Source organism: Mesorhizobium sp. M0830 (assembly GCF_040319965.1).
In the GTDB taxonomy this organism is placed as follows: domain Bacteria; phylum Pseudomonadota; class Alphaproteobacteria; order Rhizobiales; family Rhizobiaceae; genus Mesorhizobium.
Genome location: NZ_JAMYOR010000038.1, coordinates 1 through 42,500, shown reverse-complemented (window position 1 = coordinate 42,500; position 42,500 = coordinate 1). Strand labels below are relative to the sequence as shown.

The following is a 42,500-nucleotide window of genomic DNA, read 5'->3' as shown; positions in this document are numbered from 1 at the left end:
CCGCCCGACCGGCGCGAGGTTTCTGCGCGCTGGCTTTCAGGAACCTTCCTCACCGGCGTGACCTCGAGCGTACTGATGGGCGTCGCGCTGTTCGCCGCCCTTGACGGCCGCCAGCAGCTGGCCACCCCGCCCGAGATCGCCGAGTTGATCAATCTTGCCGGTAACGGCGATTCCGGCGAAGTCGCCAAGACCACAAGGCTGGTGGCGCCGCGTCAGATCGCCAAGGCCAAGGACCGTCGCCGCATGGAAGTGTCGATGGTGACCAAGGTCGGCGACCGCGACGTCATCCACACCATGCCTTTCGTGCAGATCAAGATGGCGCTTGGCGCGGGCCACACCACCAGCCGCGCCTACCCGCCCTTCGATCCGATGCAGGTGTTCGGCGACGACAGCGACGACAGTGCTCAGCCTGCGACAGCCTCGGCCGCTTCCGGCCAGATCTACGGCGCCAAGGTCGAGAGCGAGATGAGCCTGAAGACCGTCGATTTCCCGATCGAGACGGCTTCCTTCGACGAAAAGAGCGACCTGTCCGCCGACGAAGTGGAGAAGGTCGTGCGCGAAGCCGGCACCGACCTCAGCGACGGCGCCGTGCAGGTCGCTTCACTTCACTATGTCGACCCGCAGCGGTTCGGCGAAGCCTTTGCCGAGAGCATGGCAGGCTCCTACGACGTCAAGATCGTGCCGGAGAACGTCTCGGTTGCGCCGCGCGCCGCCGCCGACGACCAGGCGCCGGCTTTCGCCGAGGAGATCATCCCCTTCACCAAGGATCTCGACGTCACTGAGGCTTTTGCTGATTCGGGCTACACGGGTGAAGACGCCACCGGCATGGCCGAAGCCATCACCAAGCTGTTGAACGCGACAGCGCTCAAGGCCGGAACCGTGCTGCGTGTCGGGCTTGAGGTTCGCGGCGATGCCGCCAGGGTCGTGCGCACCAGCGTCTACGACAGGACACAGCACATCGTCACCATCGCGCTCGACGATCGCGGCCAGTATGTGCCGGCGCAGGAACCGGATCCTAATCCCGAATTGCTGACGGCCTTCGATGATTCGTCGGCTCCGGTGGTGGTGCGCGGCAACTTGCCCAACATTTATGACGGCATCTACCGCACCGCCTATTCCTACGGCATGTCCAAGGCGATGACCAAGCAGCTGATCAAGCTGCTGGCGTCTGGCGTCGACTTTCAGTCCAGGCTCAACCCCGCCGACCGCATCGAAGTGCTGTTTTCGCAGCCCGATGGCGACGACCAGACCTCGGACAGCTCCGAGCTTCTCTACGTCTCGGCGACGTTCGGCGGCCAGACGCGCAACTTCTACCGTTTCCAGATGCAGGACGGCAGCACCGACTATTTCGACGAGAACGGCTCGAGCGCCGAGCAGTTCCTGCTGCGCAACCCGCTGCCCAACGGCAGATTTACCTCCGGGTTTGGTGCCCGCAAACATCCGATCCTCGGCTATGTCCGCATGCACACCGGCACCGATTGGGCCGCTCCCATCGGATCGCCGATCATCGCCGCTGGCAATGGTGTCGTCGAGAAGGCGGGCTGGGCCGGCGGCTATGGCAAGCAGATCATCCTGCGCCATGCCAATGGCTACGAGACGTCATACAATCACCAGAGCGCCTTTGCCAAAGGCATCGAACCCGGCGTGCGCGTGCGCCAGGGCCAGATCATTGGTTATCTCGGCCAGACCGGTCTCTCCACCGGTCCGCACCTCCACTACGAGCTGATCGTCAACGGCACCAAAGTTGATTCGATGCGCGTCCGGCTGCCGGTAGGCAAGGTGCTGAAGGGCGACGACCTCGTCGCCTTCAAGCGCGAGCGCGAGCGCATCGACGATCTGCTGAAGCAGGAAGACAGTGATTCGCTGAAGGTTGCGAGTGCCAAGATCGACGGTTGATCCGTCGGTCCAACCTTGCTGAATTTCTCAGCCTTGCGGATTTTCTGAACCCCGCGGCCATGGCAGCGGTTGCCCGGAAATGGTCGTCCAGGCAATGACAGTCGAAAGCAGGCAAAGCAGCGCCGTCACCGCAGAGACGGCGGCAAACGCGGCGTCGCTCGCGGCGAGCCTTGCCGCATCGACGGCGGGCGCAAGGCCAACCGTCGCCGGCTCGCCAAAGCCAGGCACGCCGGGCGTTGCATTGCCATCCAGCGCGTGCGCGTAGGCCCAAGCGGCAAGCGAGCCCATCGCCGCCACCGCGATCAGACCGCCGATGCGCGAGACGGCATTGTTGATGCCGGAGGCCGCACCCGTATCCTTGTCTTCAACCGCCGTCATGATCGCGGTCGACAATGGCGATACGACCAGCGCCATGCCGAGCCCCATCAGCGCCATCAGCGGAAATGTCCCCGTCCAGAAATTGTGAATGCCGGCATGGGCGAGCAAGGCAAGTCCGGCGAAGGCGAAAGCCACGACAAGGCTGCCGCAGGCGATCGGAAAACGCGGGCCGATCCGGTCCGACAGCTGGCCGACCGGTCCCGACAGGAGTGCGATCAATGCCGACAGCGGCAAGAAAATGAAGCCGACCTCGGCCGTACTCAGCCCCCAGCCGGCTATCAGCAACATCGGCAGATAGAAAAGATTGGCCGACAGCGCGAAATAGAGGAAAAACGTCGCCACATTGGCGCCGGCGAAGGCGCCGACGCGAAACAGCGACAGATCGATCATCGGCTCGCGCTGTCGAAGTTCAAAAAAGATGAAAACGACAAGCAGTCCGGCGCCAGCGGCAATGCTCGGCCCCGACATGTGGCTCTCGTCGCTGGCGCTCATCGAGGTCAGCCCATAGGCGAGCGCGCCGAACGCCAATGTCGCGAGCGCGGCGCCGGCGAGGTCCAGGCTGCGTTTCTCCGTCGGCGTATCGGCTGGAACCTTGGCCAGCAGAAGATAGATCGAGATCAAGCCGAGCGGCAGGTTGACTGCGAAGATCGCCCGCCAGATGCCGTCGCCGAAAGCCGACAGCACGAAGCCGCCGAAAACCGGGCCAAGTGCCGTGGTCAGTGCCGAGGCCGCTGCCCAGACACCGATGGCGCGGCCGCGTTCCTTTTTTGGGTAGGCCTTGGCAATGATGGCGAGACTGCCCGGCACCATGATCGCAGCACCAATGCCCTGCACGGCGCGAAATGCGATCAGCACAATTGCATTCGGCGCCAGCGCACAGGCAAGCGAAGCGGCAATGAACAGCGCAATGCCTGCCACGAAGGCGCGGCGCAGCCCGAATCGGTCACCGGCGGCACCCCCGGCAAGGATCAGCGCCGACAGCGTCAACGCATAGGCGTTGGAAATCCACTGCGCTTGCGCCAGGCTGGCGCCGAGGTTGACGCGGATCGCCGGCATGGCGATGGCAAGGATCGAACCGTCGATGAAGCCGAGTGCCGAGGCCAGGATTGCCGCGATCAGCACAAATCGCCGCTGCGCTTGCGGGCAGAAGGTTCCATTCGTGACCGGACTGGTCAGGGGGACGGCGGCGGCGGCACTTGGTGAATGCATGGAACCTTGCTTAGACTTCGGGTGTAATGGCAACAACCGGCCAGCGGCTTGCTGTCGTTGAAACCAGCCACATTGCCGGGATTGCGCCTGCTCTGACGCAAACGGCGGCAGCCATGTTAGGTTTCCTGCAAATTGCAACGGGGAGAAATCGATGAAGCGGCCACTTGAAGCATCGGCGGAGGGACGTGGCCGCATCGTCGGCATCACTGACGGGGTGTTCGCGATCGCGCTCACCTTGATTGTCCTCGAAATCAGGGTGCCGGCACGCGAGGCGATCCATTCAGAAGGCGAACTGCTTGCCGCGATCGTAGCACTGGCGCCACGCTTCCTGACTTACGCCTTGAGTTTCCTGACGCTGACCATCTTCTGGTTCGGCCAGCAGGCACAGCATGGCCTGATCGCCAGATCCGACCGACGGCTTGCGACGTTGAACCTCTGCTTTCTCGCCTTCATCGCCCTGCTGCCGTTCTCGACCGACCTTCTGGCTGACTTCCTCGAGTTCAGAATCGCCGTGCTGGTCTACTGGCTCAATCTGCTGATGCTCGGCGTCACCCTGTTCGCGAGCTGGTGCTATGCGGAGAAGAACGGCTTCCTGGCAGAGGGTGTCGACGCGGAAACGAAACGCACGGTCTATCTGCGCATCATCAAGGCGCAAATACTGTGGGCGATCGGCGCCGCATTGTCATTCGTCAATGCCTTGCTCGGCATCGGCTTCATCCTGGTCGTGCAGCTGATCTATGCCGCCGCACTTCGGAGTTCACTGCTGCGCGAAATCATCGGCTGAAGGCCCGCCGACAAACTCAACCGTCACACCCGGCGAAACCAGTTTGGCCAGCTCACGCGCATCCCAGTTGGTCAGGCGCACGCAGCCATGGCTTTCAGTCTTGCCGATCTTCGAGGGGTCGGGTGTGCCATGAATGCCGTAGGTCGGCTTGTCCAGCGCGATCCAAACCGAGCCGACGGGACCGTTCGGGCCTGGCGGAATGGTCAGGATCTTGTTGTTTTGACCCTGCTTGAAATTGATGCTGGGGTTGTAGGTGTAGTTCGGATCGAGCGCGACGCGCGATACCGCATGCGTCCCGGACGGTGACGGCGTATCCGACGAGCCAATGGTGGCGGGATAGGCTGCCACCAGCTTGCCGCCGGCATCATAGGCGAAAACCTCTTTCTTGTCCTTGTCGGCGACGATGCGGGCCACCGGCGTCGAGACCAGCCTGCCGAAATTGGCGACTTTGATGATCGTGCCGGGGCGATTGAAGTTGACGTCCGGGTTGAGCGCCTTGAGATAATTCTCGTCCATGTGGAAGCGCTCCGCCAGCGCTTCGGTCACAGACGTATAGCCCATGCGATCGAGCTGCGCCTTTTGGCTGTAGTCTTCCGGGATCGAGGCGACATACGGGCCGGCCGCATCCTCCGGCGTGATCGTGTAGTTGGCGAAAGCGTCGCCGCCGGATTGCGCCAGTGCTGACTGGATGCCGACAGCATCGGTCGATCGCAGATTGCTTCCGGTGATCTGGTTGTAGGCGGCGAGTGCCTTGTCGACATTCGAACCGAATCGCCCGTCGATGACGCCAGGCGAAGCGCCACCCCGGTCGAGCAGCACCTGCAGCGCTGCGACGTCCTCGCGCGCTCCCAGCGAAAGCGACGGCTCGATGGTCTTGCCGCCGATCTTCGGCGGCAGTGCCGCCTGATCCTCGGGCATGGTCTGTTCGGTCGGTGCCGCAGGCTGACCAGGGTCTATCGAGGCCTCGTCCAGCGGCTGACGCGTTATGATTTGCGGCTCTGCCGGCTGGGGTGCATCGGGAAAATTGTTGTCGTAGCTGCCATCGTCCTGCGGTGGCGGCGGATAGACTTCCACGGAATTGTCACCGTTAGGATCGTATTCGTCGGCCGGCGGCGGGATGACCCGGCCTTCCTCTTCCAGTTGCTTGCGGCGGAACCGCGCCATATCTTCCGGATTGTCGAGATAGTAGCGATCATTGTCATCGGGGACGCGGCCCAGTTCGCGCAACCGTGTCTCGCGACGCAGCGCGCGGCGATCGAGTCGCGACTTCGGCGGCTGAATGGCGATGACCTTGCCGGTTTCGGCGTCAACGATGACGCGGTTGCCCCTGGCGTCGTAGTAGATGTCCAGATTGCCGTCCTGTGCGAGCAGGATGGCACCGTCGTTGATGGCCCGGACAATCGGTGGTGCGCTGTCCTGCGTCGGGGCAGCGACGGCATTGGCAGACAAGAACCCGCCGGCAAGTGCCAAGAGGGTGAAGATCGTGCGCAGCATGGTGGCGAAGCTCTCCGGTCCGTAATTGCCGCCGCCCGGCAGTGTCCCTGTAAGGCGAACCCCTTCGCCAGCAAACCAGTCAATCACCATATGGTTCCAATATGAACCGGGCATGAAGATGGCGGTTTCCGGCGCATCGGCGAATATTATCTAGCTTGCGGCAAGACCCAATTCCTTGCGCGCCTGCTTGGTCAGCTTCAGGGCGACAAGACGATGGCTCTCGCGCAGATAGTCCTTCAGCGCACTATCATCCATGCTCTGGCTTGTCTGACGCTGGATCCATGTCATGCCGCGCGAGGCAAGATAGGGCGCGGGCCGCAGACCCGGCTGCTCCTTGAGCACATCGTAGGCGATATCGGAGCATTTGAAGGTTACGAAGAGTTGCCACCCTGGCCCCAGCCGCCGATCGCAAAGACCTTGGCTCCGACCTTCCAGACATGGGCACCGCCCCACTGGACGACATGGGTCGTCGACGGCAATGAAGCGCAGAAGTCGTTATAGTCGTCCAGCGTCATCAGTGCTCTCAGGTTTTTTGGTGTATTCCGCCCAAAAGTGGCGCCAGTTTTGGGAGAATGACATGCATATGTCAAAGACCCAAGACGCCGCGCATCCAGAATGGACGCGCGGCGTTTGATCAGGCTGCCGCTTCCGCCGCGACGATCGTCGGCTTCGAGCGGAAGTTCAGCCGGTCGGAACCAGCTGTCACCTTGACGGTCGAGCCGTCGAGGATGTCCCCGAGCAGTACCTTCTCCGCCAGCGGATCCTGCAGTTCCTTCTGCATCACCCGTTTCAGCGGCCGCGCGCCATAGGCCGGGTCGTAACCCTTGGCTGCCAGCCAGTCGATCGCCTCCTGATCCAGCGACAGCGTGATCTTGCGGTCGACAAGCAGGCTCTCCAGCCGCTTGAGCTGGATCTCGACGATGCGGCCCATATCCTGCCGGCGCAGCCGGTGGAACAGGATCACCTCGTCGACGCGGTTGAGGAACTCCGGCCGGAACGATGCCCTGACGACATTCATCACCTCGTCGCGAACCACATCGACATCCTGGTCCTCGCCGAGACTGACGAGATATTCAGCACCGAGGTTCGAGGTCATGATGATCAGCGTGTTGCGGAAGTCGACGGTACGGCCCTGGCCGTCGGTCAGCCGGCCGTCGTCGAGCACCTGCAACAGCACGTTGAAGACATCGGGATGTGCCTTTTCGATCTCGTCGAACAGCACGACCTGATAAGGCCGCCGCCGCACCGCTTCGGTCAGCGCGCCGCCTTCCTCATAGCCGACATAGCCGGGAGGCGCGCCGATCAGCCGGGCAACCGAGTGCTTCTCCATGAACTCCGACATGTCGATGCGCACCATCGCGCTTTCGTCGTCGAACAGGAAGTTCGCCAGCGCCTTGGTCAGTTCGGTCTTGCCGACACCCGTCGGTCCGAGGAACATGAACGAGCCGATCGGCCGGTTCGGATCCTGCAGGCCCGCACGCGCCCGACGCACGGCCTTCGAGACGGACTGCACCGCTTCGCCCTGGCCGACGACGCGCTTGCCGATCTCGTCTTCCATGCGCAGCAGCTTGTCGCGCTCGCCCTGCAGCATCTTGTCGACCGGAATGCCGGTCCAGCGCGAGACGATATGGGCGACGTGGTCGGGGGTGACCACCTCTTCGACCATGCCGACCTTGCCGTCCTGGGCCTCGGCCTGCTTCAGCTTCTTTTCCAGTTCCGGGATCTTGCCATAGGCTAGCTCGCCGGCGCGCTGGAACTCACCCTTGCGCTGGGCAATGGCAAGGTCGTTGCGCGCCTCGTCTAGCTGCTTCTTGAGGTCAGCGGCGAGCCCGAGCTTCTGCTTCTCGGCTTGCCACTTGGCGGTGATCTCGGTCGATTCCTCTTCGAGGCCGACGAGTTCCTTTTCCAGGCGGGCGAGTCGGTCCTTCGAGGCATCGTCCGTCTCGACCTTCAGCGCTTCGCGCTCGATCTTGAGCTGCATGATGCGGCGATCGATCTCGTCCAGTGCTTCGGGCTTGGAATCGACCTGCATGCGCAGTCGCGATGCGGCCTCGTCGACGAGGTCGATCGCCTTGTCCGGCAGGAAGCGGTCGGCGATGTAGCGGTTGGACAGCGTCGCCGCCGCCACCAGCGCCGAATCCGAGATACGCACCTTGTGGTGCTGCTCGTATTTTTCCTTCAGGCCACGCAGGATCGAAACGGTGTCTTCCACCGTCGGCTCATCGACGAACACCGGCTGGAAGCGCCGGGCAAGGGCTGCATCTTTCTCGACATGCTTGCGGTACTCGTCGAGCGTGGTGGCGCCGACACAGTGCAGTTCACCGCGCGCAAGCGCGGGCTTCAACAAGTTCGACGCATCCATGGCGCCATCCGCCTTTCCGGCACCGACCAGCGTGTGCATCTCGTCGATGAACAGGATGATGTTGCCGCTGGCCGAGGTGACTTCGGAGAGCACGGCCTTCAGCCGTTCCTCGAACTCGCCGCGGTATTTGGCGCCGGCAATCAGCGCGCCCATGTCGAGCGCCATCAATTGCTTGTCCTTCAGCGATTCCGGCACGTCGCCATTGACGATGCGCAGCGCCAGGCCTTCGGCGATCGCTGTCTTGCCGACGCCCGGTTCACCGATCAGCACCGGATTGTTCTTGGTGCGGCGCGACAGCACCTGGATGGTGCGTCGGATCTCGTCGTCACGGCCAATCACCGGATCGAGCTTGCCGGCACGCCCATCCGCGGTCAGGTCGCGCGCATATTTCTTCAGCGCGTCGTAGCCCTGTTCCGCACTCGCTGAATCGGCGGTGCGGCCCTTGCGGACGTCGTTGATGACCTGGTTGAGTGCCTGCGCGGTGACGCCGGCCTTGGCCAGGATGTCGGCGGTCTTGGCCGATTTCTCCATGGCGAGCGCCTGCAGCAGCCGCTCGACGGTGACAAAACTGTCGCCCGCCTTCTTGGCCAGTTCCTCGGCGGTCGAGAACACTTTTGCCAGCGGCTGCGCGAGATAGAGCTGCCCATTGCCGCCCTCGACCTTGGGCATCGCCTCGAGCGCCGTCTCGACGCCAAGCTTGACGTCGCGGACGTTGCCGCCGGCGCGCTCGATCAGCGATGCGGCCAGGCCCTCGTCATCGTCGACGAGCACTTTCAGGATGTGTTCAGGCGTGAACTGCTGGTGGTTGCGGGAGAGCGCCATGGTCTGCGCGGACTGGATGAAGCCGCGCACGCGCTCGGAGTATTTCTCAAGGTTCATGTCTGTCTCCTTCCATCACCGGCCCGCTTTGCGGCACCGGATCAGATTGCGGTGACGAACCCGCCCATTCGAGCCGGATCCTGTTCAGCCGAGATATGGTGCATAGGCCACGCTCTCTCAAGACGCCTTGATATCGGTCAACGCATAATATTCCATCGCGGCACAAAACAAAAACGGCGGAGATTTCTCCCCGCCGCTCAATGTGTTGAAATGTCGTTCGATCAGTTGTCGATGTCGACAATGGCCGGTTCAGCGTTGCCGCTGTCGGCCGGGGCCGCAGTCACCTCGCCGCCTTCGGCACTGTCGCCACCGCTGTCGACCTGATTGGCATTGACGCGCGGACGGCGCGGACGCCTCGGGCGACGGGCAGCACCGCTTTCGGCGGCCGCCTCATTGAGCTCGGCCTGGGCGGCAAGACCCGCCGGCGAAAGGTTCTCGAACAACGGAGCGGGTTCGGCCGCCGCAACGGACTCGGTCGGCGAAGCGGTTTCGGCCTGAACCGGAGCCTCGTTGCCCCGGGACTGACCACCTTGCTCGGCGGACGACGAATAATCCCGCTGACCGTAACCGCCATTGGGGCGACGATCGCGATGGCGTGCGCCACTGTTGTCGCGGCCACCACTGTTGCGCCCGCTATTGTCACGTCCGCTGTTGTCACGCCCGCTATTGTCACGATTGTCGCGGCCACCTTCCCGGTTGAGTGCAACCTCGGCCGGCATGCCTTCGATGACCGGCTGCGGGCCGGCGCCATGGTTGATCACCGGCACCTGGGCATCGGAAACGGTATTGCTGTTGTTGCTGGCATTGTCGAAATCGTCGCGATCCTCGTCGCCGTCATCGTCGAAATCATCGCGATTCTGCTGCGTGTTCTGGATCGGCATCTGCGCCTGCGCGGCCGCGATGATGCGATTGTAATGTTCGGCGTGCTGGAGATAATTCTCCGCCATGACCCGATCGCCGGAGCTTTGCGCGTCGCGGGCAAGGGTGGCGTATTTTTCGGCGATCTGCTGAGCCGAACCGCGGATCTTGACGTCCGGGCCATTGCTCTCGTAGTTGCGCGTCAGGGGGTTCGGCCCCTTGCGGTTGTTGTTGTTATTGTTGTTATTGTTGCTGCCGCCGCCATTGTTGTTGCGACCGCGCATGCGCCTGTTCTGCTGTTGTGGCCTCATCAAACTCTCTTCATCTTGAAATTTTCGAAAACTCTTCACGAACGGAGGCGCTCATGCAGCCAGCCGCTTCGTCTCTTCACCGGCGTTCGCCCGCATCAATTGCGTTGGCGCCACGTGCCATCCTGTTCCGGTTACATCACTTGCCGGACGATTCCCGCACGAAGCTTGGGCATCGTTTGCGCAAGAAGGCAGCTATTTCCAAGGAAAACCGAATCGCTAAGAGCACTGCCTGCTTCGTCTCATCCGGTTAAGGCGACCCTAGCCGCATTCCCCGGCATTGCCAAGCGCTTTTTTGCACTGCATCAAGGCTTTATCCTTTCAAAGACAAGAACCCTGTCGTTTCCGCCAAGATCCCGAAAAGCACCACCCGGCACGTAGCCGGCAACTGTGAATATCTTCGAGACTTGATCGTGCTGCGTGTGGCCGATCTCGACCGCAATCCTGCCTTCAGTTTCCAAAAACCTCACCGCCTCCGCGGCGATGATCCTATAGGGGTTCAGACCGTCCGCGCCGCCATCCAAGGCCAAGCGCGGGTCGAAATTGCGGACTTCGTCCTGCAGATTTCCTATGTCTTCGGAGGGTATATAGGGAGGGTTTGCGGCAATTACATGGTACCGGCCCGAAACTTTTTCAAACCAGTCCGACTGGAGCGCTGTGAACCGCCTTGCAAGGCCCAGCTGCCCGGCATTGCGGGTCGCCGTCGCCAACGCGCCCGCGGACAGATCGACACCGGTGGCCGTAGCTGTCGGCACGGCGCTGAGCAGCGCCAGCGCAATGGCGCCGGTGCCGGTGCCAAGATCGAGGATCCGGCATACGCCCTCCCGCGCCGCAATTGCATTGACGAAGGGCAACACCGCCTCGACCAGCGTTTCGGTATCCGGCCGCGGCTCCAGCGTCTCCGGCGACAGCGACAGGCGCAAACCATAGAATTCACGATAGCCGAGGATGCGGTGCACCGGCTCACCGCCGGCGCGGCGTCGCAAGGCGGCGTCGATTTCGGCAACAATATCGGCGTCGACCTTGCGTTCGGGGTCCGCGATGGCTTGTGTACGCGTGGTGCCGGAAAAATGCTCGACGATCAGCCGCGCATCGAGCGCCGGATCATCGGTAGCGGCAGCGGCAAGCCGAGCCTGCGCTTCCCGCAGCAGCGGCCCGAGCGTCTCGGGCAGTTGATCAGCCATCGATGCCGATGTCGGCAAGCAGCTTCGACTGGTGATCGGCGATCAGCGCGTTGATGATCTCGTCAAGTTCGCCCATCATCACCCGGTCGAGCTTGTAGAGCGTCAGGTTGATGCGGTGGTCGGTGACACGGCCTTGCGGGAAATTATAGGTGCGGATGCGTTCAGAGCGGTCGCCGGAACCGACCTGCGACTTGCGCGATTCGGAACGCTCCTCGTCAGCCTTGCCGCGCTCCAGGTCATAGAGCCGGGCGCGCAGGATCTGCATGGCCTTCGCCCGATTCTGATGCTGCGACTTCTCCGCCTGCACCACCATGATGCCAGTCGGCAAATGAGTGATGCGAACGGCCGAATCGGTGGTGTTGACGTGCTGGCCGCCTGAACCCGAGGCGCGCATCGTGTCGATGCGGATGTCTTCGGCCCTGATGTCGATGTCGACCTCTTCGGCTTCCGGCAGCACCGCGACGGTTGCCGCCGACGTGTGGATGCGCCCGCTCGCCTCGGTCGCCGGCACGCGCTGCACGCGGTGCACGCCGGATTCGAATTTCAGATGCGCAAAGACGCCCTTGCCCGACACCGTGGCGATGATTTCCTTGTAGCCGCCGGCATCGCCTTCACTGGCCGAAGCCGTCTCGAAACGCCAGCCATGTTCGGCAGCGTAGCGCTCATACATGCGAAACAGGTCGCCGGCGAAAAGGGCGGCCTCATCACCGCCGGTTCCGGCGCGAATTTCGAGAATGGCGTTCTTGTCGTCGGCCGCATCCTTGGGCAACAGCAGGATCTGGATGTCCCTCTGCAGCGCCTCGATGCGTTCCTCGACCTCCGGTAGGTCGGCCTCGGCAAGCGCCCGCATCTCGGCATCGGTGCCCTTGTCGGCAAGCATGGCTTTGAGGTCGGCCTGCTCATGCTCGGCCAAGCGCAGTGCCCTGACCTCGGCCACCATGTCCTGGATTTCGGCATATTCGGATGCCATCCGCACATAGGCATCCGGCGCCGGGCCAGCCGACATCTGCGCTTCGAGCATCTCGAAACGCTTGACGACTTGATCCATCCGATCGCGGGGCAGGTTGACCATGATGAGGACGCTACAATGGAATCGAACGGTCGTCGGCAAAGGCCTGCAGCAGCGCCCGCATCGGCAACCCCTGCGCCGGCGCCATCAGATTGTCGTCGAAGAACGCCTCCAACTCATCCAGCGGCAGTTCCGTCAGCATCGCCTTGACCGGGCCGATCGAGGCCGGTGACATCGAGATGGAGCGGAAGCCGAGCCCGATCAACGCCATCGCCGAGATAGGTTTTCCGGCAAGTTCGCCGCACAGGGTCACCGGCGTGTGGTTGCGGACGCCGGCATCGGCGATCTGCTTGAGCACCCGCAGGAACGGCGCCGACAGCGTGTCGAAGCGGTTGGCCAATTGCGTGTTGCCGCGGTCGACGGCCATGACGAACTGGAACAGGTCGTTCGAACCGACCGAGACGAAATCGACGGCCTTCATCAATTCATCGAGCTGGAACAAAAGCGACGGCACTTCCAGCATCGCGCCCAGCTTGAGGCTGGTCGGCAAATGATGGGCAAAACGCGACAGATGCCGCACCTCGCGATCGATGATCTCGCGGGCCTGGGCGATCTCGCCGAGTTCGGTCACCATCGGCAGCATCAGCTTCAACTCGCGCCCGCCGCTGGCCTTGAGCAAGGCGCGGATCTGGGTGCGCAGCAAGCCCGGCCGGTCCAGCGTCAGGCGGATCGCCCGCCAGCCGAGCGCCGGATTCTCCTCCTGGATAGAGCCCTTGAAGTAGGGCAGCACCTTGTCGCCGCCAATATCGATGGTGCGGAAGGTAACCGGCTTGCCGCGCGCTGCCTCGAGCACGTCGCGGTAAAGCTTTTCCTGGGCCTCGGCTCGGGGAAATGTCGAGGCGACCATGAATTGCAATTCGGTGCGAAACAGGCCGATGCCGGCCGCACCCGCCTCGGCGAGCTGCGGCAGGTCGACCGCAAGACCGGCGTTCATCAGCAGGTCGACCTGGACGCCGTCCTTAGTAGTCGACGGCTTCTTGCGCAGCTCGCGATAGACCTCTTGCCGGCGCGCCCGGAAACGCACCTTTTCGGCATAGGCGGCTTCGAGATCGGCCTGCGGCCGCAAATGGATCACGCCCTCTTCGCCATCGACAATGATGGCGTCGCCGTTTTCCGCCATGGAAACGGCGCCCTTCATCTGGCCGGCGACAGGGATGCCCATGGCTCGCGCGACGATGACGACGTGGCTGGTCGCGGCACCGTCCTCGAGCACCAGCCCGCGCATCTTGTCCCGGGGATAATCGAGCAGTTCGGCGGCCCCCATCGAACGGGCAACGATGATGGCGTCCTTCGGAAGCGATGCGGCGACATCCTCCGGCCCACGTCCCATCAGCTGGCGCAGCAGCCGGTTGGCGAGGTCGTCGAAGTCGCTCATCCGTTCGCGCAGATACGGATCGGTCATGTGCAGCATGCGGGCGCGCATGTCGCTCTGCACCTTTTCCACGGCAGCCTCGGCCGTCAGGCCGTTGCGGATCGCCTCCTCTAGCCGCCGCACCCAGCCGCGGTCGTTGGCGAACATGCGATAGGCTTCCAGAACCTGGCGATGCTCGCCCTCGAAGGCAACATCGCGGCGTTCCAGCATGTCGTCGATGGACAGCCTGAGCGAGCCGAGCGAGGTTTCGAGCCGGCGGACCTCTTCCTCGCTGTCCTCGTTGAACAAATTGGTGACGACGATGCGCGGCTCGTGCAGCACGACATGGCCAAGCCCGACGCCGTCATTGAAGGACAGGCCGGTGAAGCTGACCGGGCGGCGCAGATCGAGTTCCAGGCCTGGCCTGGTCAGCCGCGCCAGATCGCCGGTGGCGATCATCTCGGCGATCACCATGGCGGTGGTTTCCAGCGCCTCGACCTCATCGTCGCGATAGTGACGCATGGTCTTGTTCTGCACCACAAGCACGCCCAATGTGCGCCCTGCCCGCAGCACCGGCACGCCGAGGAAGGAGTTGTAGATCTCTTCCCCAGTCTCCGGCAGATAGGCGAAGGCCGGGTGTTCCTGCGCATTCGAGAGATTAAGCGGCCGCGCGCTGGCCGCGATCGTGCCGACCAGGCCTTGCCCCAATCGCAACTGCGCCAGATGGACGGCGTTCGGGTTCAAACCCTCGGTGGCGTAGAGTTCGAGCACCGAATCGGAGCGCAGCACATAGAGCGAGCAGACTTCGGCGACCATATTGGAGGCGATGTCGCGCACGATCCGGTCAAGCCGCTCCTGCGGCTCCAGCGGCTCCTGCATGAGCTCGCGGAGCCGTTTCAGCAAAACGCGCGGGCCACTGGCCTGATCACGCATCGCGGCTTGTTCTCCAATGGGCTTTCTGCCCGCCACAGTTTCCACTGCGACCGGCGCACACGCAACAACTCAAATCGTTCTCGCTACTGCTTATCCAGACCGTAGACGGAATGCAAAGTGCGAACCGCAAGTTCGGTGTACGGACCGTCGATCAGGATCGAAATCTTGATCTCCGAAGTCGTGATGGCACGGATGTTGATCGACTTGTCGGCCAGCGCCTTGAAAGCGGTGGCGGCGACGCCGGCATGGCTCCTCATGCCGATACCGATGACGGAAACTTTCGACATGCCGGCTTCCGACTGCACGACATCGTAGCCGATCGGCGCCTTGAGGCGCTCCAGCACGGCCAGCGCCTTGTCGACATCGCCCGACGGCACGGTGAATGTCATGTCGGTAGACTTTCCGTCCTCGGATATGTTCTGAACGATCATGTCGACATTGATGTTGGCCTCGGCCAGCGGCCCGAAGATGCCGGCGGCAACGCCCGGCCGATCGCCGACCCGGCGCAGCGAAATCTGCGCCTCGTCCTTGGCATAGGCAATTCCGGTGACGACCTGTTGTTCCACGATCTCTTCCTCGTCGCAAATGAGCGTTCCGGGCGGATTGAGCAAATCCCCCATTCCGGGCGCATTGGGATCGTCGAAGGACGACCTCACGAAGGTACGCACCTTGTGCACCATGGCAAGCTCGACCGAACGCACCTGTAGAACCTTGGCACCGAGCGAGGCCATTTCAAGCATTTCCTCGAACGATATCTTGGCCAGACGCCGCGCCTTGGGCTCGATGCGCGGGTCGGTGGTGTAGACCCCGTCGACATCGGTGTAGATGTCGCAACGATCGGCCTTGACCGCCGCCGCGATGGCGACCGCGCTGGTGTCGGAGCCGCCGCGGCCAAGCGTGGAGATGCGATTGTCTGGACCGATGCCCTGGAATCCGGCGATCACCGCCACCTGGCCCTCGCCGAAGCGTTTGATCAGGAACGCACCATCGATGTCGAGGATGCGCGCCGCACCATGCGCATTGTCGGTCTTGATCGGGATCTGCCAGCCCTGCCACGAACGTGCATGCACGCCCATGTTCTGCAAGGTGATTGCCAGAAGGCCGGCCGTGATCTGTTCGCCTGAAGCGACGACCGCGTCATATTCGCGTGCGTCGTGCATCGGCGAGGCCTCGCGCGTCCAGCCGACCAGTTCGTTGGTCTTGCCGGACATCGCCGAAACGACCACCGCCACCTCATGGCCGGCGTCGACCTCGCGTTTGACATGACGCGCCACGTTGCGGATGCGGGCGATGTCGGCGACGGAGGTTCCGCCGAATTTCATCACGATGCGCGCCATGGAAGCGAAATGCCTTTGACTGAAGCCGGATCCAGCCAAAAAAAGCGGGAATCCCAAAAAGTGGAAGGCCGGCTGACGCCGGCCGCTGAATGCGCGGCCTCCTTAGCCAAATGATGAAGGTTTCGCAAGGCTGGCGGCGGATTGCCGCCTTCAAGAAGACGACATATTGCGTTCCGCCCCGCTGCCGCTTACGAAATACCGCCCAGGGGGAACTCCTTTTGGTTCAGCATTGCAGATGATTACTCGTCTTCGGCGTGCCATGCGGTGGCAATCGCTCCCGCTCATCATCGGCTTCGCGGTGTTGGCGCTGATCGTCGGTAGCCGTGCCATGCTGGTCGAGGGCCAGAGGGCCAATCGCGCCGCCGCGCGCGAAGCAATCGAGTATCAGGAATTGCTTTCGGGCCTGCTTTCGCTGGCGCAAGACGCGGAGGGCGGTCAGCGCGGCTATCTGCTGACCGGCGAGAAATCCTATCTCGAACCCTATCGGCAAGCCGTCGGCGCAATTCCCGAGCGACTTGCGCATATCGAAGGCATGACCGCCCCCGACGACCAGGTCGTCCAGCAAATCAACCACATCAAGGAGGCGCTTTCGCAAAAGCAGGCCGAAATGGCCGAGACGATTGCGCTGTATGACCAAGGCAATGCGACAAAGGCGCTGGATCTGGTCCGCAGCGGCCAGGGCAAGGCCGCCATGGACGAAATCCGGACAAGCATGGATGCGATCCGACGCATCAGCGCCGCCGCCCTCGCTGCGCGCGACATTCATACCGACCAGGTCGAGGCCTGGCTGCGCATCGGTTCGCTGGCGGCGCTGCTGGCGATCTTCCTGCTTGCCGCCTACACGATCAGGCAATCGCGTCGCCGCTTTCACGACGTGGTCGTCGTCCAGGAAGAACTGATGCGCAAGAACATCGCGCTCGGCCATGAGATACAGACGCGCGAAAAGGCCGAATCCCAGATACGCCAGATGCAGAAGATGGAGGCAGTCGGCCAACTGACGGGCGGTATCGCCCACGATTTCAACAACATGCTGGCTGTGATCATCAGCGCCATGAACCTCGCCCAGCGCAAGCTCGCGCGCGGCGAACACGACATCGAAAAATTCATCGAAGCGGCGGTCGACGCTGCGACCCGTGCCGCCAATCTGACGGCCCGGCTGCTCGCCTTCTCGCGTCAGCAGCCATTGGCGCCGCAGATCGTCGACACCAACCGTCTGCTGACCGGAATGTCGGACCTGATCCGGCGGGCACTCGGCGAAGCCATCCGCATCGAAACCGTGCTGGCGGGCGGCTTGTGGAAGATCCATGCCGACCCGAGCCAGATCGAGAACGCCATTCTCAACCTAGCCGTCAATGCACGCGACGCCATGGGCGATGGCGGCAAGCTGACCATCGAAACCGCCAACAGCCATCTCGACGACAACTACGCCGCTGCCCATGCCGATGTCGAGGCCGGCCAGTATGTGATGATCGCCGTCAGCGACACCGGTTCGGGCATGGCCCCCGAAATCATAGCCAGGGCCTTCGAGCCCTTTTTTACCACCAAGCCGGTCAACAAGGGCACCGGCCTGGGACTGAGCCAGGTATTCGGTTTCGTCAAACAGTCGGGTGGTCACGTCAAGATCTATTCCGAACCCGGCGAAGGCACGACGGTCAAGATATACTTGCCGCGATTCTTCGACCCGCAGGGACCTGTCGTGTCGGGCGGGCGCGGCGAGAATCCCGCCGCACCGGTCACCGAAACGATCCTTGTCGTCGAGGACGATGCCGGCGTGCGTGCCTCCACCACGGATGCCTTGCGCGAACTCGGCTACGTCGTCATCGACGCCGCAAGTGGCCAGGAAGCATTGCAGAAACTGGCGGAAAACCCCGGCATCGCGCTTCTGTTCACCGATATCGTCATGCCCGTGATGAACGGCCGCAAGCTGGCGCAAGAGGCGGTCGCGCGCATGCCGCGGCTGAAGGTGATCTTCACCACCGGCTTCACCAGGAATGCCGTGGTCCACAATGGCGTGCTCGACCATGACGTACATTTCCTGGCCAAGCCCTTCACCATCGAGCAGTTGGCGACGAAACTGCGCGACGTGCTGGACACGAAATAGGCCGCATCGGAACGACCTTGATCGCTTCAGCCTGATGCAGCCGAGCTTGCCCACAGGCCGGGATAATCGACTACGAACCCGCACGGCGAAACCTGAAGGACCCCGTCATAGCCGAACATGGGCGCGACGTAGGCGTAGCGAGCCTCATCGAGACGGCGGTAACTCTGTTCGAGGCGCGCCAGCTTGAGCTCCGGAAAGGTCACGTAGGCGGCGGGGGCGGGCGTCGCCTCGCCGATGCCGAGATCGAACCGGCGGATCGCCAACAGGTTCGATGCCGGCGTGAACCCGAGGTCGACGTCGACGAGGCCGGCGACATCCCGCTGGACTTCGCCGTTCAGTATCCAGCGGCCATCCGAACCGCGTTCGATCGCATAATGCAGCTCGCGCGTGCCGAGAAAGCCGTCGACCTGCGCCGCTCGTGTGCGCCAGCCGGCATCGCAATCCAGCTTGTAGGCAAGGCAGCACGGCTGGCCATCCTGGATGAAGATGGCCTGCCCCTCGAGGCTGTGCCCGCCGTCGGTCGGCGAAAGCAGGCAGGCGTCGTGGCCCTCCAGGTCTAGCCGGCGCCAGAGGATCGAAGCCATTTCCTGTTTCATCGTCGTCTCCTTCGAACCTAAAGCCTGTCCTCTTTTCGCTCGACGGGCCAATTGTGTTTCGATGAGGTGCCCGACAGGTGACATGTGCTGACAGAACCTGTCGCTTCGACTGCATCGAAAAATGCTGCCTTGACATTCGCGGTCTCACGCCCGACTTCCTAACGTTCGAGGAGACCAATCGATGCCAGAGCCCCGACGATCGACGATCGATGCCGGAGAGGTGGAACGCTTTTCCGCCCTTGCCGCCGAATGGTGGAACCCGAACGGCAAGTTCCGTCCGCTGCACAAATTCAATCCGGTCCGGCTGTCCTATATTCGCGACCAGATAGCGACGCGCTTTGGCCGTGATCCACGCGCTGCAAGGCCTTTCGAGGGTCTGCGCATCCTCGACATCGGCTGCGGCGGCGGCCTGTTATGCGAGCCGATGGCGCGGCTTGGCGCCGAAGTCGTTGGCGCGGATGCCTCCGAAACAAACATCGAAGTGGCGAAGCTGCACGCGGCCGAGGTCAATGTCAGCGTCGATTATCGCGCCACGACGGCCGAGGACCTTGCCGACGCCGGTGAGAAATTCGACGTCATCCTCAACATGGAAGTGGTCGAGCATGTCGCCGACATCGACCTGTTTGTCGCCAAATGCGGCGAGATGGTCCGGCCGGGCGGCATCATGTTCGTGGCCACCATCAACCGCACGCTGAAGGCGCTCGGACTGGCCATCATCGGCGCCGAATACGTGCTGCGCTGGTTGCCGCGCGGCACCCACCAATTCGGCAAGCTGGTGCGCCCGGAAGAGCTTGAGAAGGCACTTGGCAGCGCTGGCCTCACCGTCATCGACCGCACCGGAGTCACCTACAATCCGCTCGCCGACCGTTGGGCGCGCTCGAAGGACATGGACGTCAACTACATGGTGCTGGCGGAAAAAAGCTCGGTCTGACCCTATTCGAATCGAGCGGCCGATAGCCGCCGCGCCAATAGATCGCCTTGGGCCGCTCGGCCGACAACCGGTGGCGAAGACAGCGAAACCGGCGCCGGCTGAGGCGCGAAGGCGCTCACGCCGCCTGGCTTTGCGCCTTCGTGCTGATCTGATTTTGGGCACTGGTGGTGATGAAAACGCCGGCGGTGATGATGACCGCACCCGCCCAGGTCAGCAGCTGATACTGCTCGCCGAGGAAGATCGTGCCGGCAAACAAGCCGACGGCCGCCGCCACATAGCCGATCTGGCTGAGGTAGACCGGACCGCCGACCGCCTGCAGCCTAAAGAAGAAGGCGAACATCGCCGACGCCGACGCAGCCTGGGCGACGACCACCATCGGCACGCCGCTCAGAGGAGCGAAGGCCTTGACGCCGAACAGGGCCAGAATGCCGACAAGCAGTATCGCCGCCGATGCCAAATGGCTGCCGACGGCAAGCTCGATGGGGCCGGTGCCCTGGGGCCAGTCGGCCGTGCGGTAGATGTTGCCGGCGGCAAGGCTGACCGGGATGAGCAGCCCCATCACCACCCAGAACAGATCGGCCGGCTCGCCAGCCTCGCCGCGCGTCACCGCCACCATGACGGCGCCGACAAAGCCGACGGCAATGCCGACAATCCCCAGCATGTTCGGGCGCCGGACACGCAGCAGGATCGAGAACACCAGCGTGATGACCGGCGACAGGGTGAACATGATGCCGGTATAGCCGGCGCCAAGATGCGGAATGGCCGAGAACATCAGGAGATTGGGAACGGCGTAGGACACCGCCGCGGTGACGAAGAAATAGCGCACTTTGTGTGCCGTGAGCCGGACGCGCTGACCACGTAGCAGCAGGGCGCACAACAGCACGCCGCCGGCGCCAAGCGAGATGACGAAGGCCCAGACCATGGCCAGCACACCGGCAGCCGTGGCGAGCTTGCCGAACGGCAGCGTCAGGCCGAGCAAACCGCCGGTGACGACCAGCAGGCCGAGCGCCGAATCCCAGAGAAATTTCATCATTGAACCCTGTTGCGAGCGGCCCTTGGCCGGCATTGCATCTTGCGGTAAGATAATGGAAAGATTCTTAACGTCAAGATATATGATGGTGAGACAGTTGGACAGGGCAGCAAGGGCAATCGAGCAATGGAAGCGGGAACGGCCCGACCTGGATGTCTCGCCCATGGCAGTGCTCGGGCGGCTGAACGAGGCCGCCTCGCTGATCGCCCGCGAGCACCTCGGTCCGTTGTTTGCCCGCTATGGATTGCAGTCCGGGGAATTCGATGTGCTGGCGACGCTGCGCCGCTCTGGCTCGCCTTACGCGCTGACGCCGACCGCCCTCTATGAAGCGACGATGGTAACATCCGGCGCCATGACCAATAGGCTCGACCGGCTCGAAACGTCGGGATTGATTCTGCGCGGTCCGCACCCCAACGATCGGCGCGGCATTGTCGTGCGGTTGACCGAAAAGGGGCTGGCTTTGATAGACGAGGCAGTTACCGCCCATGTCGCCAACGAGCACAAGATTCTGGCGAGCCTGACGCAGGCAGAAAAGGAAACGCTCTCTCGGCTGCTTGAAAAGCTGATCGGCAGCGTCGGCTAGCCGCTCAGTTGCGGTCGTCCGGGAACACCGGGATCGGCATGAACTCGACGCCGTCCTCGGCCAGGCTCTTGGCCTCGTCCAGCGTCGCCTCGCCATAGATGCCGCGCGGGTCGCTTTCGCCGAAATGGATTTTTCGGGCTTCCTCGGCGAATTTGTCGCCGACATAGTCGGCATTCTCGCGCACCTTCTCGGCCATCGCCTTCAGCTGCGCCAAAGCCTGCTTCTGCGCCTCGCCCATGGCGAGCGCGATCGTTTCCTGCTTGCGCGCCGTGGAGACGGCCGGCGCCATCAGCGCCTTCTGCACCTTGTGCGAACCGCAGGTCGGGCAATCGACAAAGCCGCGCTTCTTCTGGGTGTCGAAATCTTCGTTGCTGCGAAACCAGCCTTCGAATTCGTGCTCATGCTCGCAGATCAGGGAAAAACGGATCAAGAGGCTGCACCCCTGAGACGCGGCGCCTTGCCCGAGCCGTTGACGGCAAAATCCCGCGAATTTTTCAAATTGGGGATCTTCTTGCGCGCGGCAAGCGACTGCGCCGGGTCGATTTCGGCGACGATCACCGCCGGCTCATCATGTGCGGCTTCCGCGATGATACGGCCCCACGGATCGACGACCAGCGAATGGCCATAGGTCTCGCGGCCGTCTTCATGCAAGCCGCCTTGCGCGGCGGCGACGATATAGGCGCCGTTCTCGATGGCGCGTGCCCTGAGCAGCACATGCCAGTGCGCCTCACCGGTCTGGCGGGTGAAGGCGGCAGGTACGGAAAGCAGGTCGGCGCCAGCCAGTGCCTCGGCGCGGAACAATTGCGGGAAGCGCAAATCGTAGCAGATCGCGAAGCCCAGTTTCGCGCCCTCGATCTCGGCCACGACAGCCTCGGTCCCCGGCTCATAGGCAGCGGATTCGCGCCAGCTCTCGCCATTGTCGAGATCGACGTCGAACATGTGGATCTTGTCGTAGGTGGCGAGCGTGGCGCCATCCGGGCCAAACAGCAGCGCCCGGTTGGCGAGCTTGCCGTCGGCGCGCGCGATGGCGGTCGAGCCTATATGCAGGAAGACGCCGAGCTCCTTGGCAAGTCTGCGCGCGGTCGCGACGACGACATCCTTGTCCTCCGACGTGAAGGACGCGGCGCGGGCTTGCCTGTCGCGGATCAGCGCGCCGGTCATCTCCGGCGTCTGGATGTAAGTCGCACCTTGGCCAGCAGCCTCACGCACCAGCCGCTCGAGATCGACCGCGTTGCGCTCAGGGCTTTCGCCTGAACGCATCTGGATTGCAGCGGCCCTGAAAACACCCATCGCCATCTTCCTCAATTCGTCGCGCCGTTGGCGAGCAGTTTGTCCAGCCGGCCTTCGGCTTCCAACTCATGAAGGTCGTCGCAACCGCCGACATGCGTGTCGCCGACGAAAATCTGCGGAAAGGTCGAGCGGCCACGGGCGCGGGAGATCATCTCCTGGCGCAGTTCCGGCGAGAAAGAGGCATCGTGCTCGGTGAAGGCGACGCCTTTGCGTTCGAGCAGCCGTTTGGCTGCCGTGCAATAGCCGCACATCATGCGGGTGTAGATGGTGACTTCGGCCATGACGAATTTCCGCTGTTCGTTGCCGACTTATATAGTCACGGACTCGTCCGCCCGGAAGTCCCCCGGCAACACACGCGCGAAGGTCAGCACGTCGACGGCGGCCGCACCTCCCCTTTTGAGCGCCTTGGTGGCGGAACGCACGGTGGCGCCGGTGGTGTAGACATCGTCGATCAAAAGCACTCGGCGGCCGGCGATTTCGATTTCCGCCTCGGCGGGCACGCGAAAGGCGGCCCGCACATTCTCCTCGCGCTCGCTGCGCTCCAGCCCAACCTGCTGCCGGGTGAGTTTTACGCGCCGCACCGCCGAGGGCGCGAACGGCAATTGACTGAGCACCGAGACCGCCCTTGCCAATTCCGCCGACTGATTGAACCTTCGCCTGAAAAAGCGCCGCCAGTGCAGCGGTACCGGCACCACCACATCCGCCTGCGCGATGAGATCGGCACCGGCGCGCACCATCCAGCGTGCCATCCATGGCGCGAGATCGGTGCGATCCTGGTATTTCAGCCCCTGCACCATCTGGCGGGCGACGCCGGAATAGGCGACCGCTGCCCGCGCCCGCTCGAAAGGCGGCGGATCGGCAATGGCCTCGGCGGACAGAAAGCCCTCGCCCATATGGTGGGTGAACGGCGTGCCCATCACCGGGCACCATGGCCGCTCCAGCAGCCTGAGCTTCGGCCAGCAGGCGCCGCACAGCACGCCGGGCTGCGAGACATGCCGCCGGCAACCGGCGCAGACCGGCGGAAACAGGATGCGCGCCGGCCAGCCGAGAGCCGATCGGGCGAAGCTGCGGATCTCGACGGACTTGATCTTGGGCATCGGATCGGCCACGTGGTTGGTCCTGCGATCACTATATCAACGATCTATAGGCGTGGACAAACAAGGATCTGCCCGTTGCAGCCGATAATGGATACCTCTCTGTGGCTGGCGCACAAGCGGCGCGCGCTTGCCCATCCGGTCGACGGCGCGGACTTCCTCATGCGCCGCACCGCAGAGGACCTTGCCGACCGCCTTGGTGCCGTCGAGCGCCGGTTCGGCAAGGCCGCCGTGCTGTTCTGCCAGACACCGGCTGCAACCGAAATGCTCGCCGAAAGCGGCAAGGTCGCCGACATTGTCCGCGTCGAGACGGACATGGCGTTCCTGGACGGTGGCGGCGCCGGCATGATCGCACCGCTCGAAACCGTGCCGTTCGAGGCGGAGAGCCTCGATCTGGCGGTCTCGCTTTTGTCGCTGCAGGCGATGAACGACATTCCCGGCATGCTGATCCAGATCCGCCGCGCGTTGCGGCCGGACGGGCTTTTCCTCGGCGCCTTTGCCGGCGCCGGCACGCTTTTCGAGTTACGCGAAAGCCTGCTTGCGGCGGAGACCGAGCTTTATGGCGGCGCCAGCCCGCGTGTGATCCCGTTCACCGACGTGCGCGAGGCCGGTGCGCTTCTGCAGCGCGCCGGCCTTGCTCTGCCGGTCGCCGATGTCGAGACGGTGACGGTGCGCTACGCCAGCCTGTTCAACCTGATGGCGGATTTGCGGGCCATGGGCGAGACCAATGCGCTCACCGATCGCAGCCGGCGGCCGGGTTCGCGCGCGCTGTTTGCCCGCGCGGCGGAAATCTACGCCGAGCGGTTTTCCGACCCCGATGGCCGCGTGAGGGCCAGTTTCTCGATTGTGTGGATGTCCGGCTGGGCGCCCGACGCATCGCAGCAAAAACCGCTGAAGCCAGGTTCGGGCAAGGTTTCGCTGAAGGCGATCCTGGAGGCGCCGGACGGGCAATGATCCTGCCCGCAATCGCGGAAGAATTGGATCAGGGTGTGGGTGCGAAAGCGTTCGCAAGCCTGCTGCTGTTGTCGCTGAACAGCCAGATGATCCCGTCGCGGACCTGACCGATGCCGCCGACGATGGCCAGCGACAGCACCGCGATGATCACGCCATATTCGACGGCCGTGGCGCCCGTCTCGTCTTTCAGAAAACGCAGCAGCACTGCTTTCATGGCCTGAACCCCTCTGGCCCGGACCTTACCGGTGATCTGTTAAGAAAGGTTAACGGCAAAGGCTTAACAGGCGGTGAAACAGCCGCGTTTGCGAAAAGGCTTAACCATGTCAGCAATCGCCGCTGCTTCTGCCATTGGACCTGATGATGCAGACCGAACCGGGCTGCGGCTGCAGCACACTGCGGCGCAGCGTATAGGTTTCGCGATGACTCAGTGAGCCGGTGGCCGTCATGTCGAGCCCGGCAAGACCGTCGCGGGCAGACAGCGGGCGTGTCTGGTTGTCGAGGAAAGAAGTCGCGATCAGCGCCAGCGCCACCGCAGCCGAACCGAACAGCAGCGTGATGCGCAATATCCCCATGCCCGCGTCGGCGGCGCGAAAGCCGCGCTCTGGCCGGATCGAGTCCCAATCCCTGCCTAGGCTCATGCTATCGCTCCCCAGCAAATCGGCGGCGCGACCGTGAAACGGCCATGCTTCAATTTTTCACGATGAGATAAATCTTCCATTAACGCTGGCTGATACGAGGGCTCGATCGGCAATCGGACGGGAGCGCGCTCAAAGAAGGTCGATGAGGAACGGGATCAGAGGCGCATCGGCCGGCGGCATCGGGTAGTCTCGCATCTGCTTCGGCCGCACCCATTTCAGCGCCTGCCCTTCCCTCGGCTGGGCAATGCCGCGAAAGCGGCGGCAGATGAAAAGCGGCATCAACAGGTGGAAATCGTCGTAGGAATGGCTGGCGAAGGTGAGCGGCGCCAGGCACGGAATGTCGGTTTCGACGCCGATTTCCTCGTGCAGTTCGCGAATGATGCATTGTTCGGGCGTCTCGCCGGGCTCGACCTTGCCACCGGGAAATTCCCACAGCCCGGCAAGTTGCTTGCCCTCTGGCCGCTGCGCCAAAAGCACCCGGCCGTCGGCATCGACCAGCGCGCAGGCGGCGACCAGTAGCATGCGCTTGCCGGCGATCATCACATCACCCATGGCCAACTTCACCCATGACCAACTTCACCCATGACCAGGCGGCCGGCGGTAATGGTAGCGGTAGACTTCGTCGAAGCCGAGCGAATGGTAGAGCGCCAGCGCCGGCACATTGCCGGCCTCGACCTGCAGCCAGGCTTCCCGCGCGCCCCGCAATCGCGCCCATTTCAGCGCCGACAGGATCAGGTTGCGGCCGTGGCCCTTGTTGCGCGCCGACTTGTCGGTGGCGACCTCGAACAGGCCGGCGAGATCGCCGTCATGCACGCAGATAAGCGTTGCCAGCGACTCGGTTCCATCTTCGAGCGCGAACAGGCCGGCCTCGGGCTGGATGGCCCCGATGATTTCCGACAGCCCAGGCCGCAGCGAAACATCGGAACCGCTGACCTTGAGCGAGGCGCCGATAAAGCGGCTGATGTCCTTCAGCGGAATCTGGTCCATGGCGGCGTCGAGGTGCGCGTCGGCCAGCGGCAGCCGCATCACCAGCGACTCGTCGAACCGGCTCCAGCCTTCCTTGTCGAGATGGTTGGCGAGATCGGGACCCGATAGCGGCGACATGCGAAACGTCAGCGGCCTGCCATAGGCATCGAAACGGCGGCTGGCCCGGCCGATACGGTCGGCAATGTGCTGGGTGTCGCCGGGATCGAGCGGATTGACCGAGTTCAGCCGTTTGGCCGGATGGCCGGCGGTTAGCCGCACTACCCAGGTGCCGTCATAGTGTACGGCCGCTGCGGGCCAGGCGCGAAAGCCGGCCGCCTCGTAGCGGCGTACGATCGCGAGCATGCTTGCCGGATGCCTGGAGCCCAAAACCATCAGCTCCGATAATCGCCATTGATGGCGACATATTCCTTGGTGAGATCGCAGGTCCACACCGTCGCCTTGCCGCGGCCGATGCCGATATCGGCGCGGATGCGGATATCGTCGCGCTTCATGTAGGCCGAAATCGCCTGCTCGGAATAGGAGGGATCGCGCTCGCCTTCATGCGCCAGCCTGTTGTCGCCGAACCAGATCGACAGCCGGTCGCGATCGGCGGGCTCGCCGGCCTTGCCGACGGCCATGACGACGCGGCCCCAATTGGCGTCCTCGCCGGCGACCGCCGTCTTGACCAGCGGCGAATTGGCGATCGACAGCGCGATGCGCTTGGCCGAGCGCGCCGATTTGGCGCCGGTGACGGTGACTTCGACCTGCTTGCGTGCGCCCTCGCCGTCGCGCACCACTTGCAGCGCCAGCGACTTCAGCACCTTGCCGAGCGCCCGGCGGAACGCTCCAAGGCGGGCATCCTTGGGATCGGTTATAGCAGGCGCGCCGCGCTTGGCAGCCTTGCCGGTAGCGAAGATCAGCAACGTGTCGCTGGTCGACGTGTCGCTGTCGACGGTGACCGCGTTGAAGGTCTTGGCCGTGCCGCGCGACAAAAGGTCTTGCAAAACAGGGGCGGCGATCGGCGCGTCGGTGGCGATGAAGGAGAGCATCGTTGCCATGTCGGGCGCGATCATGCCGGCGCCCTTGGAGATGCCGTTGATGGTGACGCTGGTGTCGCCGAGCTGGACCGTCGCGGTCGCCACTTTCGGATAGGTATCCGTGGTCATGATCGCCTTGGCCGCTTCGGTCCACAGGTCGGGCTTGCCGTTGCTGACCAGCCCCGCGAGCAGATGGCTGAATTTGCTGGTGTCGAGCGGCTCGCCGATGACGCCGGTCGACGCCAGGAAAACCTCGCTTGCCTTGCAGCCCGCCGCCTTGGCCGCCGCCTCGCCCGTCAATGCGGTCGATTCGCGGCCTTTCTTGCCGGTGAAGGCGTTGGCGTTGCCGGAATTGACGACGAGCACCCGCGCCTTGCCGGGTCCGAGGTTCTGCCGGCAGAAATCGACCGGCGCCGAGGGGCACTTCGATTTCGTGAACACGCCGGCGACCGCGGTGCCTTCATCGAAAACCATGGTCAGCAGATCGGTGCGGTTCTTGTACTTTATCCCCGCCTCGGCGGTGGCGATGCGCACCCCCTCGATCTCCGGCATCTTGGGGTATTTCTTCGGCGCAAGCGGCGAAATCGTCGTGGACATGCAGACCTCGGGCGGCAAAAATCGCAAGGGAAGGCCGGTTTGCCCGATACGCCGCGCGGGCGCAAGGGCGTTGTCATCGCTTTGCAGGACGGGCCAACTCGGGATTAAGCTTGCATTTCAAATCTGTTGGCGTCGCCGGGAGCTATGGCGTTATGAGGTCATCGAGGGCAATGACCTCGGCAGGCGCGAACTCGAACGCAGCATCGCCGAGTTCTCCCCATCATGCCGATAGGAATTTTTTCCTTGACCTATGAGGGCAGCTATGCTAGATATTCAGCCATGGTGCTGATTTGCGCCAGTGACCCGCCGCACAGGCGGGTTTTTTGCGTTAGGGGCTTCTCCACCCAACACGTAAGGGCTCCAAGGGACAAAGTTATCGCGGGTTCATTGCCTACCGCGACCATCACCGCCGTCCAGAAGTTTGAAAACGCGGCGTTTCGTTTGAGGGCCGGGTCACCTATGCTGCCGGCAAACTTGGTGGCGAGGACGACAGAAATGGCCGAGGACGCCGATCCGGCGCGCAGATCGATCGGTGCGCGGCGCAACCCCGACAGCGCCGATGCCATTCTCGACGCCGCCGAGGCCGTGCTGGTCGAGGCCGGCTACGCCGGTTTCTCGATCGAGGCGGTGGCGCGGCGGGCTCGCGCCGGCAAACCCACCATCTATCGCTGGTGGCCGAGCAAGGCGGCATTGCTGCTCGAGGTCTACCAGCGCCAGAAACGCGTCGACGTTCCCGATACCGGGCGGCTGGAGGCGGATCTCGTCGGCTTCCTGAACAACCTGTTCGCCCACTGGCGCGAGACATCGTCGGGCAGCGTGTTCAGGTCGCTGATCGCCGAGGCTCAGTCGGATGACACGGCGGCGGCGGCGCTCAACGACTATGCGCTGGGCCGACGATCCCATACCGGCCAGATCGTCGAACGCGCCAAGGCAAGGGGCGAAATCCCGGCCGAAATCGATCCGGCTGTTGTCGCCGACCTGATCGCCTCCTTCGCCTGGAAGCATCTGTTGACCAACCGGCTCGACGAGGACGAGGCGACCATACGCAAGGCAGTCGGTTACATCATGCGAGGCATAGCGGCGCCCGGAAGGTAAAATCGGCCGATGCTGGACGAAAAAAGGGCGCGGCAACCCTTGGCTGCCGCGCCCCTCTTCAAAAAACTCTCTTCAGGCTTACTTGGCGCTTTCCAGCGTATCGACCGCCTGCTTCAGTTTCGCGTCGGGAATCTCGACCTTGGCGCCGGCGCGCAGCGACTTGACCAGCGCGAAATATTTGTCGCGGATGACCGCCTGCTTGGCCTGGTCCTTGACGTCGTCGAAGGCCGGCGGCTGCTTGGTGCGCTTGTCCTCGAGCTTGATGACATGCCAGCCGAACTGCGACTGCACCGGCTGCTCGGTGTATTTGCCGATCTCGAGCGCGAAGGCCGCCTTGTCGAACTCCGGCACCATCTGGCCGGGTCCGAACCAGCCGAGATCGCCGCCGCTGGTCTTGCCTGAAGGATCGCTGGTGTGCTCGTTGGCGAGCTTCTGGAAATCGGCGCCGCCGTCGAGCTGCTTGATGATGGCCTCGGCCTCTTCCTTGGTCTTGACGAGGATGTGGCGGGCATGCACCTCGTTGGTGGGCGGCGTGTTGGCGATTTCCTGGTCGTAGCGGGCGCGAACCTCGGCGTCGGTGACCTTGTTGACGACGCCCTTCTCGACCATCTCGCCATGCAGCGCACGCTGCTGCAGGAAGGCCATGCGGCGCTGGAAGTCGGGATCCTTGTCGAGCCCAGTCGTGACCGCCTGGGCGGCCATGACGCGGATTTCGATGGCGGCCGAAAGAGCGGCGGCGCGGCGCTGCTCGGGCGGCAGCTGGGCAAACTGCTGCGACAGCTCGCCTTCGGCAAGCACCAGGTCGGCCTCGGTCAAGGGCTGGCCGTTGACCGTGGCGATAACCGTATTCGGATCGACCGGTGCCGCGGCCGGTGCATCCGCCGGAGCGGGAGCGGTTTGCTGCGCCATCAGCGGCGACAGCGAAAGGGCCGACAAGCCGAAGGCCAAGCCAAGGCTGGCAAGCGACGCACGGCGGAACAACAAGGACATAAGACGACTCCGGTGGGGATTGTAAGGACGGGTGGCTTCCAGATCAGCCAGATTGTGGCGGAATTTGGCGCGCCCGGCAGGCCCAGCGCGGCGTTGACATCAGTTGAGCCCCCTCTTATCTGTCCAACGACTTTGCGTCCAGAACCGTTTTCCGGGCGCTTTTTGCGTTTGTCCACGTTCACGTGGAGTTGATGGGGCCGGCCGGCGCTCATCTCATGTTTGAGAATTCTATCGAAAGGACCATTGGATGGTCAGTCTCGGCGGTCTCGCCCGTAAGGTTTTCGGTTCCTCCAACGACCGTCGGGTCAAATCGACCCGGCCCCGTGTCGAGGCGATCAACGCCATGGAAAACGAGATGCGGGCGCTCTCCGACGAGGAACTGGTCGGCCGCACCGCGAAATTCCGCCAGGACATCGCCAACGGCGCCACGCTCGATGATCTTTTGGTGCCAGCCTTCGCCACTGCGCGCGAGGCGGCGCGCCGCGTGCTCGGCATGCGACCCTTCGATGTCCAGCTGATCGGCGGCATGGTGCTGCACAATGGCGGCATTGCCGAGATGCGCACCGGCGAGGGCAAGACCCTGGTGGCGACGCTGCCGGTCTACCTCAATGCGCTCGCCGGCAACGGCGTCCATGTCGTCACCGTCAACGATTATCTCGCCACCCGCGACTCCGAATGGATGGGCCGCGTCTACAAATTCCTCGGCCTCTCGGTCGGCGTCATCGTGCACGGCCTGTCCGACGAGGAACGCCGCATCGCCTACGCGTCCGACGTCACCTACGCCACCAACAACGAGCTCGGCTTCGACTACCTGCGCGACAACATGAAGTACGAGCGCGCCCAGATGGTGCAGCGCGGTCACAATTACGCGATCGTCGACGAGGTCGATTCCATCCTGGTCGACGAGGCGCGCACGCCGCTGATCATTTCCGGGCCGCTCGAGGACCGTTCGGAAATGTACAACACCATCGACACCTTCATCATCCAGCTGCAGCCGCAGGATTATGAGATCGACGAGAAGCAGAAGACCTCGATCTTCACCGAGGAAGGCACCGAGAAGCTCGAGAACCTTTTGCGCGACGCCGACCTGCTCAAGGGCGAGTCGCTCTACGACGTCGAGAACGTCGCCATCGTCCACCACGTCAACAACGCGCTGAAGGCGCACCGGCTGTTCCAGAAGGACAAGGATTATATCGTCCGCAACGGCGAGATCGTCATCATCGACGAGTTCACCGGCCGCATGATGCCGGGCCGCCGCTATTCGGAGGGCCTGCACCAGGCGCTCGAAGCCAAGGAGCATGTGGCGATCCAGCCGGAGAACCAGACGCTCGCCTCCGTCACCTTCCAGAACTACTTCCGCCTCTACAAGAAGCTCTCCGGCATGACCGGCACGGCGCTGACCGAGGCCGAGGAATTCGGCAACATCTACAATCTCGACGTCACCGAGATCCCGACCAATTTGCCGGTCATCCGCATCGACGAGGACGACGAGGTCTACCGGACGGTCGAGGAGAAATACAAGGCGATCGTCCGGGAGATCCGCGAGGCCAGCGCCAAGGGCCAGCCGACGCTGGTCGGCACCACTTCCATTGAAAAGTCCGAGCAGCTGGCCGAGCGCCTGCGCAAGGAAGGCTTCACCGGTTTCGAGGTGCTCAACGCCCGCCATCACGAGCGCGAGGCCGCGATCGTCGCGCAGGCCGGCAAGCCGGGCGCCATCACCATTGCCACCAACATGGCCGGCCGCGGCACCGACATCAAGCTTGGCGGCAACGCCGAGATGCGCATCGAAGAGGAACTCGGCGACATGCCGGCCGGTCCGGAGCGCGAAGCACGCGAAAAGGAAATCCAGGCCGACGTCGAGCGCCTGAAGGAAAAGGCGCTGGCCGCCGGCGGTCTCTACGTGCTCGCCACCGAGCGCCACGAATCGCGCCGCATCGACAACCAGCTGCGCGGCCGCTCCGGTCGCCAGGGCGACCCCGGCCGCTCGAAATTCTTCCTGTCGCTGCAGGACGACCTGATGCGCATCTTCGGCTCCGAGCGCATGGACGGCATGCTGCAGAAGCTCGGCCTCAAGGAAGACGAGGCGATCATCCATCCGTGGATCAACAAGGCGCTGGAAAAGGCGCAGAAGAAGGTCGAGGCGCGCAACTTCGACATCCGCAAGAATCTGCTGAAATATGACGACGTCTCCAACGACCAGCGCAAGGTGGTGTTCGAGCAGCGCATCGAGCTGATGGACGGCGAAGGTCTCTCCGAAACCATCGCCGAGATGCGCGAGGGCGTCATCGACGAGATCGTCGCCAAGGCCATTCCCGAAAACGCCTATGCCGAACAGTGGGATGTCGCCGGCCTGAAGGCCGAGGCCGCCGAATTCCTCAACCTCGACCTGCCGATCGAAGAGTGGGTCAAGGAAGAGGGCATCGCCGAGGACGACATCCGCGAGCGCATCGCGCAGGCCGCCGACGCCGCCGCCAGGGAGCGCGCCGAGCGCTTCGGCCCCGAGGTGATGAACTATGTCGAACGTTCGGTGGTGCTGCAGACGCTCGACCATCTGTGGCGCGAGCACATCGTCAATCTCGACCATCTGCGTTCGGTCGTCGGCTTCCGCGGCTACGCCCAGCGCGATCCGCTGCAGGAGTACAAGAGCGAGGCGTTCGAGCTGTTCCAGGCGATGCTGGGCAATCTGCGCCAGGCCGTCACCGCGCAGCTGATGCGCGTCGAACTGGTCCGCCAGGCCGCCGAAGCGCCGCCGCCCGAAGCCCCCGACATGTTCGGCACCCATATCGACGGCACCACCGGCGAGAACGATTTCGAAGGCGGCGAGACCGCCCTTCTGGTCCGCCCGGAGACAACCGCCATCGTCGCCCCCGAAGACCGCGACCCCAACAACCAGGCTACCTGGGGCAAAGTCGGGCGCAACGAAGCCTGCCCCTGCGGCTCGGGGAAGAAGTACAAGCATTGCCATGGGGCGTTCGCGTAAGGGAGCGCTTTTTTCCCTTCTCCCCGTTCACGGGGAGAAGGTGCCCGAAGGGCGGATGAGGGGCGGCGCTGACTAGATTGGCCGACCTCGCCTGCGGATATTTGACAAGCCATGCTCCGTGGGTACGCTTGAGCCGCTTACATGGGGCATCCATGGCCGAAAGAAGTAAAACTGCGGACGCGGTCCTCAAGGGTCTCTTGATCGCACAGGTGCTTGTTGGGGGCGGGTTCGTTGGCTTCTGGCTATGGACCGGGAAAGCCACTATCCCAAGGCACGGCGGCGGCTGGCTTGACCTTGATCGGATCCAAGACCCGTACCTCTATTGGTTTCTATTGATTGTAATTTCGTGCGTTATCATAGCTTTCCCAATCCGGTACCTCTACCAAGGCCCACCGAAGCGCTAGGCGCTAGCCAGCCGGAGGAGATGGCTACAGGGCCTGAGAGGTCGGTTACCTTTGAGGGTAACTAAGCGGCGGGGCGCTACCCAGCCCTAGGGAACAGCGGAGCTATAATCGCTTACAAGCCCGGCACCGCATCCTATGCTGCACTTGCTAAGTCAGGGCTATTGACCTATCTTTGCCTAGCGCAACCCCATCTTTCATGCCAATAATGGAACCAAGGGACAGTCGCAGGGTTAGGTTAGACGCCGCGTAATGGCACGTTAACCACCAGAGCCTATACGTAAAAAGTCCTATGGGGAGAACTAGATGGCCGCCTTAATGGAGCGCATTGTTGGAGCGTTTACCTGGTCCGCCAAGGCCGAATCACCGCGCGGCTCCATTGTGCGCGAAGATCAGCCCTCTCGTCATATGGTTGGCAAATACCATGCCGATTACAGCTCTCTGACCGATGAGCAGCTAAATGAGTCCGACAAAGAAATGGAAGCTTTGCTTCGTCGCAGCAGAGTAGTTTCTGAAAAGCGCGGACTGTGATACGTCCACCCTATGGGGTGGACATTTCTCGACATAGATACACTGCCGGAACCGGGCGATATCGTTTGGTGCAAGTTTCCCTATTCACGCGGGAAGCCGGGACCGATCGCGCGACCAACTTTGGTTCGCTCAACTGCTACCTACGAGAACCCCGAAACAGGAACGCTCTACGGTGCCGTGGACGTTTCCTATGGAACTGGCGAGTATACCGAAGATCAGTGCCAGATTGATCTTGTTATACGTGATTGGGAGGCCGTTAAGCGTTGCGGTTTGCACAAGCCGACACGCTTCGCCTTGGATACCGGCAATCGGAAAAATCTGATTTGGTGCGAAGAGTACTTCGTCCCGCCTGAGTACGTGCAGGAGACGGGCTTACTCATAGGCCGCTTAGGCGAGATGGAAGTTGACCAAATGCGCCTATCCCTAATTCGCCGGGGGCTTTTTGCGGCGTAGACGCCAATACCTAGTCTGCCTCACGCTTCCGCCGCACCAGGTTCTTTATCTGCTCATTGGTGAGCTTCGGCGCGTGGGCGATCTTCTGCACGTCCGCCTCGAAAGCGGCGTCGGACTGATCGGTTTTCAGTTCTCGCGCCGCTTCGCGGAATTTCTCAATCTGCGGCTTCTTGTCGGGCATGGTCGTAACCCTAGACGGAATCGAGTAAAATTGCTATGTAACGCGCGAGAGCGCCGGTGCTATGGACACACCGTCGCCCTCGTTCTTACCCCTTGTGGAAGGGGGCAGGGTGAACCGCCGTTAGGCGGCTACCGGTATTCTCCGGGTCATGAACCACATGACGCATCCTCCTTTCTCTCTCTTGGGTGCTGTGTCGCGGTCCGCTGGCCAGCAAAGCGCGACACACTCGAAATCAGGAAGCGGCGGTGTCCTTGGATGCCGTCGCTTTTTTCATTTTCCTCGCAGTCAGATATTGGACCAACGCCCAAATTGACTGCTTCACGTTGTCGTCAATATCTGGTTCGGTCATTAGATCGATAAGCTGATATTCTAGTGCCTTGCCGTGTTCGACCTGAGCCTGAAGGCTGCCAGTCGAGCCCGAATTGTCGACCGTTTCCTCCGTCTTTGACGCCTTCCGCTTCTTCCGTCCGTTTCCAGAAGATGTTCGCGTGTAGGTTCCTTTTTCCAACCTAGGTCCAATTTCGATGCTAGCCGCCTTCGCGGCGTGGAGGAAAAAGGTTCGGCATTTCCTCAGCACATCTTCTTTGGCGTTCGTCCCGTTCTTAAACGCCTCAGCGAACATTGAAGGAGTGGCGGTTTTCAAATCCACGCTGTGGAGGAATGGGTAAGCGTGGGTCAAAATCCGCTTCAAACCCAAATGAAAATTCGGCGTGTCGTATGAAGCCACCAGTTCTTCAAGCAGACCGGTCGGTGTCCCGTCTTCTGTCATCAATCCCAATGACCTGAGAGCGACAAGCAGCTGCGAGCCAAGACCACCGGAAAAACGGCTTAGCACCGACCTGTCAATTCGCGGCGGCGTACCGGTTTTCTTAAAGTCCTCCAAGAGGGTTAGGAAGGACTTGAACGAGACATAGGGCGGTGTCCGGCCCGCGCTATTCTGTCCGCCGCTCTGTTCGTGTTCCGTTCGGTCGTCCATTGTGCAAGCCTTTCTGCCCACAATCGTATGACTATAACTATCCGACCGTGTTCCAAAGTTCAAGATGGGTTGTGTTCCACGCGGAACATATGCGTTTTGCATATTTTAGTTTGGCAATTTTCCGTCCTTTCGCTGGTGGCTGATAGCTGCCCGGTTTAAAATTCAAGCGAAGGAGATTGAAATGAAAAAACGATGCATTGCAATGGCTTATGGTATGAAGCCTCTTGACCGCATCGCAGTGGCGGAGACAAAGAAGCTCATCTATATCCGAAATCCACAATTTGATTCCAAGGACGATGCGGACAATTTCGGGGATGTGGGTTTCCCAAAAGAGTTCGTGTTTGAGCCGGATGACAAATGGCTTCACGAACTGGAATCGGCCTTCGATTCGGGTGATGTGTCCCAACTCGAATCACTCTGGAAAAAAGGCCGCCCGCTGTCGAGCCAAGCTAATAATTGATTATTGCCGCCCGCGCTTCGGCCTGAGCGGCAACTCTAGCTGCACCGCATTTCGGAAGTGCGTCCGCTTTTCGTCAAGTAGGTCTATGATAGGTGAGGCGCTTACCAGCAGCGCCCTTCAGGCGATGAAAGCGCGGGGGCCGTCATCAACGCCAATTGCAATGCGGTTGCTGTAGCGGAAGTCGAACTCTGCCAGATAGCGGTGCAAATGATGCTCGCCGCAAATGCTGATAAACCCCCTTCATGCCGCGCTTGAAGATCGAATAGAAGCCTTCGACGGTGTTCGTGTGGACGGTCTTTTCGCCTTCGTAGCGGACATATTCGTCCTTGGAATGCGTGACGACCCTGCGCCGCCCTCATCCGCCTGCCGGCACCTTCTCCCCGTATAGTGACGGGGAGAAGGAAGCTCCCCACCCAACCGTTTCTTAATGTGTCTCCGCTACACCCAGCCCTGAAAAAGAAGCGGAAAACGGAGAGAAATCGGGGTGCGCTTTTCCGCGGCCACGACTGCCGGGCGGTTCTTGCCGCAGCGTTGGGCGCTGCGCATGAGGCCGCTGCTTGGCCGCATCGATGCCGTGCTGTTCACCGCCGACGAGCGCGGCGAGGCCGGCCGCATGTCGGTCATCGCCTTCTCCATCCGCATCGTCAGCGCCGTCATCGCCTTCATCAGCCAGGTGCTGATGGCGCGCTGGATGGGCTCGTTCGAATACGGCATCTTCGTCCTCGTCTGGGTGACGATGGTGATCGTCGGCAACCTCGCCTGCCTCGGCTTCCACACCTCGGTGATCCGCTTCATTCCCGAATACCGCGAGCGCGGCCTGATGGACGAACTGCGCGGCATCGTGCTGGCCAGCCGCCTGTTCGTGCTGATCGCCTCCACGCTCATCGCCGGGCTCGGCGCGCTCGGCGTCTGGCTGGCGGCACCCTGGATCGAAAACTACTATGTGATCCCGTTCATCCTCGGCGTCATCTGCCTGCCGATGATCGCCATGTCGGACCTTCTGTCGGGACTGGCACGCGCCAACAGCTGGGCGCTGTTTGCCCTGTCGCCGACCTATCTCGTGCGACCCATCCTGATCCTGCTGTTCATGGCGCTGATGCTTTTAGCGGGCTATTCGCCCGACGCCAGGACGGCGATCTTCGCCTCGATCGCCGCCACCTACGCCACCACGCTCGGTCAGCTCATCGGCGTCACCCAGCGCATGGAAAGGCAGATCCCGGCCGGGCCGACGAAGGTGCATTTCGCGCAATGGTTCGTCGTCTCGCTGCCGATCTTCCTGGTCGAAAGCTTCTTCTTCCTGCTCACCAATGCCGACGTGCTGATGGTCGGCGCCTATATGGATCCCAACGACGTCGCCGTCTATTTCGCCACGGTGAAGACGCTGGCGCTGGTGCATTTCGTCTATTTCGCCGTCAAGGCCGGCGTTGCCCAGCGCTATGCGCAGTTCACCCATGGCGACCCGCAAAGGCTCGCCGCCTTTGCCCGCGAGACGGTGTCGTGGACGTTCTGGCCATCGCTGTTGATGGCGCTGCTGGTGCTGGCGCTCGGCGAGCCGATGCTGGTGCTGTTCGGCCCTGAATTCAGCAGCGGCTATCCCCTGCTATTCCTGCTCGTCTTCGGCGTCGTCGCCCGCGCCGCCGTTGGCCCTTGCGAAAGCCTGCTGACGATGAGCGGCAACCAGAACATCTGCGCCGCCGTCTATGCCATGACGCTGGCCTTCAACATCGGCCTCAACGTCGTGCTGATCCCGATGTTCGGCCTGTGGGGCGCGGCCATGGCCACCGCCTTTGCCATGATCTTCGAAGCCAGCGCGCTGTCCTTCACGGTGTGGCGCAAGCTCGGCATCGTCATGCTCATCTTCGTGCCTGCGAAAGGAGCCGCGTGATGGCCGCCATCCCGTTGCTTGAGGAAACCAGCGGCGGCACCGCCGGCGCCATGGTGTCCGGCCTTGCCGGACTGGCCCGCGACCCCGACCCTGCCCATATCGAAATCCTCGCCAACAATCGGCCCGAGCGCAAGCTCGCCATCTACCCGGCATCGGCCGGCTTCGACCTGGTCGAGGAGCTGGATTATCTCTGCGCCCGCACGGTCGAGCCCAACGTCTTCTTCAACCCGCGCTTCCTGGCGCCGGCCATGCCGCGGCTGGAGGATCGCGAGGTGCGGCTGGCGGTCATCCGCGACGGCGACGAATACCGCAACCGGCTGCGGCTCCTGGTGCCGTTCTCGGTGGAGCGGCCGGCCATGCCGCTCGGCGTGCCGGTGATGCGCACATGGTCGAGCCCGTTCGGTCCGCTCGGCACGCCGCTGGTCGACCGCGACGATCCGGTCGGCGTCGTCGAGGATTTCTTCTCGATGCTGTCGCGCCCGCACCTCAAGCTGCCGAAAGTGTTCGTCCTGCCCGACATCCGGCTCGACGGCCCGGCGGCGAGCCTGATTGCCACCGTGGCCGAGACGCGCGGCCTGATGCTGGTCACCACCGGCCAGACGCAGCGCCCGGCGCTGGAGAGCGAAGCCGACGGCGACGATTATCTCAAGGCTTCGCTGCGCCCGCACCATTATCGCGAGTTCCGCCGCCTGAAGCGGCGGCTTGGCGACCTCGGCAGGCTGGAGCATGTCGTGGCGCGCGGACCCGAAGACATCCGCCACGCCATCGAAAGCTTCCTGACGCTGGAGGCGGCCGGTTGGAAGGGCCGCGAACGCACCGCCATGGCGATCGACCGCTACCGCGCCGCCTTCGCCCGCGAGGCCGTGCACCGGCTGGCCGAGCAGGACATGTGCCGCATCCATTCGCTGACGCTCGACGGCCGCACCATCGCCTGCCTGATCGTCTTCGTCGAGACCGGCGTCGCCTACACCTGGAAGACGGCCTATGACGAGACGCTTGCTTCCTATTCGCCGGGCACGCTGCTGACGATCGAGGTGACCAGGCAGCATCTCGACGATCCCAACATCATGATGACCGATTCCTGCTCCGTGCCCGACCATCCGGTGATGAGCCGGCTGTGGGCCGAGCGCAAGCCGATGGGCACGCTGGTGATCGGCCTGACGCCGGACGCCGACCGCCTCACCCGCCAGGCCGCCTCGCAACTGCACCTCTACCGCGAAACCCGCAACATGGCCCGCCTGCTGCGCAACCGCATGAAGAGCTTGCTGGGACGGCGGTAAGGTGGCCAGGCGCGGTCCCGAGAGAACGGCATATTTCGCTGCAGCCCCGGATAATTGATAGACGTGGCCGAGAACTTACTTCGATTCCCAACAGTCGATGCTAATATTGACGTCTGTTCATAAAAAAACGAGATTTTTTCGACAGCACTTTTTCTGTGACAGCCGGCAAAATCTACTCGCAATCTTGTTGTTGATCCGGGATACTTCAGTGATTCGGTAGCGATGAGAGAAAAATGTCGCTGAATCATGAGGCCAACGGCGCCCGGCACATCAGTGCAGAGGCCAGTGCCGTTGTCCGAAGATGCGACGATGACGCGCTGGAAGAGCTGATCCGAAGCATTCAAGCCGGCACGGCTTCGCCTTTCTTCGAAGAGAAGCCCGACAGATTGGCCCAGTCGGACCCGCTGGCTGCTTCCCCCGCTTCAATTCAGACGGGCCAGGGCAGGAACCTTTCCTCCCCCTTGTCCCGCCATCAGTCGATTCTGCATTCCGGTGACGATTTGGCCGCCCATTTGAAAGGCGTGGCGGAAGGGCTGGAATTGTCGCGTCAAGCATGGTCCTCCCTGCAGGACTATCTGGTCAGGCTCGATGCGCGGACGCGCCATGCCGACGCGCTCGATACCGAGACATGGGAATTGCAAGGGGCGACGGCCAGGCTCGAACACCTGCATGATCGCGCATCGAAAGAACTTGAGCGGAAATCGCACGAGCTGTCGATCGCGAGCGCGACCATCGCCGACCTGAAGGTCGAACTCGACAGGAGCCGTCAGGCCATTGCGGAGGCCGACAGGCACGCCAACCAGCGCGAAGCGCGGTTCCTCAAGGCGAATGTCGAGGTCGAGCGCCTGGGACGCAATCTGGCGCGGATCTCGGAGCAGCTTGCCGATGAGATCATGGCCAGGCAAGCCGCCGAGCGGGCGCGTGAGGACGTTGCATCGCGGCTTGCCGGCCTGGAACAGGCGGCCATGCTGCTTCACGCCAAGGTCGCGGATTACCAGCTTCTCAACGAGCAACTGACCGGCAAACTGTCGCGGCAGATGACGGTGCAGCAAGACCTGCAAGCGCGGCTGTCCACGGCCGAGCATGAGCGCGGCGTTCTCAACGATTGCGCCGCCGCCGCGCAAGAGCGGGCCGCGGGGCTCGAGAGAGAATTGCGCTCGCTCCAGCGCCGGACCACGACTCTGCTCGTCGATCACGCCGTGGTGCGCGCACCGACGAGCCATGTCGGGGACGGTGCCGGGGAAGCCGAGCATTGGCGCCGCGCTTCGCAAGCCGAGATCGCGAAGTTACGCGAGGAGCGCGATGCGGCGCGCAAGGACTATGCCGCGGTGAGGGTTCAACTCGCGGACCTGCGCTTGCGCGGTATGACCGACGAGCTCGTCCATGCCCGTTGCCGCGATGAGAACCGCGACCTTCAACACAGGCTGGAAACGCTGACGCGCCAGGACCGGCACAGCGGACCGGCCGCGGATGTGAGTGCCGATCTCGAACGGGCATTCGACGAATTGGACCTGCTGGCGACCGGTGAGCTTAGCGCGGCCAACGACGGCGATCCCGCCGGAGCGCGCAAAGCGTCTTGATCGCTGAAGGTCAAATTTTTCGGATTGCAACGCCGGTTGTTCGAAAAGGCAATGGTGCCCCTAGCCGGGATCGAACCAGCACTCCTTGCGGAACTCGATTTTGAGTCGAGCGCGTCTACCAATTCCGCCATAGGGGCTCAGGCCGGGCGGCCTGGATGGCGCGGGACTATACGGTTGGGGGCCTGTTCGTCAACTGGCCAATTCTCCGGCTGGCCAATTCTCCGGCACGAATTCTCCGGCATGCCGGATGCGACCAAACTGCGTCTTTCGATTTCGTGACGGCGCTGCCATTGTGCAGTGCGGCAAATCTTTCTAGACAAGCGGCGCATCAAAGCGCGGCTGTCGGATAATATCGCTGCGCAATTTTGGGCGACATGCGTTAGGAGTGGCGATGCTTCGCGGACTTTACGACTGGACCTTGTCGCTGGCGGCCCGCAAATCCGCCGAATGGTGGCTGGCCTTCATCGCCTTCGTCGAAAGCTCGGTGTTCCTAGTGCCGGCCGACGTGCTCTATCTGCCGATGGCGCTGTCGCGGCCGGATCGCGCCTACCGCTATGCGCTGATCGCCACCGTCGCCTCGGTGCTGGGCGGCATCGCCGGCTGGTTTATCGGCCACTATGCCTATGACGCGGTGGCGCGGCCGATCCTCGAATTCTACGGCAAATACGACGAGTTCGAGACGCTGCGCGCGGGCGCGGGCACCGGCTTCGTCATCCTGATGCTGATCACTTCGGGCGCTGCCCATCTGCCGCCGATCAAGGTGGTGACGATTCTGTCCGGCGTCATCGGCACGCCCTTGTTGCTGTTCATCGGGCTGGCGATTGTGGCGCGCGGTGGTCGCTTCCTGCTGCTCGCCTGGCTTTTGCGCCGCTATGGCGAGCCGATCCGCGACTTCATCGAAAAGCGCCTCGGCCTGATTGCCGGCGCCGCGGCCGCCGCCCTGATTTTGCTCTATATAACAGTCAAATACGCCCTCTGAAGACAGCCATTGCGAGCCGGACGGAGCCGATTGAAATGACAGCGACCATGAATGCCGACGCCGGGCGCCAGCGGACGCGCACGGCTCTGTTCCTCGCCGTCGCCATGGCCGCCACCGTCGGCTCGGCGCTCGGCTTCCAGTATCTCGGCGGGTACATCCCCTGCCATCTCTGCCTTGAGCAGCGCACACCCTACTACATCGGCGTGCCGCTGATGGTGCTGGCGGCGATTGCATCGATGCTGCACGCACCGGCTTGGCTGACGCGTGGCCTGCTGGCTGTCGGCGGCCTGCTGATGCTCTATGGCCTCTATCTCGGCGTCTATCACTCCGGCGTCGAATGGCAGTGGTGGGCCGGCCCGACCGATTGCACCGCGGGTGCCGGACCGGTCGACACCGGCGGCAAGGGCGTGCTCGACGCGCTCGACAAATTCGTGCCGCCCTCCTGCGACAAGGCCGCACTTCGCATCCTTGGCCTGTCGCTGGCCGGCTGGAACGCCATTGCCAGCCTGGTCCTCGCCGCCGTCGCCTTCCGCGGCGCTTTCACGCGCGACTGAGCCAATTCAATTGAGCGGCGCGACGCAGAGTTCGAACAAAAATTTGCCAGGCTGAGTCGGATGGCGCGGCGTCCGACGTCCGAGCCAGTTCGACCCCCACTCCGTCTCGGCTTCGCCGAGCCACCCCTCCCCCGATCGACGGGGTAGAGGAAGGGCGCGAACTTATTCTAGCCACCGCTCCTCACGCTGGGCTCCCTTCCTCTCCCTCCGGAGGGCAGGGGAATCGCATATGAGTAAGAGTAAGTCTTGCGTTGAGTGGAAAGGTTGATTCTTTAGGGGCCTTCTCTTTGAAGAGG

At 62.8% G+C, this 42,500-nt stretch carries 37 protein-coding genes, 1 tRNA gene and 2 pseudogenes (1 of these 40 running past the window's edge); 15 read left to right on the top strand and 25 right to left on the bottom strand.

Going from position 1 to position 42,500, the window contains the following annotated elements; translation table 11 throughout:
- Positions 1-1,896: the 3' portion of a M23 family metallopeptidase gene (locus tag NKI20_RS21400; RefSeq protein WP_352833970.1), read on the top strand. 72 nt of this gene lie to the left of the window's left edge; only the last 1,896 of its 1,968 coding nucleotides appear in the window; its start codon lies off the left edge, out of view; its stop codon occupies positions 1,894-1,896.
- Between the two features lie 27 nt (positions 1,897-1,923).
- Here NKI20_RS21400 and NKI20_RS21395 read toward each other — a convergent pair whose 3' ends face one another.
- A complete protein-coding gene (locus NKI20_RS21395) occupies positions 1,924-3,483 on the bottom strand; it encodes an MFS transporter (RefSeq protein WP_352833967.1) in 1,560 nt (519 codons plus the stop codon).
- Positions 3,484-3,634: 151 nt separating this feature from the next.
- Between NKI20_RS21395 and NKI20_RS21390 the strand changes: the two genes are divergently transcribed.
- Positions 3,635-4,267 (top strand): TMEM175 family protein, encoded by a 633-nt coding sequence (locus tag NKI20_RS21390; RefSeq protein WP_352833964.1) that lies wholly within the window; start codon positions 3,635-3,637, stop codon positions 4,265-4,267.
- On the opposite strand, the gene NKI20_RS21385 is transcribed toward NKI20_RS21390, so the two are convergent.
- The 8 genes and pseudogenes from NKI20_RS21385 to NKI20_RS21350 form a co-directional block, all read right to left on the bottom strand.
- Complete coding sequence (locus tag NKI20_RS21385; RefSeq protein WP_352833982.1) at positions 4,241-5,761, bottom strand: L,D-transpeptidase family protein; 1,521 nt, start codon at positions 5,759-5,761, stop codon at positions 4,241-4,243. The genes NKI20_RS21390 and NKI20_RS21385 overlap by 27 nt on opposite strands.
- 150 nt (positions 5,762-5,911) lie before the next feature.
- A pseudogene (locus NKI20_RS21380) lies at positions 5,912-6,276 on the bottom strand (MmcQ/YjbR family DNA-binding protein).
- A gap of 119 nt (positions 6,277-6,395) precedes the next feature.
- Positions 6,396-9,002 (bottom strand): ATP-dependent chaperone ClpB, encoded by a 2,607-nt coding sequence (clpB, locus tag NKI20_RS21375; protein WP_352833962.1) that lies wholly within the window; start codon positions 9,000-9,002, stop codon positions 6,396-6,398.
- A 221-nt stretch (positions 9,003-9,223) separates the two neighbouring features.
- Positions 9,224-10,171 (bottom strand): DUF4167 domain-containing protein, encoded by a 948-nt coding sequence (locus tag NKI20_RS21370; protein ID WP_352833959.1) that lies wholly within the window; start codon positions 10,169-10,171, stop codon positions 9,224-9,226.
- 302 nt (positions 10,172-10,473) lie between these two features.
- Complete coding sequence (gene prmC, locus NKI20_RS21365; protein ID WP_352833956.1) at positions 10,474-11,352, bottom strand: peptide chain release factor N(5)-glutamine methyltransferase; 879 nt, start codon at positions 11,350-11,352, stop codon at positions 10,474-10,476.
- Positions 11,345-12,424, bottom strand: a complete 1,080-nt coding sequence (gene prfA, locus NKI20_RS21360) for a peptide chain release factor 1 (protein ID WP_352833953.1) — start codon at positions 12,422-12,424, stop codon at positions 11,345-11,347. The genes prmC and prfA overlap by 8 nt, the downstream gene beginning before the upstream one ends.
- 10 nt (positions 12,425-12,434) lie before the next feature.
- The gene (ptsP, locus tag NKI20_RS21355) at positions 12,435-14,705 is read right to left on the bottom strand and encodes a phosphoenolpyruvate--protein phosphotransferase (RefSeq protein ID WP_023757177.1); all 2,271 of its coding nucleotides are present in this window, start codon (positions 14,703-14,705) and stop codon (positions 12,435-12,437) included.
- An 83-nt stretch (positions 14,706-14,788) separates the two neighbouring features.
- Positions 14,789-16,042: an aspartate kinase gene (locus tag NKI20_RS21350; protein ID WP_352833950.1), complete on the bottom strand. Its 1,254-nt coding sequence runs from the start codon at positions 16,040-16,042 to the stop codon at positions 14,789-14,791.
- 259 nt (positions 16,043-16,301) lie between these two features.
- Here NKI20_RS21350 and NKI20_RS21345 point away from each other — a divergent pair, with 259 nt between their 5' ends.
- On the top strand, positions 16,302-18,143 hold the full coding sequence (locus tag NKI20_RS21345) for a CHASE3 domain-containing protein (RefSeq protein ID WP_352833979.1): 1,842 nt from the start codon (positions 16,302-16,304) through the stop codon (positions 18,141-18,143).
- A 26-nt stretch (positions 18,144-18,169) separates the two neighbouring features.
- Here NKI20_RS21345 and NKI20_RS21340 read toward each other — a convergent pair whose 3' ends face one another.
- Positions 18,170-18,739 (bottom strand): putative glycolipid-binding domain-containing protein, encoded by a 570-nt coding sequence (locus tag NKI20_RS21340; protein ID WP_352833947.1) that lies wholly within the window; start codon positions 18,737-18,739, stop codon positions 18,170-18,172.
- Between the two features lie 181 nt (positions 18,740-18,920).
- Here NKI20_RS21340 and ubiG point away from each other — a divergent pair, with 181 nt between their 5' ends.
- The gene (ubiG, locus tag NKI20_RS21335) at positions 18,921-19,670 is read left to right on the top strand and encodes a bifunctional 2-polyprenyl-6-hydroxyphenol methylase/3-demethylubiquinol 3-O-methyltransferase UbiG (protein ID WP_023757181.1); all 750 of its coding nucleotides are present in this window, start codon (positions 18,921-18,923) and stop codon (positions 19,668-19,670) included.
- A 115-nt stretch (positions 19,671-19,785) separates the two neighbouring features.
- Here ubiG and NKI20_RS21330 read toward each other — a convergent pair whose 3' ends face one another.
- Positions 19,786-20,700: a DMT family transporter gene (locus tag NKI20_RS21330; protein ID WP_352833976.1), complete on the bottom strand. Its 915-nt coding sequence runs from the start codon at positions 20,698-20,700 to the stop codon at positions 19,786-19,788.
- 97 nt (positions 20,701-20,797) lie between these two features.
- Here NKI20_RS21330 and NKI20_RS21325 point away from each other — a divergent pair, with 97 nt between their 5' ends.
- Positions 20,798-21,283: a MarR family winged helix-turn-helix transcriptional regulator gene (locus NKI20_RS21325; RefSeq protein ID WP_352833943.1), complete on the top strand. Its 486-nt coding sequence runs from the start codon at positions 20,798-20,800 to the stop codon at positions 21,281-21,283.
- A gap of 4 nt (positions 21,284-21,287) precedes the next feature.
- On the opposite strand, the gene NKI20_RS21320 is transcribed toward NKI20_RS21325, so the two are convergent.
- From NKI20_RS21320 to NKI20_RS21305, 4 genes are read right to left on the bottom strand one after another with little or no spacing between them, the layout of a single operon-like run.
- A complete protein-coding gene (locus NKI20_RS21320) occupies positions 21,288-21,713 on the bottom strand; it encodes a DUF1178 family protein (RefSeq protein WP_023757184.1) in 426 nt (141 codons plus the stop codon).
- The gene (locus NKI20_RS21315) at positions 21,710-22,573 is read right to left on the bottom strand and encodes a carbon-nitrogen hydrolase family protein (RefSeq protein WP_352833940.1); all 864 of its coding nucleotides are present in this window, start codon (positions 22,571-22,573) and stop codon (positions 21,710-21,712) included. Before NKI20_RS21315 ends, NKI20_RS21320 begins: the two co-directional genes overlap by 4 nt.
- 11 nt (positions 22,574-22,584) lie before the next feature.
- The gene (gene grxC / locus NKI20_RS21310; RefSeq protein ID WP_023757186.1) at positions 22,585-22,854 is read right to left on the bottom strand and encodes a glutaredoxin 3; all 270 of its coding nucleotides are present in this window, start codon (positions 22,852-22,854) and stop codon (positions 22,585-22,587) included.
- A gap of 27 nt (positions 22,855-22,881) precedes the next feature.
- Positions 22,882-23,682 (bottom strand): ComF family protein, encoded by an 801-nt coding sequence (locus NKI20_RS21305; RefSeq protein WP_352727979.1) that lies wholly within the window; start codon positions 23,680-23,682, stop codon positions 22,882-22,884.
- Between the two features lie 63 nt (positions 23,683-23,745).
- Between NKI20_RS21305 and NKI20_RS21300 the strand changes: the two genes are divergently transcribed.
- The gene (locus tag NKI20_RS21300; protein ID WP_352833936.1) at positions 23,746-24,621 is read left to right on the top strand and encodes a methyltransferase domain-containing protein; all 876 of its coding nucleotides are present in this window, start codon (positions 23,746-23,748) and stop codon (positions 24,619-24,621) included.
- A gap of 28 nt (positions 24,622-24,649) precedes the next feature.
- On the opposite strand, the gene NKI20_RS21295 is transcribed toward NKI20_RS21300, so the two are convergent.
- The 5 genes from NKI20_RS21295 to argJ all read right to left on the bottom strand — a co-directional run bounded on the left by NKI20_RS21295 (position 24,650) and on the right by argJ (position 27,859).
- Positions 24,650-24,835 (bottom strand): Flp family type IVb pilin, encoded by a 186-nt coding sequence (locus NKI20_RS21295; RefSeq protein WP_023757189.1) that lies wholly within the window; start codon positions 24,833-24,835, stop codon positions 24,650-24,652.
- Between the two features lie 109 nt (positions 24,836-24,944).
- On the bottom strand, positions 24,945-25,259 hold the full coding sequence (locus NKI20_RS21290) for a hypothetical protein (RefSeq protein WP_352833932.1): 315 nt from the start codon (positions 25,257-25,259) through the stop codon (positions 24,945-24,947).
- A 129-nt stretch (positions 25,260-25,388) separates the two neighbouring features.
- Positions 25,389-25,811, bottom strand: a complete 423-nt coding sequence (locus NKI20_RS21285; RefSeq protein WP_352833929.1) for a (deoxy)nucleoside triphosphate pyrophosphohydrolase — start codon at positions 25,809-25,811, stop codon at positions 25,389-25,391.
- A 24-nt stretch (positions 25,812-25,835) separates the two neighbouring features.
- Positions 25,836-26,588 (bottom strand): GNAT family N-acetyltransferase, encoded by a 753-nt coding sequence (locus NKI20_RS21280; protein WP_352833926.1) that lies wholly within the window; start codon positions 26,586-26,588, stop codon positions 25,836-25,838.
- Positions 26,589-26,617: 29 nt separating this feature from the next.
- Positions 26,618-27,859 carry a bifunctional glutamate N-acetyltransferase/amino-acid acetyltransferase ArgJ gene (argJ, locus tag NKI20_RS21275; RefSeq protein ID WP_352833923.1) on the bottom strand — a complete coding sequence of 414 codons (1,242 nt, stop codon included), beginning with the start codon at positions 27,857-27,859 and terminating at the stop codon, positions 26,618-26,620.
- 495 nt (positions 27,860-28,354) lie between these two features.
- On the opposite strand from argJ, the gene NKI20_RS21270 reads away from it, so the two are divergent.
- The gene (locus tag NKI20_RS21270; RefSeq protein ID WP_352833921.1) at positions 28,355-28,954 is read left to right on the top strand and encodes a TetR/AcrR family transcriptional regulator; all 600 of its coding nucleotides are present in this window, start codon (positions 28,355-28,357) and stop codon (positions 28,952-28,954) included.
- Between the two features lie 78 nt (positions 28,955-29,032).
- On the opposite strand, the gene NKI20_RS21265 is transcribed toward NKI20_RS21270, so the two are convergent.
- On the bottom strand, positions 29,033-29,944 hold the full coding sequence (locus tag NKI20_RS21265; RefSeq protein WP_352833918.1) for a peptidylprolyl isomerase: 912 nt from the start codon (positions 29,942-29,944) through the stop codon (positions 29,033-29,035).
- Between the two features lie 247 nt (positions 29,945-30,191).
- On the opposite strand from NKI20_RS21265, the gene secA reads away from it, so the two are divergent.
- A complete protein-coding gene (gene secA / locus NKI20_RS21260) occupies positions 30,192-32,924 on the top strand; it encodes a preprotein translocase subunit SecA (protein ID WP_352833915.1) in 2,733 nt (910 codons plus the stop codon).
- 707 nt (positions 32,925-33,631) lie between these two features.
- Positions 33,632-33,856: a hypothetical protein gene (locus tag NKI20_RS21255; RefSeq protein WP_292679711.1), complete on the top strand. Its 225-nt coding sequence runs from the start codon at positions 33,632-33,634 to the stop codon at positions 33,854-33,856.
- Between the two features lie 463 nt (positions 33,857-34,319).
- On the opposite strand, the gene NKI20_RS21250 is transcribed toward NKI20_RS21255, so the two are convergent.
- Together NKI20_RS21250 and NKI20_RS21245 are read right to left on the bottom strand one after the other, a co-directional pair.
- Positions 34,320-34,490: a hypothetical protein gene (locus tag NKI20_RS21250; protein WP_352833912.1), complete on the bottom strand. Its 171-nt coding sequence runs from the start codon at positions 34,488-34,490 to the stop codon at positions 34,320-34,322.
- Positions 34,491-34,722: 232 nt separating this feature from the next.
- Entirely contained in the window at positions 34,723-35,466 is a 744-nt protein-coding gene (locus NKI20_RS21245) for a DUF5343 domain-containing protein (protein WP_352833909.1), read from the bottom strand.
- A gap of 181 nt (positions 35,467-35,647) precedes the next feature.
- Between NKI20_RS21245 and NKI20_RS21240 the strand changes: the two genes are divergently transcribed.
- On the top strand, positions 35,648-35,926 hold the full coding sequence (locus NKI20_RS21240; protein ID WP_352833906.1) for a hypothetical protein: 279 nt from the start codon (positions 35,648-35,650) through the stop codon (positions 35,924-35,926).
- A 73-nt stretch (positions 35,927-35,999) separates the two neighbouring features.
- Here the strand turns inward: NKI20_RS21240 and NKI20_RS21235 are convergent.
- Positions 36,000-36,266, bottom strand: a pseudogene (locus NKI20_RS21235) (transposase); the annotation flags it as partial.
- A gap of 144 nt (positions 36,267-36,410) precedes the next feature.
- Between NKI20_RS21235 and NKI20_RS21230 the strand changes: the two are divergent.
- The 3 genes from NKI20_RS21230 to NKI20_RS21220 all read left to right on the top strand — a co-directional run bounded on the left by NKI20_RS21230 (position 36,411) and on the right by NKI20_RS21220 (position 40,671).
- Complete coding sequence (locus NKI20_RS21230) at positions 36,411-37,811, top strand: lipopolysaccharide biosynthesis protein (protein ID WP_352833903.1); 1,401 nt, start codon at positions 36,411-36,413, stop codon at positions 37,809-37,811.
- Positions 37,811-39,091: a GNAT family N-acetyltransferase gene (locus NKI20_RS21225; RefSeq protein WP_352833900.1), complete on the top strand. Its 1,281-nt coding sequence runs from the start codon at positions 37,811-37,813 to the stop codon at positions 39,089-39,091. Before NKI20_RS21230 ends, NKI20_RS21225 begins: the two co-directional genes overlap by 1 nt.
- 233 nt (positions 39,092-39,324) lie before the next feature.
- On the top strand, positions 39,325-40,671 hold the full coding sequence (locus NKI20_RS21220) for a coiled-coil domain-containing protein (protein ID WP_352833897.1): 1,347 nt from the start codon (positions 39,325-39,327) through the stop codon (positions 40,669-40,671).
- A gap of 52 nt (positions 40,672-40,723) precedes the next feature.
- On the opposite strand, the gene NKI20_RS21215 is transcribed toward NKI20_RS21220, so the two are convergent.
- Positions 40,724-40,808 (bottom strand) — tRNA-Leu (locus tag NKI20_RS21215).
- A gap of 254 nt (positions 40,809-41,062) precedes the next feature.
- Between NKI20_RS21215 and NKI20_RS21210 the strand changes: the two genes are divergently transcribed.
- On the top strand, positions 41,063-41,650 hold the full coding sequence (locus NKI20_RS21210; RefSeq protein WP_352833894.1) for a YqaA family protein: 588 nt from the start codon (positions 41,063-41,065) through the stop codon (positions 41,648-41,650).
- A gap of 35 nt (positions 41,651-41,685) precedes the next feature.
- On the top strand, positions 41,686-42,204 hold the full coding sequence (locus NKI20_RS21205; RefSeq protein ID WP_352604395.1) for a disulfide bond formation protein B: 519 nt from the start codon (positions 41,686-41,688) through the stop codon (positions 42,202-42,204).
- Positions 42,205-42,500: the final 296 nt, after the last annotated feature.

Coding starts and splice junctions, on each gene's coding strand:
- NKI20_RS21210 (WP_352833894.1), top strand. CDS start 41,063: ATGCTTCGCGGACTTTACGACTGGACCTTGTCGCTGGCGGCCCGCAAA.
- NKI20_RS21205 (WP_352604395.1), top strand. CDS start 41,686: ATGACAGCGACCATGAATGCCGACGCCGGGCGCCAGCGGACGCGCACG.
- ptsP (WP_023757177.1), bottom strand. CDS start 14,705: ATGCGTGATCAGGCCAGTGGCCCGCGCGTTTTGCTGAAACGGCTCCGC.
- clpB (WP_352833962.1), bottom strand. CDS start 9,002: ATGAACCTTGAGAAATACTCCGAGCGCGTGCGCGGCTTCATCCAGTCC.
- NKI20_RS21285 (WP_352833929.1), bottom strand. CDS start 25,811: ATGGGTGATGTGATGATCGCCGGCAAGCGCATGCTACTGGTCGCCGCC.
- NKI20_RS21345 (WP_352833979.1), top strand. CDS start 16,302: ATGCGGTGGCAATCGCTCCCGCTCATCATCGGCTTCGCGGTGTTGGCG.
- NKI20_RS21390 (WP_352833964.1), top strand. CDS start 3,635: ATGAAGCGGCCACTTGAAGCATCGGCGGAGGGACGTGGCCGCATCGTC.
- NKI20_RS21245 (WP_352833909.1), bottom strand. CDS start 35,466: ATGGACGACCGAACGGAACACGAACAGAGCGGCGGACAGAATAGCGCG.
- NKI20_RS21290 (WP_352833932.1), bottom strand. CDS start 25,259: ATGAGCCTAGGCAGGGATTGGGACTCGATCCGGCCAGAGCGCGGCTTT.
- NKI20_RS21295 (WP_023757189.1), bottom strand. CDS start 24,835: ATGAAAGCAGTGCTGCTGCGTTTTCTGAAAGACGAGACGGGCGCCACG.
- grxC (WP_023757186.1), bottom strand. CDS start 22,854: ATGGCCGAAGTCACCATCTACACCCGCATGATGTGCGGCTATTGCACG.
- NKI20_RS21250 (WP_352833912.1), bottom strand. CDS start 34,490: ATGCCCGACAAGAAGCCGCAGATTGAGAAATTCCGCGAAGCGGCGCGA.
- NKI20_RS21220 (WP_352833897.1), top strand. CDS start 39,325: ATGTCGCTGAATCATGAGGCCAACGGCGCCCGGCACATCAGTGCAGAG.
- NKI20_RS21370 (WP_352833959.1), bottom strand. CDS start 10,171: ATGAGGCCACAACAGCAGAACAGGCGCATGCGCGGTCGCAACAACAAT.
- argJ (WP_352833923.1), bottom strand. CDS start 27,859: ATGTCCACGACGATTTCGCCGCTTGCGCCGAAGAAATACCCCAAGATG.
- NKI20_RS21330 (WP_352833976.1), bottom strand. CDS start 20,700: ATGAAATTTCTCTGGGATTCGGCGCTCGGCCTGCTGGTCGTCACCGGC.
- NKI20_RS21280 (WP_352833926.1), bottom strand. CDS start 26,588: ATGCTCGCGATCGTACGCCGCTACGAGGCGGCCGGCTTTCGCGCCTGG.
- NKI20_RS21395 (WP_352833967.1), bottom strand. CDS start 3,483: ATGCATTCACCAAGTGCCGCCGCCGCCGTCCCCCTGACCAGTCCGGTC.
- NKI20_RS21265 (WP_352833918.1), bottom strand. CDS start 29,944: ATGTCCTTGTTGTTCCGCCGTGCGTCGCTTGCCAGCCTTGGCTTGGCC.
- NKI20_RS21340 (WP_352833947.1), bottom strand. CDS start 18,739: ATGAAACAGGAAATGGCTTCGATCCTCTGGCGCCGGCTAGACCTGGAG.
- NKI20_RS21385 (WP_352833982.1), bottom strand. CDS start 5,761: ATGCTGCGCACGATCTTCACCCTCTTGGCACTTGCCGGCGGGTTCTTG.
- NKI20_RS21270 (WP_352833921.1), top strand. CDS start 28,355: ATGGCCGAGGACGCCGATCCGGCGCGCAGATCGATCGGTGCGCGGCGC.
- ubiG (WP_023757181.1), top strand. CDS start 18,921: ATGCCAGAGCCCCGACGATCGACGATCGATGCCGGAGAGGTGGAACGC.
- NKI20_RS21225 (WP_352833900.1), top strand. CDS start 37,811: ATGGCCGCCATCCCGTTGCTTGAGGAAACCAGCGGCGGCACCGCCGGC.
- NKI20_RS21255 (WP_292679711.1), top strand. CDS start 33,632: ATGGCCGCCTTAATGGAGCGCATTGTTGGAGCGTTTACCTGGTCCGCC.
- secA (WP_352833915.1), top strand. CDS start 30,192: ATGGTCAGTCTCGGCGGTCTCGCCCGTAAGGTTTTCGGTTCCTCCAAC.
- prmC (WP_352833956.1), bottom strand. CDS start 11,352: ATGGCTGATCAACTGCCCGAGACGCTCGGGCCGCTGCTGCGGGAAGCG.
- NKI20_RS21350 (WP_352833950.1), bottom strand. CDS start 16,042: ATGGCGCGCATCGTGATGAAATTCGGCGGAACCTCCGTCGCCGACATC.
- prfA (WP_352833953.1), bottom strand. CDS start 12,424: ATGGTCAACCTGCCCCGCGATCGGATGGATCAAGTCGTCAAGCGTTTC.
- NKI20_RS21240 (WP_352833906.1), top strand. CDS start 35,648: ATGAAAAAACGATGCATTGCAATGGCTTATGGTATGAAGCCTCTTGAC.
- NKI20_RS21315 (WP_352833940.1), bottom strand. CDS start 22,573: ATGGGTGTTTTCAGGGCCGCTGCAATCCAGATGCGTTCAGGCGAAAGC.